Source organism: Micromonospora sp. NBRC 107095 (assembly GCF_030269705.1).
In the GTDB taxonomy this organism is placed as follows: Bacteria; Actinomycetota; Actinomycetes; order Mycobacteriales; family Micromonosporaceae; genus Micromonospora; species Micromonospora parva.
The window spans coordinates 1-57,062 of sequence record NZ_BSTU01000009.1; the positions used below are offsets into that span (position 1 = coordinate 1).

The 57,062-nt window shown below is 71.6% G+C and carries 56 protein-coding genes (1 of these 56 running past the window's edge); 16 read left to right on the top strand and 40 right to left on the bottom strand.

Going from position 1 to position 57,062, the window contains the following annotated elements; genetic code table 11:
- Positions 1–88: 88 nt before the first annotated feature.
- A complete protein-coding gene (locus tag QSK15_RS31590; protein WP_285797703.1) occupies positions 89–826 on the bottom strand; it encodes a DedA family protein in 738 nt (245 codons plus the stop codon).
- Between the two features lie 211 nt (positions 827–1,037).
- Between QSK15_RS31590 and QSK15_RS31595 the strand changes: the two genes are divergently transcribed.
- Complete coding sequence (locus tag QSK15_RS31595) at positions 1,038–3,890, top strand: aconitate hydratase (RefSeq protein ID WP_285797704.1); 2,853 nt, start codon at positions 1,038–1,040, stop codon at positions 3,888–3,890.
- Positions 3,891–4,282: 392 nt separating this feature from the next.
- Here the strand turns inward: QSK15_RS31595 and QSK15_RS31600 are convergent, their stop codons facing one another.
- From QSK15_RS31600 to QSK15_RS31645, 10 genes are all read right to left on the bottom strand, one after another.
- Positions 4,283–5,536, bottom strand: coding sequence for an RNA polymerase sigma factor (locus QSK15_RS31600; protein ID WP_285797705.1), 1,254 nt, complete (start codon positions 5,534–5,536; stop codon positions 4,283–4,285).
- A gap of 5 nt (positions 5,537–5,541) precedes the next feature.
- A complete protein-coding gene (locus QSK15_RS31605) occupies positions 5,542–5,877 on the bottom strand; it encodes a YciI family protein (RefSeq protein WP_377618926.1) in 336 nt (111 codons plus the stop codon).
- Between the two features lie 85 nt (positions 5,878–5,962).
- Entirely contained in the window at positions 5,963–6,574 is a 612-nt protein-coding gene (locus QSK15_RS31610; protein WP_030337265.1) for a GTP-binding protein, read from the bottom strand.
- Complete coding sequence (locus QSK15_RS31615; RefSeq protein ID WP_030337267.1) at positions 6,555–6,941, bottom strand: DUF742 domain-containing protein; 387 nt, start codon at positions 6,939–6,941, stop codon at positions 6,555–6,557. The genes QSK15_RS31610 and QSK15_RS31615 overlap by 20 nt, the downstream gene beginning before the upstream one ends.
- A gap of 5 nt (positions 6,942–6,946) precedes the next feature.
- Entirely contained in the window at positions 6,947–7,369 is a 423-nt protein-coding gene (locus QSK15_RS31620) for a roadblock/LC7 domain-containing protein (RefSeq protein ID WP_030337269.1), read from the bottom strand.
- Positions 7,370–7,459: 90 nt separating this feature from the next.
- Positions 7,460–10,018: a nitrate- and nitrite sensing domain-containing protein gene (locus QSK15_RS31625; protein WP_285797706.1), complete on the bottom strand. Its 2,559-nt coding sequence runs from the start codon at positions 10,016–10,018 to the stop codon at positions 7,460–7,462.
- 124 nt (positions 10,019–10,142) lie between these two features.
- Positions 10,143–11,759, bottom strand: coding sequence for a prenyltransferase/squalene oxidase repeat-containing protein (locus QSK15_RS31630; RefSeq protein ID WP_285797707.1), 1,617 nt, complete (start codon positions 11,757–11,759; stop codon positions 10,143–10,145).
- Positions 11,752–12,669, bottom strand: a complete 918-nt coding sequence (locus tag QSK15_RS31635) for a terpene synthase family protein (RefSeq protein ID WP_285797708.1) — start codon at positions 12,667–12,669, stop codon at positions 11,752–11,754. The genes QSK15_RS31630 and QSK15_RS31635 overlap by 8 nt, the downstream gene beginning before the upstream one ends.
- On the bottom strand, positions 12,666–14,003 hold the full coding sequence (locus QSK15_RS31640) for a cytochrome P450 (RefSeq protein ID WP_285797742.1): 1,338 nt from the start codon (positions 14,001–14,003) through the stop codon (positions 12,666–12,668). Before QSK15_RS31640 ends, QSK15_RS31635 begins: the two co-directional genes overlap by 4 nt.
- Positions 14,004–14,256: 253 nt before the next feature.
- Positions 14,257–14,436, bottom strand: a complete 180-nt coding sequence (locus tag QSK15_RS31645) for a hypothetical protein (RefSeq protein ID WP_285797709.1) — start codon at positions 14,434–14,436, stop codon at positions 14,257–14,259.
- On the opposite strand from QSK15_RS31645, the gene QSK15_RS31650 reads away from it, so the two are divergent.
- The gene (locus QSK15_RS31650) at positions 14,435–14,683 is read left to right on the top strand and encodes a DUF2630 family protein (protein ID WP_285797710.1); all 249 of its coding nucleotides are present in this window, start codon (positions 14,435–14,437) and stop codon (positions 14,681–14,683) included. The two genes, QSK15_RS31645 and QSK15_RS31650, sit on opposite strands and share 2 nt — an antisense overlap.
- A gap of 44 nt (positions 14,684–14,727) precedes the next feature.
- On the opposite strand, the gene QSK15_RS31655 is transcribed toward QSK15_RS31650, so the two are convergent.
- The 3 genes from QSK15_RS31655 to QSK15_RS31665 all read right to left on the bottom strand — a co-directional run bounded on the left by QSK15_RS31655 (position 14,728) and on the right by QSK15_RS31665 (position 17,428).
- Positions 14,728–15,660 (bottom strand): serine protein kinase RIO, encoded by a 933-nt coding sequence (locus QSK15_RS31655; protein WP_285797711.1) that lies wholly within the window; start codon positions 15,658–15,660, stop codon positions 14,728–14,730.
- Between the two features lie 197 nt (positions 15,661–15,857).
- Positions 15,858–16,502 (bottom strand): HAD family hydrolase, encoded by a 645-nt coding sequence (locus QSK15_RS31660; protein WP_030337281.1) that lies wholly within the window; start codon positions 16,500–16,502, stop codon positions 15,858–15,860.
- Between the two features lie 65 nt (positions 16,503–16,567).
- Positions 16,568–17,428, bottom strand: a complete 861-nt coding sequence (locus tag QSK15_RS31665) for a carbon-nitrogen hydrolase family protein (protein ID WP_285797712.1) — start codon at positions 17,426–17,428, stop codon at positions 16,568–16,570.
- 77 nt (positions 17,429–17,505) lie between these two features.
- Here QSK15_RS31665 and QSK15_RS31670 point away from each other — a divergent pair, with 77 nt between their 5' ends.
- From QSK15_RS31670 to mug, 6 genes are all read left to right on the top strand, one after another.
- Positions 17,506–18,078, top strand: a complete 573-nt coding sequence (locus QSK15_RS31670) for a TetR/AcrR family transcriptional regulator (protein ID WP_091403732.1) — start codon at positions 17,506–17,508, stop codon at positions 18,076–18,078.
- A gap of 82 nt (positions 18,079–18,160) precedes the next feature.
- A complete protein-coding gene (locus QSK15_RS31675) occupies positions 18,161–19,084 on the top strand; it encodes a TIGR04222 domain-containing membrane protein (RefSeq protein WP_285797713.1) in 924 nt (307 codons plus the stop codon).
- Complete coding sequence (locus QSK15_RS31680) at positions 19,081–19,899, top strand: MbnB/TglH/ChrH family RiPP precursor modification enzyme (protein WP_285797714.1); 819 nt, start codon at positions 19,081–19,083, stop codon at positions 19,897–19,899. The genes QSK15_RS31675 and QSK15_RS31680 overlap by 4 nt, the downstream gene beginning before the upstream one ends.
- Positions 19,896–20,441 (top strand): SCO6045 C-terminal-like domain-containing protein, encoded by a 546-nt coding sequence (locus QSK15_RS31685; protein WP_285797715.1) that lies wholly within the window; start codon positions 19,896–19,898, stop codon positions 20,439–20,441. Before QSK15_RS31680 ends, QSK15_RS31685 begins: the two co-directional genes overlap by 4 nt.
- Complete coding sequence (locus QSK15_RS31690) at positions 20,426–21,187, top strand: SDR family oxidoreductase (RefSeq protein ID WP_285797716.1); 762 nt, start codon at positions 20,426–20,428, stop codon at positions 21,185–21,187. Before QSK15_RS31685 ends, QSK15_RS31690 begins: the two co-directional genes overlap by 16 nt.
- 68 nt (positions 21,188–21,255) lie before the next feature.
- Positions 21,256–21,858, top strand: a complete 603-nt coding sequence (mug, locus tag QSK15_RS31695; RefSeq protein WP_285797743.1) for a G/U mismatch-specific DNA glycosylase — start codon at positions 21,256–21,258, stop codon at positions 21,856–21,858.
- A gap of 87 nt (positions 21,859–21,945) precedes the next feature.
- On the opposite strand, the gene QSK15_RS31700 is transcribed toward mug, so the two are convergent.
- The 4 genes from QSK15_RS31700 to QSK15_RS31715 all read right to left on the bottom strand — a co-directional run bounded on the left by QSK15_RS31700 (position 21,946) and on the right by QSK15_RS31715 (position 27,004).
- Positions 21,946–23,922 (bottom strand): ABC transporter ATP-binding protein, encoded by a 1,977-nt coding sequence (locus QSK15_RS31700; RefSeq protein ID WP_285797744.1) that lies wholly within the window; start codon positions 23,920–23,922, stop codon positions 21,946–21,948.
- Positions 23,923–24,036: 114 nt separating this feature from the next.
- A complete protein-coding gene (locus QSK15_RS31705) occupies positions 24,037–24,804 on the bottom strand; it encodes an enoyl-CoA hydratase/isomerase family protein (protein WP_285797717.1) in 768 nt (255 codons plus the stop codon).
- Positions 24,805–24,850: 46 nt separating this feature from the next.
- Positions 24,851–25,078 carry a helix-turn-helix domain-containing protein gene (locus QSK15_RS31710; protein ID WP_007462679.1) on the bottom strand — a complete coding sequence of 76 codons (228 nt, stop codon included), beginning with the start codon at positions 25,076–25,078 and terminating at the stop codon, positions 24,851–24,853.
- A 321-nt stretch (positions 25,079–25,399) separates the two neighbouring features.
- On the bottom strand, positions 25,400–27,004 hold the full coding sequence (locus tag QSK15_RS31715; protein ID WP_285797718.1) for an ABC-F family ATP-binding cassette domain-containing protein: 1,605 nt from the start codon (positions 27,002–27,004) through the stop codon (positions 25,400–25,402).
- Positions 27,005–27,267: 263 nt separating this feature from the next.
- On the opposite strand from QSK15_RS31715, the gene ypfJ reads away from it, so the two are divergent.
- On the top strand, positions 27,268–28,188 hold the full coding sequence (gene ypfJ / locus QSK15_RS31720) for a KPN_02809 family neutral zinc metallopeptidase (protein WP_285797719.1): 921 nt from the start codon (positions 27,268–27,270) through the stop codon (positions 28,186–28,188).
- Between the two features lie 89 nt (positions 28,189–28,277).
- On the opposite strand, the gene QSK15_RS31725 is transcribed toward ypfJ, so the two are convergent.
- From QSK15_RS31725 to QSK15_RS31780, 12 genes are all read right to left on the bottom strand, one after another.
- Positions 28,278–28,637 (bottom strand): YybH family protein, encoded by a 360-nt coding sequence (locus QSK15_RS31725; RefSeq protein ID WP_285797720.1) that lies wholly within the window; start codon positions 28,635–28,637, stop codon positions 28,278–28,280.
- Between the two features lie 78 nt (positions 28,638–28,715).
- The gene (locus tag QSK15_RS31730; protein ID WP_030337308.1) at positions 28,716–29,015 is read right to left on the bottom strand and encodes a muconolactone Delta-isomerase family protein; all 300 of its coding nucleotides are present in this window, start codon (positions 29,013–29,015) and stop codon (positions 28,716–28,718) included.
- Between the two features lie 95 nt (positions 29,016–29,110).
- Positions 29,111–29,758, bottom strand: a complete 648-nt coding sequence (locus QSK15_RS31735) for an acVLRF1 family peptidyl-tRNA hydrolase (RefSeq protein WP_285797721.1) — start codon at positions 29,756–29,758, stop codon at positions 29,111–29,113.
- Between the two features lie 247 nt (positions 29,759–30,005).
- Positions 30,006–30,638 (bottom strand): LysE family transporter, encoded by a 633-nt coding sequence (locus tag QSK15_RS31740; RefSeq protein ID WP_285797722.1) that lies wholly within the window; start codon positions 30,636–30,638, stop codon positions 30,006–30,008.
- A gap of 273 nt (positions 30,639–30,911) precedes the next feature.
- A complete protein-coding gene (locus tag QSK15_RS31745; RefSeq protein WP_285797723.1) occupies positions 30,912–31,361 on the bottom strand; it encodes a metal-sulfur cluster assembly factor in 450 nt (149 codons plus the stop codon).
- Between the two features lie 67 nt (positions 31,362–31,428).
- On the bottom strand, positions 31,429–31,902 hold the full coding sequence (gene sufU / locus QSK15_RS31750; protein WP_285797724.1) for a Fe-S cluster assembly sulfur transfer protein SufU: 474 nt from the start codon (positions 31,900–31,902) through the stop codon (positions 31,429–31,431).
- Entirely contained in the window at positions 31,902–33,206 is a 1,305-nt protein-coding gene (locus QSK15_RS31755; protein WP_285797725.1) for a cysteine desulfurase, read from the bottom strand. The genes sufU and QSK15_RS31755 overlap by 1 nt, the downstream gene beginning before the upstream one ends.
- Positions 33,207–33,226: 20 nt before the next feature.
- Positions 33,227–34,000, bottom strand: coding sequence for a Fe-S cluster assembly ATPase SufC (gene sufC, locus QSK15_RS31760; protein ID WP_285797726.1), 774 nt, complete (start codon positions 33,998–34,000; stop codon positions 33,227–33,229).
- On the bottom strand, positions 34,000–34,326 hold the full coding sequence (locus tag QSK15_RS31765) for a non-heme iron oxygenase ferredoxin subunit (protein ID WP_279518066.1): 327 nt from the start codon (positions 34,324–34,326) through the stop codon (positions 34,000–34,002). The genes sufC and QSK15_RS31765 overlap by 1 nt, the downstream gene beginning before the upstream one ends.
- Positions 34,326–35,471, bottom strand: coding sequence for a Fe-S cluster assembly protein SufD (sufD, locus tag QSK15_RS31770; protein ID WP_285797727.1), 1,146 nt, complete (start codon positions 35,469–35,471; stop codon positions 34,326–34,328). Before sufD ends, QSK15_RS31765 begins: the two co-directional genes overlap by 1 nt.
- A 58-nt stretch (positions 35,472–35,529) precedes the next feature.
- Entirely contained in the window at positions 35,530–36,960 is a 1,431-nt protein-coding gene (sufB, locus tag QSK15_RS31775; protein WP_030337321.1) for a Fe-S cluster assembly protein SufB, read from the bottom strand.
- Positions 36,957–37,757 (bottom strand): helix-turn-helix transcriptional regulator, encoded by an 801-nt coding sequence (locus tag QSK15_RS31780; RefSeq protein WP_502889662.1) that lies wholly within the window; start codon positions 37,755–37,757, stop codon positions 36,957–36,959. The genes sufB and QSK15_RS31780 overlap by 4 nt, the downstream gene beginning before the upstream one ends.
- A 98-nt stretch (positions 37,758–37,855) precedes the next feature.
- Between QSK15_RS31780 and QSK15_RS31785 the strand changes: the two genes are divergently transcribed.
- On the top strand, positions 37,856–38,827 hold the full coding sequence (locus tag QSK15_RS31785; RefSeq protein ID WP_285797728.1) for a COX15/CtaA family protein: 972 nt from the start codon (positions 37,856–37,858) through the stop codon (positions 38,825–38,827).
- Between the two features lie 912 nt (positions 38,828–39,739).
- Here QSK15_RS31785 and QSK15_RS31790 read toward each other — a convergent pair.
- From QSK15_RS31790 to QSK15_RS31800, 3 genes are all read right to left on the bottom strand, one after another.
- Positions 39,740–40,660 carry an ATP-grasp domain-containing protein gene (locus QSK15_RS31790; RefSeq protein ID WP_285797729.1) on the bottom strand — a complete coding sequence of 307 codons (921 nt, stop codon included), beginning with the start codon at positions 40,658–40,660 and terminating at the stop codon, positions 39,740–39,742.
- A 13-nt stretch (positions 40,661–40,673) separates the two neighbouring features.
- Positions 40,674–41,009 (bottom strand): hypothetical protein, encoded by a 336-nt coding sequence (locus tag QSK15_RS31795; protein ID WP_124816405.1) that lies wholly within the window; start codon positions 41,007–41,009, stop codon positions 40,674–40,676.
- A 292-nt stretch (positions 41,010–41,301) separates the two neighbouring features.
- Positions 41,302–42,255 (bottom strand): heme o synthase, encoded by a 954-nt coding sequence (locus QSK15_RS31800; protein WP_030337330.1) that lies wholly within the window; start codon positions 42,253–42,255, stop codon positions 41,302–41,304.
- Between the two features lie 266 nt (positions 42,256–42,521).
- Here QSK15_RS31800 and tkt point away from each other — a divergent pair, with 266 nt between their 5' ends.
- The 6 genes from tkt to pgl all read left to right on the top strand — a co-directional run bounded on the left by tkt (position 42,522) and on the right by pgl (position 51,120).
- A complete protein-coding gene (tkt, locus tag QSK15_RS31805; protein WP_285797730.1) occupies positions 42,522–44,660 on the top strand; it encodes a transketolase in 2,139 nt (712 codons plus the stop codon).
- Positions 44,661–44,675: 15 nt separating this feature from the next.
- Positions 44,676–45,851, top strand: coding sequence for a transaldolase (gene tal / locus QSK15_RS31810; protein ID WP_285797731.1), 1,176 nt, complete (start codon positions 44,676–44,678; stop codon positions 45,849–45,851).
- A 76-nt stretch (positions 45,852–45,927) separates the two neighbouring features.
- Positions 45,928–47,577 carry a phosphoglucose isomerase-related protein gene (locus tag QSK15_RS31815; protein WP_285797732.1) on the top strand — a complete coding sequence of 550 codons (1,650 nt, stop codon included), beginning with the start codon at positions 45,928–45,930 and terminating at the stop codon, positions 47,575–47,577.
- Between the two features lie 101 nt (positions 47,578–47,678).
- Entirely contained in the window at positions 47,679–49,193 is a 1,515-nt protein-coding gene (gene zwf / locus QSK15_RS31820; protein ID WP_285797733.1) for a glucose-6-phosphate dehydrogenase, read from the top strand.
- Positions 49,190–50,206, top strand: a complete 1,017-nt coding sequence (locus QSK15_RS31825; protein WP_285797734.1) for a glucose-6-phosphate dehydrogenase assembly protein OpcA — start codon at positions 49,190–49,192, stop codon at positions 50,204–50,206. Before zwf ends, QSK15_RS31825 begins: the two co-directional genes overlap by 4 nt.
- A 143-nt stretch (positions 50,207–50,349) precedes the next feature.
- Complete coding sequence (gene pgl / locus QSK15_RS31830; protein WP_285797735.1) at positions 50,350–51,120, top strand: 6-phosphogluconolactonase; 771 nt, start codon at positions 50,350–50,352, stop codon at positions 51,118–51,120.
- A 10-nt stretch (positions 51,121–51,130) separates the two neighbouring features.
- Here pgl and QSK15_RS31835 read toward each other — a convergent pair whose 3' ends face one another.
- The 7 genes from QSK15_RS31835 to QSK15_RS31865 form a co-directional block, all read right to left on the bottom strand.
- A complete protein-coding gene (locus QSK15_RS31835) occupies positions 51,131–51,472 on the bottom strand; it encodes an RNA polymerase-binding protein RbpA (protein WP_285797736.1) in 342 nt (113 codons plus the stop codon).
- 140 nt (positions 51,473–51,612) lie between these two features.
- Entirely contained in the window at positions 51,613–51,873 is a 261-nt protein-coding gene (gene secG / locus QSK15_RS31840; protein ID WP_030337344.1) for a preprotein translocase subunit SecG, read from the bottom strand.
- 96 nt (positions 51,874–51,969) lie between these two features.
- The gene (gene tpiA, locus QSK15_RS31845) at positions 51,970–52,761 is read right to left on the bottom strand and encodes a triose-phosphate isomerase (protein ID WP_285797737.1); all 792 of its coding nucleotides are present in this window, start codon (positions 52,759–52,761) and stop codon (positions 51,970–51,972) included.
- A gap of 2 nt (positions 52,762–52,763) precedes the next feature.
- Positions 52,764–53,963 (bottom strand): phosphoglycerate kinase, encoded by a 1,200-nt coding sequence (locus QSK15_RS31850; RefSeq protein ID WP_285797738.1) that lies wholly within the window; start codon positions 53,961–53,963, stop codon positions 52,764–52,766.
- Positions 53,960–54,964: a type I glyceraldehyde-3-phosphate dehydrogenase gene (gene gap, locus QSK15_RS31855; RefSeq protein WP_088988543.1), complete on the bottom strand. Its 1,005-nt coding sequence runs from the start codon at positions 54,962–54,964 to the stop codon at positions 53,960–53,962. The genes QSK15_RS31850 and gap overlap by 4 nt, the downstream gene beginning before the upstream one ends.
- A gap of 266 nt (positions 54,965–55,230) precedes the next feature.
- On the bottom strand, positions 55,231–56,211 hold the full coding sequence (whiA, locus tag QSK15_RS31860) for a DNA-binding protein WhiA (protein ID WP_030337350.1): 981 nt from the start codon (positions 56,209–56,211) through the stop codon (positions 55,231–55,233).
- Between the two features lie 54 nt (positions 56,212–56,265).
- Positions 56,266–57,062 carry the 3' portion of a gluconeogenesis factor YvcK family protein gene (locus QSK15_RS31865; RefSeq protein WP_285797739.1) on the bottom strand. 286 nt of this gene lie beyond the right edge of the window, so only the last 797 of its 1,083 coding nucleotides appear in the window; its start codon lies beyond the right edge, outside the window — the gene reads right to left on this strand; its stop codon occupies positions 56,266–56,268.

Sequence of the window (57,062 nt, forward strand, 5' to 3'; positions counted from 1 at the left end):
CCACACCAACACACCAGCACACAACCGAAGGGCCGGACCCCACCACGGGGCCCGGCCCTTCGGCATGTCCGAAGGTCGGTGCCAGGGGTCAGCGCTCGTCGCCCGCGCGGACCGGATCGAGGTCGTCGGCCAGCGCATTCGACGGACCGCCCGGAGCCACCCCGGCCGACGGACCGTCGGCGGCCACCTCGGCCGCTTGCGGGCCACTGCCGGCGTCGGCCGCCTCGATGCGGTGAGCGCGTCGGCGTAGCCACCAGGTGCTGCCGAGCCCGGCGAGCACCGCGAGGACCAGGCCGGCCCAAGAGATGTCCTTCAGCCAGTGTTCGGCCGCGCGACCCACCGAGTAGAGCAGGTAGGTCGTGCCGAAGGCCCAGACCAACCCACCGGCGGCGTTGGCCACCAGGAAGCGGCGGTACGGCACGTGCAGCGCCCCGGCGAGCGGCCCGGCCAGGATCCTCAGCAGTGCCACGAACCGACCGAAGAAGACCGCCCAGACGCCGTGCCGGGCGAAGCTCTGTTCGGCGCGGGCGAGTTGCGCCGGGCCCAGGTGTTTGGGGAAACGTCTGCCCAGCCGGACGAGCAGCGGACGTCCGCCGCGCCGGCCGATGGCGTACCCGATGGAATCGCCGACGATGGCGCCGAACGCCGCCGCGGTGGCCACCCACTCCGGTTCCACGACGCCGGTGGCGGCGAGCAGTGCGGAGCTGACCAGGACGATTTCGCCAGGCAGGGGGACGCCCATGCTCTCCACGCCGATCACCCCGGCGACGAGCAGGTAGACCACGCCTGGAGGCAGCGCCGAGAGCCAGTGCTGAACGTCGATCACTCGGCACCCCTTCCGATCGGCCCCGACCCTACCCGGCCGATCTGTCGGCGCGGTGCGGTCGTGGGCCGCCGACTCGTGACGCCGGGTTGCACATCTAGCAAGACGGACGTACGGTTTTGTTGGAAGCGGAATCGGGCGGTAAGTGTCACCTAACCTCGGCGGCACCCCGACCGGTGCGACAGACTGCTCAGGACTACTCACGGTCGCTGGTGTGAAGGAGTACGACGTGGCGAGCCTCGACACCTTCGGTGCGAAGACCCAGCTACGCGTCGGAGACGCGAGCTACGAGATTTTCAAGATCGACAAGGTGGACGGCCACGCCCGGTTGCCGTACAGCCTGAAGATCCTGCTGGAGAACCTGCTGCGGACCGAGGACGGCGCGAACATCACCGCCGACCACATCCGCCAGCTCGGCGGGTGGGACCCCACCGCCGCCCCGAGCGTGGAGATCCAGTTCACCCCGGCACGGGTCCTGATGCAGGACTTCACCGGTGTGCCCTGCGTGGTCGACCTGGCCACCATGCGCGAGGCCGTCCGCGAGCTGGGCGGCGACGCCAGCAAGGTCAACCCTCTCGCCCCCGCCGAGCTGGTCATCGACCACTCGGTCATCGCCGACCTGTTCGGCCGCGAGGACGCGTTCGCCCGCAACGTCGAGCTGGAGTACGAGCGCAACAAGGAGCGCTACCAGTTCCTGCGCTGGGGTCAGACCGCGTTCAACGAGTTCAAGGTCGTCCCGCCGGGCACCGGCATCGTGCACCAGGTCAACATCGAATACCTGGCCCGCACCATCATGGAACGCAACGGGCAGGCGTACCCGGACACCGTCGTCGGCACCGACTCGCACACCACCATGGTCAACGGCCTGGGCGTGCTGGGCTGGGGCGTCGGCGGCATCGAGGCCGAGGCCGCGATGCTCGGCCAGCCGGTCAGCATGCTGATCCCCCGGGTGGTGGGCTTCAAGCTCTCCGGCGAGATGCCGGCCGGCACCACCGCCACCGACCTGGTGCTGACCATCACCGAGATGCTGCGCAAGCACGGTGTGGTCGGCAAGTTCGTCGAGTTCTACGGCCCGGGCGTGAGCGCCGTGCCGCTGGCCAACCGGGCCACCATCGGCAACATGTCCCCGGAGTACGGCTCCACCGTGGCGATCTTCCCGATCGACGGTGAGACCATCCGCTACCTGGAGCTGACCGGCCGCGACGCCGCGCAGGTCGCGCTCGTCGAGGCGTACGCCAAGGAGCAGGGCCTCTGGCACGACCCGGACGCCGAGCCGGAGTACTCCGAGCGCCTGGAGCTGGATCTCAGCACCATCGAGCCGTCGCTCGCCGGCCCGAAGCGCCCGCAGGACCGGGTGCCGTTGGGCAGCGCCAAGACGCTGTTCCGCTCGGCGTTGACCGACTACGTGGCCGACGACTCCACCAACGAGCGTGACCTCAAGCCGAGCGTCGCCCGTGAGGAGCTGCCGCGCGGCGCGAACGGCCCGGCCGACGAGGCCAGCGCCGAGTCCTTCCCGGCCAGCGACCCGCCGGCCAACGAGTTCAGCGACCCGGCCGACGAGCCGCGCGACCTGGAGACGGCCGCCGCCGGGGCCGGTGGCCGGGCCACCAACCCGATCCGGGTCACCGGCAGCGACGGCGTCGAGTACGAGCTGGACCACGGCGCCGTGGTGATCGCCGCGATCACGTCCTGCACCAACACGTCCAACCCGCAGGTGATGATCGGTGCCGCGCTGCTGGCGCGCAACGCGGTGGAGAAGGGCCTGACCCGCAAGCCGTGGGTGAAGACCACCCTGGCCCCGGGCTCGAAGGTCGTCATGGACTACTACGAGCGGGCCGGCCTCACGCCGTACCTGGACAAGCTCGGCTTCAACCTGGTCGGCTACGGCTGCACCACCTGCATCGGCAACTCGGGCCCGCTGCCCGAGGAGGTGTCCGCCGCGGTCAACGAGCACGACCTGTCGGTGGTCTCGGTGCTCTCCGGCAACCGGAACTTCGAGGGCCGGATCAACCCGGACGTCAAGATGAACTACCTGGCGTCGCCGCCGCTGGTGGTCGCGTACGCCCTGGCCGGCACGATGGACATCGACCTGGCCAACGAGCCGATCGGTGAGGACTCCGAGGGCAACCCGGTGTACCTGCGGGAGATCTGGCCGAACAGCGCCGAGATTCAGGACGTCATCGCCCAGGCCATCGGCGCCACCGGGTTCAGCGCCGCGTACTCGGACGTCTTCGCCGGTGACGAGCGCTGGCAGTCGCTGCCCACCCCGACCGGCGACACGTTCGCCTGGGCGGACGACTCCACCTACGTGCGCAAGCCCCCGTACTTCGAGGGCATGCAGCAGGAGCCGAGCCCGGTCGTCGACATCTCCGCCGCCCGGGTGCTGGCCAAGCTGGGTGACTCGGTGACCACCGACCACATCTCGCCGGCCGGTGCGATCAAGGCGGACTCCCCGGCCGGCACGTACCTGGCCGAGCACGGCGTGCCGCGCCACGAGTTCAACTCGTACGGTTCCCGCCGGGGTAACCACGAGGTGATGATCCGGGGCACCTTCGCCAACATCCGGCTGCGCAACCAGCTGGTTCCGGGGGTGGAGGGCGGCTTCACCGTCAACCACCTCACCGGCGAGCAGACCTCGATCTACGACGCCTCGATGGCCTACCAGGAGGCCGGCATCCCGCTGGTCATCCTGGCCGGCAAGGAGTACGGCTCGGGTTCGTCGCGGGACTGGGCGGCCAAGGGCACGATGCTGCTGGGCGTCCGGGCGGTCATCGCCGAGTCGTACGAGCGGATCCACCGCTCCAACCTGATCGGCATGGGCGTGCTGCCGCTGCAGTTCCCGGTGGACGTCACCGCCGAGTCGCTCGGCCTGACCGGCACCGAGACGTTCACCATCACCGGGGTGACCGCGCTCAACGACGGCGAGACCCCGCGCACGGTGACTGTCACCACCGACACCGGCGTGGAGTTCGAGGCCGTGGTGCGGATCGACACCCCGGGCGAGGCGGACTACTACCGGCACGGCGGCATCCTGCAGTACGTGCTGCGCCGCATGATCGCCAACTGACGTACCGATGTCCATCAGGCTCCCTCCCGCCCTCCGCGGGAGGGAGCCTGCGTCGTTCACGGGATGGGGTCGTCGGCCCGGTCGATCAGGGCCTGGCGCCCGACGGCGTGAACAATCAACGCAGCCGCAGCGCGACCGCGCGGGCTTCCTCGTCGGTGAGCGGTAGGAACCACTTAACGGCCTGGTCCCGATTCCTGGCGTCGGCCAAGCGGGGCTGAGTCTCTGAGAGGTTCCCGGCGCGGCCCAGGCCGCGCCACACTCCAAAGCTGAGATCTTGGACAGTTTCCGTTAGCTGAAGACGGAAAGTGTCCAAGATTCACCCCGTCAGCCCTCTCCGATGCCCCGACCGGCGTCTTCGGCACGGTCGGACCCACCAGACGCACAGAGCCGTTCTAGGGGGCGAGTTCGGCCGCCCGGTCGAGCAGCGCGCGGCGCTCGTCGGTCGAGCCGACCGCTGCCGCCGCCTCCCGGAACAGGCTGGCCGCGCGCAACCGGTCACCCTGCCGGGCCACCAGATCGGCCTCCACCGCCACCGCGAGCGGGTAGCCGTCCAGCCCTCCCCCGGTGCGCGCGGCGTCGAGCAGGACCAGCCCAGCGGCCGGCCCGTACGCGTAGCCGTGCGCGACAGCGCGGTTGAGCGCGATCACCGGCGAGGGACGAAGGTCGGCCAGCGCGTCGTAGGCCCGCGCGATCGTCGGCCACTCGGTGTCGTCGACCGAGGCGGCGGTGGCGTGGCAGGCGGCGATCCGGGCCTGCCACGCGTACGGCCCGTCGTGGCGTACCCGATCGAGGGTGGCCAGGCCCTCGGCGATGGCGGCGCGGTCCCACCGGTCGCGGTCCTGCCGGTGCAGGGTGAGCAGGGTGCCGGCGGCGTCGCGGCGGGCATCCCGACGGGAGTGGTGGAACAGGAACAGCGCCAGCAGCGCGGCGGCCTCGGACTGCTCGGGCATCAGCCGGTCGAGCAGCCGGGCCAGCCGGACCGCCTCGTCGGCGAACGCCGGTTCGCCGTCGGCGACGTAGCCCCGGGTGAACAGCAGGTACAGCACGGCGAGGACGCCGGGCAGTCGCTCGGTCAGCGCCGGCCCGCTCGGCACCCGGTACGGGATGCCCGCCTGGGCGATGCGGGTGCGGGCCCGGGTCAGCCGGCGGGTCATCGTCGACTCGCTGACCAGCAGGAGGCGGGCGATGTCGGCGGTCGGCACGCCGCAGACGGTCCGCAACGTCAACGCCACCCGGGCCTCGATCGCGAGCGCCGGGTGGCAGCAGGTGAAGATGAGCCGCAGCCGGTCGTCCACCACGTCCTGGCCCACCTCCGGCTCCGGCGACGCCTCCTCCGGCGTGAGCAACGCCAGGTCGTGCAGCTTGCGCCGCTCCACGGTGGCCCGGCGCAGCACGTCGATCGCCCGGTTACGCGCCACCGTCATGAGCCATCCGCCCGGGTTGGTGGGCACACCGTCGGCGGGCCAGCGTTCCAGGGCGACGGTCAACGACTCCTGGGCGCAGTCCTCGGCCAACGCCCAGTCCCCGGTCACCCGGATCAGGGTCGCGACGATCCGGGGGTACGCCTCGACGCTGGCCGCCGCGACGGCCGCCGCCGCGACGGCCGGTGCCTGGGTGCGCATCGGCCGGCGCGGCGAGGTGGACATCGCGCTCAGTCGGGCAGGTCCGCGAACGGGCGCAGTTCCAGCCGCCCTTCGCGGGCCATCGGGTGCGTGCGGGCCACCTCGATCGCCTCGTCCAGGTCGGCGCAGTCGAGCAGGTCGAAGCCCACGATCACCTCGGCGGTCTCCGCGAACGGGCCCTCGGAGACGAGCAGCTCACCGTCGCGAACCCGGACGGTGGTGGCGGCGCTGGTCGGCGCCAGCGCGTCGCCGGTCAGGCGACGGCCCCGTGAGTCGTTCTCCGCCACCCACTTGTCGATGTCGGGCAACTCGGTGGGGTCGGTGTCCGGCTCGGCGTCGCTGCACACGAACATCATGAACTTCATCTGGTCGCTCCCTCGTTTTTCGGGGTATCACCAGCATGACGATCGGCCGACAGCGTTCCGGACACCCTCCCCCGAAAAACCTTGGTCAGTCTCCGCTGGCGGCGCGGCGGCGGGCCTCGCGGGTCTTCATGGCGTGCTCCATCAGCGTGACGAGCACCTCCTTGCTGGACTCACGCTGCCGGGCGTCGCAGAGCAGCACCGGCACGCCCGGGTCCAGGTTCAGCGCGGCCTGCACCTCGTCGAGCCGGTACGTCCGCGCGCCCTGGAAGCAGTTCACCGCCACCACGAAGGGCGTGCCCCGCCCCTCGAAGTAGTCGATCGAGGGGAAGCAGTCGGCGAGCCGGCGGGTGTCGGCCAGCACCACGGCGCCGATCGCCCCCAACGCCAACTCGTCCCAGACGAACCAGAACCGGTCCTGCCCCGGGGTGCCGAACAGGTACAGCACCAGGTCGTCGCTGATGGTGATCCGGCCGAAGTCCATGGCCACGGTGGTGGTGGTCTTGCCTTCCACACCGGAGAGGTCGTCGATGCCGACCCCGGACTCCGTCAGCACCTCCTCGGTCCGCAACGGCCGGGTTTCGCTGACCGCGCCAACCATGGTCGTCTTGCCCACGCCGAAGCCGCCCGCGACCAGAATCTTGATCGCGGTGGGCAGTGGCGTCGCTCCCGCCGGCCGGTCAGAGTGCCCGTAGTCCATTGATTACCGCCTCGAAGATGCTGTTGTCGGGAAGACCGGCCGTGGTCTGCGGCTCGCGGACCTGCACCAGGCTGCGGGCTGCCAGATCACCGAGGAGCACCCGGATGGTGCCCACCGGCAGGTCGAGATGGGCGGCGATCTCGGCGACGGACTGTATGCGTTGGCACAGCCCGACGATCGCCAAATGCTCGGGGCCGAGACCCACCTCGGGCGTGACCTCGGCTCGGGTCGCCGTGACCAGGGAGATCAGGTCGAATGTGCCGGTGACCGGGCGGGCCCGACCGCGCGTCACCGCGTACGGGCGCACCACCGGACCCGCATGGTCATCCACCCACTGATGGTCTGCGGACTCCCCCTGGACCGTCATCGCCGTTACCTCTCGCCGACCTGCTGATCAGTGCCACGCGATGGTGATGCGACGTACTTGCCGACGCGGGTGACCAGCATCGCCATCTCGTAGGCGATCAGACCGACGTCGGCGTCCTCGGTGGCCAGCACCGCCAGGCAGGCGTTGCGGCCGGCCGCGGTGACGAACAGGAACGACGACTGCATCTCGATGATGGTCTGCTGCACCTGCCCGCCACCGAAACGCTTGCCGGCACCTCGGGCGAGGCTCTGGATGCCGGCCGCCATCGCCGCGAGGTGCTCGCCGTCGTCTCGGCTCAACCCCTGGGAGGAGGCCATCAAGAGGCCGTCGGTGGAGAGCGCGACCGCGTGTTCGGCCTGCTTCACCCGGCCCACCAGGTCATCCAGCAACCACGTCAGGTCGGCGCTCGAAGCCGTCTTCTGGGTCACTTCGTCGTCCTCTTCTCGCCCGGCTGTGCGCCGTGTTCGTTTGGGGCTTGACCGTCACACCGCGCGGGAACCCGCGTCATCGGTGCTCGGTCAGGTCGCTTGTGGATCCTCGTCGGTCGGCTCGGACGGCGTCGCCGCCGGGGTGCCGGAGGCGCCGCCGAGCAGCCGAGCCGCGTCGGTTCGCCCACGCCGGGTGCCGGTCTGGTAGGAACTCATCATCCGCCGGACCTGCTCCGGTGGGCGCACCACATCCTCGTCGTCGGTCTCCGACATCGCCGGGTCGTCTCGCAACTCGGGAACGATGTTCGCCTGTCGGACCCGGACCGGCAGGCCGGAGTCGGTCCGCTCCGCGTCGGCGCGCGCGGGCACCGGGCCACCGTCACCGGCCGCGACCGGCTCCGCGTCGCGGGTCTCCGGGCGGGTGCGTTCGACGGCGGGCAGGCCGGTGGGCACGGTCGGGGCTTCCAGGGCTGGCTGACCCGGGCCGCGCCGGGCGCGGGTGGGCAGGTCGGGTGTGCCGGTCGTCGGGGTGGTCCGCTGTCGGGTGGGGAGAACGGTGTCCGCCTCGGCCTCCTCGTCCGACGTCGGGGTGGTGGTGTCGGTGGGCGTCGGCGTCGCCGATGTCGCGGCCACGTCCGGCGCGGTGGTCGTCGGTGCGGCGAGCGCGACCGGTGCGAGGGACGTCGGGCTGCCGCTCTCCGTGGCCGGCGTCGACGGCATCGGGATGGCCGAACCGGCCCGGAACGAGCCCGAGTCCTCCGGGGAGGCGTCGGCCTCGGTGACCAGCTCCAGCGGGATCAGCACGACCGCCGTGGTCCCCCCGTACGCGGACTCCTTGAGCCGGACCCGCACGCCGTGCCGTTCGGTCAGCCGGCTCACCACGTAGAGCCCGAGGCGGGCGGCGTTGGCGAGGTTCAGCTCGGACCGGTCGACGATCCGGTGGTTCGCCGCGGCCAGGTCCTCCTCGCTCATGCCGAGGCCCCGGTCCTCGATCTCGAGGGCGAACCCGTTGGAGACCAACTGGCCGCGGACCTCGACAGTCGTGTGTGGAGGGGAGAACGACAGGCCGTTCTCGATCAGCTCGGCCAGCAGGTGGATGACGTCGCCGACCGCGCGGCCGGCGAGCGAGACCGGCCCGAGCGGCAGCACGTTGACCCGGGTGTAGTCCTCCACCTCGGCCACGGCGCCGCGCACCACGTCGACCATCGGGACGTTGCGCCGCCAGGCCCGACCGGGGGTGGAGCCGGAGAGCACGATCAGGTTTTCCGCGTTGCGCCGCATCCGGGTGGCCAGGTGGTCGACCCGGAACAGGTCCTCCAGCTCCTCCGCGTCGTGTTCGCGGCGCTCCATGGCGTCGAGCAGGGTGAGCTGACGGTGTACGAGTGCCTGCGTGCGTCGGGCCAGGCTGAGGAAGACCTCGCGGACGTTGCGACGCAGGTCGGCCTGCTCGACGGCGGTCCGCAGCGCGGTCTCCTGAACGGCGTTGAACGCCTTGCCGACCTGCCCGATCTCGTCCGTGCCGAATTCCAGCGGGGGCGCCTCGGTGGCCACGTCGACCTCCTCGCCGCGCCCGAGCCGCTCCACCACCCGGGGCAGCCGTTCGTCGGCGAGCTGCCAGGCGGCCTCCCGCAGCCGGTCCAGCTGACGCAGCAGGTTCCGCGCGGTGGTGATCGAGATGACGACGGAGGCGATGACGGCGAGCAGGCCCAGACCGGTGGCGAGCACCAGTCGGACGACGACCATCACGGCCACGCCGGTGGCTCGATCAACGATGCCCTCACCGCCGGCGGTGACGACGTCGTTCACCTCGGTCAGCGCCGGCTCGACAGTGCCCCGCCACTGCTCGGCGCCGATCGGTAGCTGGGTCGACGGCCGGCCCTCGCGGATGATGCTGTCCTGTACGGCGCGCAGTCGGGTGAACGCCTCCCCGCTGACGAGCTGCCGGAAGCGGCGCTCGTCGGCGTCGGCGAGGCGGGTCCGGACCTCGTCGCCGAGGAACCGCTCGGCGGCGACCAGGCTGACGTAGCGGGCGTACTCCGGCCCGCTCATCCGGCCGTTGCCGAAGAGCCCGCTGAGCAGCGCGTCCTCCTGGGAAATCAGCTCCTTCATCCGGTTGAGCTGGATCAGGGCTGCCGCCTCGCCGGCGATCTGCTTGTCGTCCAGGCTGCCGGTCACGTCGTAGATCTGGAAGATCGACTCGATCGCGGTGGTGTACGCCTCGGCGGCGGCGACCCGGTCGATCTTGCGGTCCAGCACCTCGGCCCGGGTCTGCTCCAACGCGTTGACCTGAGCGATCGTCAGACCGAGCTGAGTGTCCAGTGCGGAACTTCCGGCGATGTCGACCTGCCAGTCACGCACCGAGTCGGCGAAGTCGGCGGCCAGTCCCGCGCTCTTGCGCTGCCCGGCTTCGAGCGCCGTCCGCTGCGCGGCCTCGGGGGTGCTCAGGTACGCCTGGGTCAACCGACGCTCCAACTGGAGCTCCTGCAACAGCGGCTCGGTCGGCGCGTAGACCTTGCTGTTGATCACCTGAACACCGAGCAGGTTGAAGCCGTCGCGCAGGGTCACCCAGGCCGCGAACATCCACAGCGCAACCAGGGAGAGCAGCAGGGCGACAACCTTGGTGCGGATACTCGTACCGCGAGAACGCATTGAACCGTCCCAGGCCGGGCGTTGACTCAGCTCATCAACGAATGATCAGAGGGGGCGACGTCCCACCGCGGTGGGGCATCCGGGGCTGAGGCTCTGCGTACGCTAGCAGTGTCCACACAACCCCTCAAGTTGTTGTTTTTGTAGCCTGGTAACCGCAATCCACCACCGATCGGTCCACGCCGGAGGCCCGATCGGTGGCCAACCTGCAGGCGGCGAGCACCGCGGCGCGAACGATCACTGTCGGACAGTACAGCTCCTTGCCGTACCACAGTGGACGGTGGTCCCGGGTGGCGGATTCGTGCAGGTAGGCGTGCCCACGGGCCACCGCGTCGTCGACCCGGGGCACCGTCGTCGGCACCGTCAACAGCACCTGCAGGGCGTACGCGGTCTCCTCGGCGGTGCCGTCCCACCGCCCCCACGAGCCGTCCGGGCGCTGACTGTTCAGCACCCAGCCAGCGGCCCGGTCCACCGCCTCGGCGGCAGCCGCACCCCGCCCGAACTCGGCGAGCGCCAGCACGCAACAGGCAGTGGCGTAGTACGGCGAGGCGTGCCACCGGTCCTGCCAGGCGCCGTCCGCGCGCTGGTGCCCGGCCAGCACCGCGCTCAGCCGGTCGACGGCCCGGCGGTAGCGCGCGTCCGCGCCCGGGTGCCGGGTCAGGTGCTGCCCGAAGGCGTCCAGCACGTGGGCGTTCGTGGTGACCGAGAAGCCGTCCTCCCCCGGCCAGGTGCAGAAACCGTCGGCCGTCTCGTACGCCCACAGGCTGGCCGGGTCCGCCGGATGGCCGAGCCGGGCCAGCGCGTCGAGGGACACCGACGTGGTGTCGGCGTCGGTCGGCAGGCCGTCGCCGGTGGCGATGCCCTGGCCGGTGGTGGCGGCGGTCAGGCTCTCCAGCACGGAGGCCGGCGGGTTGACGGCGATCCCGGCGCGGCGCAGGCCGCTCAGCACCCAGGCTCGCTCGAAGACGGTGATCGGTGCCGGGCAGGGCACCGGGCCGCCCCCGTCACGGATCAACGTCCGCAGGAAGGCGTGTGCGGCGGGGCCGGCGGCCGGACCGACAGCGGTCAGCCAGGCCGCGGTCGCCGCGGGTGAGGCGCCGACCGCGGTGAGGGTGGCGCCGGCGTCGGGGGGTACCGCGTCCAGAAGCTCGTAGAAGTGGGCCACCTTCGGTGGCAGCGTCGCTCCGGCGGCCACCGCGGACCGCACCGCGCGCAACCGGTCCCGGTGCAATCCGATGGGCAGCGGCAACGGTGGGCGGGGCAGCCGGTCGGCGACGGCCCGCTCCAGCCCGGCGAGCCGGTCGTTGATCGTGTCGACCAGCGCCGGAACGATGAGGTCCAACGCGGGAGTGTCCGGCAGCGTCCGGGCGTCGGCGCGGAGCAGCATGTCGGCGAGCGCACCGAGCCCACCGGCCACCGGGGCGAGCAGATCCGCCCCGGTTCGGCCGTCGGCCAGCGCGGCGAGCAGCGCGTCGGTGGCGCTCAACGTCGGCGCCAGTGCGTACCCCTCGGGTGGGCCCCACGCCCCGTCCGGGCGTTGGCTGCGCACCAGGAACGCGATCCGCTGGTGGTGCCCGGTCAGCCAGGGAGCGACGGCGACCAGCCGGCCGGTCTCGTACACCGAGGCGGCGACCTGACCCCACGGCCGCAGGCCGAGCCCGGCGATCAGCTCGCGGGCGGCGTCGGCGACCGGGTCGGCCGCGGTCGCCGCGTCGACGAACACCCGGGTGGCGCCGTCACTCATCGCGCACCCCCCAGAAGTCCGACAGTTGGTAGAAGCCGCCGGTGAAGGAGATCTGCCGGTTGAGGTAGTCCGCCTGGCGGGGGCACCGCTCGGCGAGGGCGGCCAGGTCTCCCCGGGCACGGGCGGTCAGCTCGGCCAGCCGGTCGTGCACCTGCGCCGGGTCGTCGACCAGCGAGAGGGCGTTCAGGTCACCCCACTCGGCGTCGCGCCCCTGGGTGGCGAGGTCGTTGACCAGCCGCAGCACCCGCTGCACGCCACGTCCGGCGTCCAGCAGGTCCGTCAACTGGGCGAGGGTCTTCTCGTCACCGGTGGCGATCCAGTGGGTGACGTTGACGAAGGAGCTGCCGGAGTTGTCGGCGTTGTCCAGGTAACGGTCCAGGTCCGGCAGGCGTCGTCCGGTGGTCGGATCGGTTGGCAGGTTCTTCCAGTCCCACTCCCGGGCCATGGCGGCGAGCATCCGGGCCAACTCGTCGCGCCAGATCGGGCGCAGCCGGGCGAACGCCGGCACGGTGGCCAGCTCGTCGCGCAGGTCGGCCAGCAGCCGGGCCAGGTGCCGCCCGGGTGCCGGCGTGGCGCCGTCGGCCACCGCGAGGCAGTCGGTCACCACCTTCCGGATGTCGTCGACGGACCGGGCGAGGTAGTCGACCTGCCAGTCGGTGGCGAAGACCCAGAGCACGGTACGGGTGGTGATGCGCAGTTCGGCGGCGGTGTGCCAGGGCGCGATGAAGGCGACGGTGGTCGCCACCGAGCTGAGCAGCGCCGGGTCGAACGGCGCGGCGTCGAACAGCTCGGGATGGCCGGCGGTGACCTCCTGCAGGTCGCGTACGCCCCGCACGGCGAGCGCGCACACCCGGCCCTGCTCGGCGATTGCGTCATGGCCTGCCGGTGCCGGTCGCGGGGTCTCGGTCACGATGCGGCCGGGCGCTCGACCGCGGTGAGGATGACCTCGGCACGCTGCTTGGGTTGCAGTGAGGCACCCATCCGAGGGGTGAGGTCAACCGGTTCGCGCAGCCGGAAGCGGTAGCGGCTCAGCATGGTGCTGACGATGAGTTGGGCCTCCAGCAGGAACAGGTACTGCCCGAGGCACTGGTGCGGGCCCCCGCCGAACGGGAAGTAGGAGTACCGGTAGCGCCGCCGGGGCAGCTCCGGCGCGAAGCGCTCCGGGTCGAAGAGCGACGGGTTGTCCCAGAACGTCGACATCCGCTGGGTCACGTACGGGCTGACCAGCACCGTGCCACCGGCCTTGATCCGCACCCCGCCGAGCATGTCGTCGCCGACCGCGGTACGCGGGATCATCCAGCCCGCCGGGTAGAGCCGCAGCATCTCGTCGAGCACCATCCGGCCGTAGCGCAGCTGGGGCAGGTGCTCGCGGCCGACCCGTTCGGCGCCGACCACCTGCTCGATCTCGTCGGTCATCCGCTCGGCCACGTCGGGGCGGGACGCCAGCACCGGCCACAGCCAGGAGAGCAGGGCGATGGTGGTCTCGGTGGCGGTGGAGAACATCGCGACCACGTCGCCGCGGATCGCGTACTCGTCGGGTTCGCTGCCGTCGGCGCGCGGCCGGCAGAGGGTGGAGATGATGTCGTCACCGTCGGTGGGGTGGGCCCGGGCCTGCCGGATGATCGGCAGCACCACCTCGTCGATGGTGCGCACCGCCTCGCGGAACTGCCGGTCGCGGGGCATCGGCACCGCGTACGGCACGGCGGGCATCAGCAGTCGCGGGAGCATCGCGGTGGTGAGGGTGTCCAGCGCGGCGCTGATCCGCAGCGCGTCGGGGACCGAGATCCGGTCGGCGAAGAGCACCCGCATGGTGGTACGCAGGACGATCCGGGTCAGTTCGGCGCCACCGTCGATCGGGCGACCGGTGCGGGCCGGTTCGAGCCACTCGTCGACCGCCTCGTTGATCGCCTCGGCCATCTTGTCGACGAGCGTCTCGGCCCGCTTGGCGGTGAACAGCGGCTGCAGCGCGCCTCGGCTAGACTCCCAGACCTCGCCCTCGGCGACCAGGATGGCGTCACCGACGATCCGGCGAACGGGTCGCCAGAGCAGCCCGTCGCCGTCCCGGATGTAGTTGGCAACGTTGTCGCGCAGGACGCGTTGCAGGTGCTCAGGATGGCTGACCAGGTAGGGGCGGAACGAGCCGAGGTTGAGCCGGACGACCTCACCGCCGGCGGCGTCCGCGAAGTCGACGAGCGCGCCCAGCGGGTCACGGACCAGCGCGGGCAGCGCGCGTCGTGCCGGGATCGTCCGGGGTTCGGTGCTGACGGTGGCGGAGCGCGCCTCGGACACCTGCGACATCGAACCACGTCTCCTCGTCGTCCCGTCGACCTTAGCGATCCACTTCGGTCGGACAGGCTGATGAAACTTTCACCTTCTGGGCCGACGGGAAGCATCTCACCAAACGAGGGGCACCTCCAGACTTGCGGACAGCGCAATTTCCGTCTACACAAACCTACCGGCGTCGATATTTGCGTTTTGGTGAATCCTGAGTGGACACTTAGTCGGACGACGACGCCGGTACGCCGGGCGCCACAGCCCGCGCCTTGCCGACCGGTCCCAGCGACACCGACACCAGCCCGGCGAGGCCGGGGTGGGCGGTGCCGGTCAGTGACCCGGAACGCACCGGTACCCCCGAATCCGGGCGACGCACGGCACCCTGTGCCAGGCTCTCAGGCATGGACGACAAGACCATCCTGAACCGGATCTCCGAGTTGGTCGACGAGGAGCACAAACTGCGGGCCGAGGCCCAGGCTCACGAGTCGGGCACCGAGGGCGAGGCCAGCGAGCGCCTGCGTGCCCTGGAGGAGTCCCTCGACCAGTGCTGGGACCTGCTGCGCCGTCGGCGGGCAGCCCGGGAGACCCACGGCGACCCGGACGCCCAGGGCGAACGCCCCAAGCCCGAGGTGGAGCGCTACCTGCAATAGCCGGCGCGGCGGGTCGGGCGACATGGCCGCCCGACCCGCTCCGGTCAGCGCAGGCCCGCCTCGCGCAGCAGTTCTCCGGTCAACCGGCCGGGGTCGGCCTGCTCGCCCGGGAGGCCCCGGGCCGCGAACCAGGCGGCGACCACCCGCGCGTCGCGGGCCAGGAACTCCGGCCCCTGCGGATTCGCCACCACGTCGACCACCTGCGGCAGGTCGATCACGACCAGGCGCCCCTGGTGCACGAGCAGGTTGTACGGCGACAGGTCGCCGTGCGCGTAGCCGGCCCGAGCCAGCACCCGCAGCGCCTCCACCAACTGGGCCCACAGGTCATGCAGTTCGGCCGGGCCGGGCCTCAGTTGGGCCAGTCGCGGCGCCGCCTCCCCCGACTCGGCGTCACCGACGAACTCCAGCATCAACTCGGTGCCCCGCAACTGCACCGGGTACGGCACGGCGATCCGGTCGTGGCCGGCGCCGATCTCCCAGAGCCGGCTCAGCGCGGCGAACTCGGCCGCCGCCCACTGCCCGGCGATCATCTGCCGGCCGAACGCCGTCCGACCGGCCATCGCCCGGTTCTCCCGGGACCGGCGCACCCGACGGCCCTCCAGGTAACCGGCATCGCGGTGGAACAGCCGGTGCTCGGGATCGCGGTAGCGCTTCACCGCCAGCAGACAGGACCGGTCGGTGTCGGGCACCGCCCGACGGACCAGGTGGACGTCCGCCTCCTTGCCGGTCTTCAGCACACCCAGTTCGGTGTCCTTGGCGGCCAGTTCGGTGACCAGCCAGGCCGGGTGCGGCTGCGGCCCGTGCACGGCGTCGTCCCAGGACGACCAGCGCTCGCCGGTGTCCGGGTCGGGCTCGCTGTCCGGGTCCGCGGGCGGCTCGGTGGGCCGCCCGCGCTTCAGAAACTGCGGTTCGTCGTCGTCGAAGCGGCTCTTGCCGCGGGTCCGGCGCTCAAGCGCCGGAAGATCATGATCGCGCACTGTGGTGAGGTTCCCTTGGTCGAGGCTGAGATAGGCAGCTGGAAGCGACCTGCGAAGACGGCCATGACCGACCCCCTCTCCTCGACCGGGCACACACCCGGGACGCACGATGCGCGGACAATGCTCGTACCAGCACGGCGACCGGTCAACCGAATTACGCGGCCAGCACCCCGAGACGACAACCGGTGCGGGAACACTCAGCGGGCGAGGACGGTGGCGACCGCGGCGATCAACCCGTCCACGGTGCGGCTCGGCGCGAACCGGACGTCCGACCAGGTGCGCCCACGGTGCAGCCAGACGCTGGGCAGCCCGACGGCCGCGGCGCCGCCGATGTCCGCCTCCGGGCTGTCGCCGATCACCCACGACCCCCGCAGCGGCATCCGCACCCGTTGGGCGGCGAGCGCGAAGATTCTCGGGTTGGGCTTGCTGACGCCGGCCTCCTCGGAGATCACCCAGTCCGCGACGTACTGGTCCAGCCCGGTCCGGCGAATCTTGGCGTCCTCGACGCGTACGGTGCCGTTGCAGACCACCACCGGCACCCAGCCGGCGTCGTCGGCGATCCGCAGCGCGCAGGCGGTCAGCGGGTCGAGCCGGGTCTGCGCCACCACCCCGTCGTGCAGCTCCTCCACCAGGTCGATCGAGGGGATGCGCAGCTCGTAGCGGTCCCGGATGGCGTCAGCGAGGTCCCAGCGGTCGGTCAGGCCGTCGGCGTCGATCGACACCAGCCAGTCGATGTCGGTGTGGGGCGCGCCGATGCTGTCCAGGAAGCGCTCACCCCAGCGGCGGAACGGCCCGGCCCGATCCAGCAGGGTGTTGTCCAGGTCCAGCAGGAGCAGTGGCACTCGGGCACCCTACGGGACCGACGTGTCCGCCAACAGATGCGGCGGGTATCGACCTGACGACGGGCTCAGCCAGGCATGGACACCCGCGCGCCACCCTGCTCCGGCAGCCGATCGACGAGCATCGAGTGGGCCGCCCGGGTGGCCGCGAGCACGGCCGGATCCAGCGTCGCCACGAGCACCGCCGTGCCGTCGTCGGCCCCGCGAGCAAGCACCCGCCCCTCGGGGTCGTAGATGGCCGCGCCGCCGTTGAACCGCCACGGGTCGACGCCGCCGACCGCGTTGGCGAAGACCACGAACATCGTGTTGTCCAGGGCCCGAGCGGCGTAGTAGAGATCCCGGCGGTGTTCGGAGCCGGCCAGATACCCGCTCGGGCACAGGTAGGCGTGTGCGCCGTCGACGGCGGCGGCCCGGCCGTGCTCCGGGAAACAGCCGTCGTAACAGATGCCCAGCCCGAGCCGCCAGTCGTCGACGAGCAGCGTGGCACCGCGATCGCCGGGGGTGAACAGCTCCCGTTCGTCACCCCACAACTGCTGCTTGTCGTAGCCGACCCGCACCTCGCCGTTCCGGTCGGTCACCAGCGCCGCGATGGTCCGCCGGCCGTCCGGGTGCCGCACGGCCGCGCCGACCAGCGCGGTGACGCCGGCCTCGCGCGCCGCGACGCGCAGCGGGTCGAGCCGGGGATCCGCGACCATCCCGGCCTGATCGGCGGTGACGTCCGTGCCGGCCGGGTCGGCGGCGAGGACCGGCGGGTGGTACGCGCAGAGGAACAACTCCGGCAGGACTGCCACCCGGGCGCCCCGTTCGGCGGCCTGACGGACCAGGTCGGCGGCGACGAGCGCGTTGCCGGCGACGTCGCCCGGCGTGGGGGTGGCCTGGACGGTGGCCACTGTCAGCGGAGAGCTGGGCACGGTGAGGGGCTGGGTCACCGGGCGATGGTAAACGGCAACATCCCAAGCCGTACGTACGGTTTGCGTGCCCCGGGGTGACCTGCGACGATCGACGTGTGCCCAGAGTAAGTCAGGACCAGCTCGACGCGCGCCGGCAGGAGATCCTCGCCGCCGCCCGGGCGTGTTTCGCCCGGCTCGGCTACGAGGGGGCGACCGTACGCCGCCTCGAGGAGGCCACCGGCCTGTCCCGCGGTGCGATCTTCCACCACTTCCGCGACAAGGACTCGCTCTTCCTGGCCGTCGCCGAGGACGACGCCGCGGCCATGGTCGAGACGGTGGCCCGCAACGGTCTGGTGCAGGTGATGCGCGATCTGCTGGCCCGCGCCGTCTCCCCCGACACCACCGGCTGGTTGGGCAGCCAACTGGAGGTCTCCCGGCGGCTGCGCACCGACCCCGCGTTCGCCAGACGGTGGGCCGAGCGGTCCGCCGCGATCGCGGAGGCGACCCGGGACCGGCTGGCCCGCCAGCGCGACGCCGGGGTGCTGCGCGAGGACGTACCGATCGACGTGCTGGCCCAGTTCCTGGAGCTGGCCTACGACGGTCTGGTGCTGCACCTGGCCATGGGCCGACCGGCCGGTGACCTGGGCCCGGTGCTCGACCTGGTCGAGGAGGCGGTCCGCCGGCACTGACCGCGCGGGCACCGGTCGGTCGACCGTGGCGAGGCTGCTCCACAATGGGGCCGCCGATCCCCTCCGGTGACAGGAGCAGTCGATGATCCTCCATGCCGCGTCTGATGACACCTGGGGCATCTCCGGCCCGACCTTCCTCCGGTACTACCTCGCGGCGGCCATCGTGGTGGTGCTGATCGCGGCGTACCACCGGGTCCGACTCGCCGCCGGATCGACCGGCGCCATGACCGCCGACCCCCTCGGGCCCCAGCAGGTCGCGTACCTCAACGGGGGGCCTCGGCTGGCCGTACACGCCGCGCTCGGCGGGCTGCGCGCCAGCGGAGCGATCGGCGTACGACCGGACCGCCGGCTGACCACCATCGGGTCCACGCCGACCGGGCTCACCCCGCTGGATCAGGCCGTCCACTGGGCGGCCCACCAGCACGTCCGGGTCGGTGACCTCCCGCAGGACGAGCGGGTACGCACCGCGCTGCACCAGATCCGCAACGGCCTGGAGCAGCGCGGACTGCTCACCGACGACGGGCAGCGCGCCCGCGCCCGCTTCTGGGCCACGATCCTGATCGCCCTACTGGGCCTCGGTGTGCTCCGGTTGGTCTCCGGCCTGTTCAACGGTCACCCGGTCGGTTACCTGCTGCTGACACTGGTTCCGCTGCTGATCATCACGCTGGTGCTGCGCCGGGCGCCCATGCTCACCCGGGCCGGTCGATCGGCTCTGCGTTCCGTCCGCCGCGAGCACACCCACCTCGCGCCCGCCTCCGCACCCGCCTACGCCACCTACGGGGCGGCCGGCGCGGCGATGGGCGTCGCCCTGTACGGCACCGCCTCGCTCTGGGCACTCGACCCGGGCTTCGCCGAACAGGCCGAGATTCAGCGCCAGGCCGCCTCCGGCAGTGGCTGGACGGGCGGGTCCGACGGGTCCTCCGGCGGCGGGGACAGCTCCGGTGGAGACGGTGGCAGCTCCTGCGGCGGTGGCGGCGGGTGCGGCGGCGGGGGGTGCGGCGGATGACCGGCCCGTCGGGGGTCGGCATCGGCTGGCGTCCGGAGATCGCCGGCTTCGTGGCCGAACTGCCCGGCCTGCGCTTCGTGGAAGTGGTGGCCGAGGGGGTGCCCGCGTCCGGGCCGCTCCCGCCCGGCCTGACACAGCTGCGGGAACGCGGGGTGACTGTCGTACCGCACGGGGTGCGGCTCTCCCTCGGCGGCGCCGAGCCGGTCGACCCGGCCCGGGTCGCCCACCTGGCCGCGGTGGCGCAACGCCTGGACGCCCCGCTGGTCAGCGAACACATCGCGTTCGTCAGGGCCGGCGGTCTGGAGGCCGGGCACCTGCTGCCGCTGCCGCGCAGCCGGGAAGCCGTCGACGTGGTCTGCGACAACGTGGCGCGGGCCCAGGCCGACCTGCCGGTGCCCATCGCGCTGGAACCGATCGCCGCGTTGGTCGACTGGCCCGACGACGAGCTGAACGAGGCGGACTTCCTCACCGAGATCCTCGACCGGACCGGCGCCCTGCTGCTGCTCGACGTGGCGAACGTGCACGCCAACGCTCGTAACCGGGACACCGACCCGCTGGCGTTGCTGGACCGTCTGCCGCTGGAGCGGATCGCGTACGCCCATGTGGCCGGCGGCGCGGAGCACGGCGGCTTCTACCACGACACCCACACCGACCCGGTTCCGCCAGCGGTGCTGGAGCTGGTCGGCGCGCTCTGCGCCCGGCAGCGGCCACCGGCGCTGCTGCTGGAACGCGACGGCCACTACCCGCCGGCCGCTGAACTCCGCGCCGAACTGGACGCCCTGGCCGCCGCCGCGGGCTTCCCGGCCGTCACATGACCGGCGCGCCCCACGGCGACCCGGCAGCCACGCCCCGCGCCGGGCTCGCCGAACGGCAGGCCCAACTGGTCGCCGCGCTCGTCGCCGGAGGGCCACCCCCGCCGGGGTTCGCGCCCGGCCCGCTGGCCGCCACCCGCGCGGCCCTGCTGCGCAAGCGGGCCGGTGCCGTCGCCCGGCACTGGCCGTTGCTCGCTGCCAGCCTCGGTGCCAGGTGGACGACGACCTTCGCCGGCTGGGCCGGGCGGCGACCCACCGCCGGGTCGCTGCGCGACGGCTGGGACCTGGCCCGCGCGCTGCACGCCGAACGTGCGCTGCCGCCGCCGGCCGCCGAGGAACTGGCCGCCCGGGAGGCACTCCTGCGCTACGACGGGCTGCGGGCGCCGCGTCCGCGCCGGTTGCCGGCGGTGGGCCGCGCCGGCGGGGCCGTCGCGGTGCAGATCGCCGGCCGGGTACGCCTGCTGCGCCCCGCCCCACGGGTACCCACCCGTGCTGGCGACGGCGTGTCGGATGCGGCAGGATCGGCGTTATGGATCTCGGACTGACCGACCGCGTGTACGTCCTCACCGGCGCCTCCCGCGGCCTGGGTTACGCGACAGCGCAGTGCCTGGTCGCCGACGGTGCACGGGTGGTCCTCTCGGCCCGGGACGCGGACGCCGTGGCCGCCGCCGCACAGCAGCTGGGTGGCCCGGAGCACGCCGTCGGGCTGACCGGCGACCTGGCCGACCCGGAGACCCCGGGGCAGCTCGTCGCCGCCGCCCAGCAGCATTTCGGCCGGCTCGACGGCGCGCTGATCTCGGTCGGTGGGCCACCGCCCGGCAACGCCGCAGCGGTCACCGACGAGCAGTGGCGGCTCTCCTTCGAGACGGTCTTCCTGGGCACCATCCGCGCCGTACGCACCGTCGCCAACGCCCTGCCCGAGGGCGGCGCGATCGGGCTGGTGCTCTCCACCTCGGCGCGTGGCCCGGTGCCCGGTCTCGGCATCTCCAACGGTCTGCGGCCCGGCCTGGTCGGGGCCGCCAAGGACATCGCCGACGACTACGGCCCGCGCGGCGTCCGCGTGGTCGGCCTGTTGCCCGGCCGGATCATGACCGATCGCAACCGGGAGCTGTTCGGAGCGACCGGCGACCCGGAGCGGGCCCGCGCCGAGGCGGAGGCCGGCATCCCGCTGCGCCGCATCGGCGACCCTGCCGAGTTCGGTCGGGTGGCCGCGTTCGCGCTCTCCCCCGCCGCGAGCTACCTCACCGGGATCACAGTGCCGGTCGACGGCGGCGCGCTACGCGGGCTGTGACCCCCGACAAGGCCCGGCTCTCCCGGGCCGACCTGGCGGCCGGGACGACCCGGCCGACCCAGAGCGACCTGGCGGCCGGGACGACCCGACCGACCCAGAGCGACCTGCCGGCCGGGACGACCCGGCCGACCCGGGCGGAGCTGGCGGCGGCCACTGACCGGACCATCCCCGACGTCCTCGGGCCAGGGCTGGCGGTGCTCTTCGTCGGCATCAACCCCGGCCTCTGGTCGGCTGCCACCGGCTGGCACTTCGCCCGGCCCGGCAACCGGTTCTGGCCCGCCCTGCACCGGGGCGGGTTCACTCCCCGACTGCTGCACCCCAGCGAACAGAACGAGCTGCCCGCGCTCGGGCTCGGCATCACCAACATGGCCGCCCGGGCCAGCGCCCGCGCCGACGAGCTGAGCACCGAGGAACTCCTCGACGGCGCGGCGATCCTGACCGACAAGGTGGCCCGGTACCGGCCGCGTTGGGTGGCGGTGGTGGGGGTGACCGCGTACCGGATCGGTTTCCAACGGCCCAAGGCCACCTTCGGGCCGCAACCGGAGTCGTTGGCCGGGGCGCGGCTGTGGGTGCTGCCCAACCCGAGCGGCCTGAACGCCCACTTCACCCCGGTCACCCTGGGCCTGGCGTTCGCCGAGTTACGGGCGGCGACCGAGGTACCCGTCCCTTGATCGACTCGGTTTTCAGGAAGTCGGGCGGTCAACGCGACCAGGACACCCCGACTTCCAGGAACCCGTGTCGATCAAAGCCGGCAGGCGTCAGTTGGCGGCGGCGGGCGGCAGGGCCTCGTCGGCGACGTACGTGCCCAGTGGCATGACCACCGGCTCGGGGCCGGTCGCGTCGACGAACGGGCTGGGCGAGTCGGCGACAGCGAACTGGGTCCGGTACAGCTCGGCGTAGAGCCCGCCGACGGCCACCAGTTCGTCGTGTCGCCCCCGCTCGACGATCCGCCCGCCATCGAGAACGAGGATCTGGTCGGCGTCGCGCACGGTGGAGAGCCGGTGCGCGATCACCAGGGCGGTCCGCCCGGTCAGCGCCACCGACAGCGCACGCTGCACCGCCGCCTCGCTCTCCGAATCCAGGTGTGCGGTCGCCTCGTCGAGGATCACGATCGACGGGGCCTTGAGCAGCAGTCGGGCAATGGCGATGCGCTGCTTCTCGCCGCCGGAGAACCGGTAGCCGCGCTCCCCCACAGTGGTGTCCAGCCCGTCGGGCAGCGACCGGACCAGGTCGGCGACCTGCGCTCCGGCCAGCGCGGCCCAGATCTCGTCGTCGGTGGCGTCCGGCTTGGCGTAGCGCAGGTTCTCGGCGATCGTCTCGTGGAACAGGTGCGAATCCTGGGTGACCACACCGATCTCGTCGCGCAGGGAGGCGAGCGTCGCGTCGCGCACGTCCACCCCGCCGACCAGCACCTGCCCGTCGCTGACGTCGTAGATCCGGGAGATGAGCATCGACAGCGTCGACTTGCCCGCCCCGGACGGGCCGACCAGCGCGACCATCTGCCCCGGCTCGACGCTGAACGAGACGCCCTTGAGCACCGGTTCGTTGATCGTCCGGTCGAGGGTGGCGACCTCCTCCAGCGAGGCGAGGGAGATCTCGGCGGCGCTCGGGTAGCGGAACCGCACGTCGCGGAAGTCGACCCGGCCGCTGCCACGCGGCACCGCCACGGCGTCGGGCTTCTCCACGATGCCCGGCTTGAGGTCGAGCACCTCGAAGACCCGATCGAAGGAGACCAGCGCGCTCATCACGTCCACCCGGACGTTGGAGAGCGCGGTGAGCGGACCGTACAGGCGGGTGAGCAGCAACGCGAGGGTCACCACGGTGCCCGCACTGACACCGCCGGTCACTGCGAGCCAGCCGCCGAGGCCGTAGGTCAGCGCCTGCGCCAGCGAGGCGACCAGCAGCATCGCCACGAAGAAGGTGCGGGAGTACATGGCGGACTGGATGCCGATGTCACGGACCCGCTCGGCCCGGTCGGCAAACCGGCGGGCCTCGATCTCGGGCTGACCGAAGAGCTTCACCAGCAGCGCGCCGGCCACCCCGAACCGTTCGGTCATGGTCGCGTTCATCTTGGCGTCGAGGTTGTACGACTCCCGGGTGATCTCGGCCAGCCGCCGACCGACCCGGCGGGCCGGAATGATGAAGATGGGGAGCAGCACCAGCGAGAGCGCGGTGATCTGCCAGGAGAGCGTGAACATCACCGCCGCGGTGAGCACCAGCTGGATGACGTTGCTGACCACGCCGGACAACGTCGAGGTGAACGCCCGCTGGGCGCCGAGCACGTCGTTGTTGAGCCTGCTGACCAGCGCCCCGGTCTGGGTACGGGTGAAGAACTGCAACGGCATCCGCTGCACGTGGTCGTAGACCCGGGTGCGCAGGTTGAAGATGATGCCCTCGCCGATCCGGGCGGAATACCACCGTTGGGCCAGTGAGAGCAGTGCGTCGGCGACCGCCAGCGCGGCGATGAACAGGGCCAGCCGCACCACGAGTCGGCCGGCCTCGTCGCCGCCCTGGTTGATCGCGTTGATGACGTCGCCGGCGAGCACCGGTGTGGCCACGCCGATGACGGCGGCCAGCACCACGGTGACCAGGAAGATGACGATGTCCCGCCGATAGGGACGCGCGAAGGCCACGATGCGTCGGGCCACCCCCCGCTTGAGGCGGTGGGTGGAGACCTCGTCGCTGTTGCGCATCGACCGGAGCATGCTCCACCCGGCCATGCCGCCGCCGGACATCGGGTTGGACATCGCTCACCTCCGGGTTGCCGGGCAGACCGCACCGTCAGGTCAATTCTCCCGACGAGTGTGACAACCCCAGCCGTAACCCGGATCTTCCCGTGCGGTCCTTACCTATTCTCCAGTGCCGGCGAGGTCACGCAGCCGACGGGTCTGCGCCTCCCGCTCGGCGCGCTGCTGGTCGGCGTGCGACCGCCCGGCCGCGCCGGCGAGCAACGCCTTGATCTCCACCACCGCGTCGCGGGCTCCGGAGAGCAGGCCGGCGGTCAGGTCCCGCACCGCGCCGTCCAGCTCAGCCGGCGGCACGACCAGGGTGGCCAGGCCGATCCGGTCCGCCTCGGCGGCGTCCAGCCGGCGACCGGTCGCACAGATCTCCAACGCCCGCGCGTAGCCGATCAGCTCGACGAGGCGCTTCGTGCCGGCCAGGTCGGGCACCAGGCCAAGGGTCACCTCGGCCATCGAAAGCTTCGCGTCAGCGGAGAGCACCCGCAGGTCACACGCGAGCGCGAGCTGGAAGCCGGCGCCGATGGCATGACCCTGCACGGCCGCGACGGAGATCACGTCCGGCCGGTGCAGCCAGGTGAAACCGGCCTGGAACTCCGCGATGCGCTCGGCGCACTCCTGCTCGGACAGCGTGGCCAACTCGGCGAACGACCCCGGACCGGAGGCACCCGCCACCGCGAGATCGAGGCCGGCCGAGAACGCCCGACCCTCACCCCGGACCACCACCACCCGGACATCGCCGGGCAGGTCACGGGAAAAGTCGCTCATCGCTCGCCACATCGCGGGCGTCTGGGCGTTGAGCACGTCGGGCCGGCACAACGTCACCGTGGCGACCGGCCCGTCGCAGGTCAGCCGAACCCCGGTCGCCTCGGCGGTCACCGGACGTCCCGGGGCGCGGCGCTGATGGACGACGCTGGGGGGCGGGTCACGCCTTCTTGCGGCGCCGGGCACCACCGCGCTGACGCAGCTGCACGCCGGACTCGGTGAGCACTCGGTGGATGAACCCGTAGGAACGGCCGGTCGAGGCCGCCAACGCGCGGATGCTCTCCCCCGAGGTGTACCGCTTTACCAGGTCCTTGGCGAGCGTCTGACGCTCGGCTCCGACGATCCGGCGACCCTTCTCAGTGCTGGTGGCTGTGCCAGTGGCTGCCATGCTGTGTCCTCACGTCCCAGACTGTGCGGTTCGGATACGGTCCCACCTATTAGACCGCCTCGGACGATCATGCGCCAGATATCAACTCTTCGCCAACCGACACGCTATGCAATGTCAGCTTCCCGATAGAGTGATCCTGGCGATCCGGCCCGCCGTGCCGTCCGGGCGTACCACCGCTGGACGCTGGCGGCTGCCGACGACCCGCAGCTCCGGCGTGCTCGGGCCGACTGCTCGACCTGCTCGGCTGAGCGCAGCGCCGAGGCCGAGCGCAGGCTGACGTCGAGCGCACGTCGAGGTCGAGCGCAGGTCGAGCTGCCTCGATCAGGCCAGCTCGACCAGTTCGAGCAGGTCGTCGCTCCAGGCGTCCTCGTCGCCGTCGGGCAGCAGGATGGCCCGGTCGGGCTTGAGCGCCAGCACCGCACCCGGGTCGTGGGTGACCAGGACGATCGCGCCGGGGTAGTTGGCGATGGCGTCGAGCACCTGCTCCCGGCTGACCGGGTCGAGGTTGTTCGTCGGCTCGTCGAGAAGGAGCACGTTGGCGCCGGAACAGACCAGGGTGGACAGCGCCAGCCGGGTCTTCTCGCCACCGGAGAGCACACCGGCCGGCTTGTTCACGTCGTCACCGGAGAAGAGGAACGCGCCGAGGATCTTGCGCAGATCGGTGTCGGACTGCTCGACGGCGGCGGCGCGCATGTTCTCCAGCACCGTCCGCTCCACGTCCAGCGTCTCGTGCTCCTGGGCGTAGTAGCCCAACCGCAGGCCGTGCCCCGCGTGCACCTCGCCGGTGTCCGGGGTGAGCAGCCCGCCGAGCATCCGCAGCAGGGTCGTCTTGCCGGCACCGTTGAGCCCGAGGATGGCCACCCGGGAGCCGCGGTCCACCGCCACGTTGACGTCGGTGAAGATCTCCAGCGACCCGTACGACTTGGACAGGCCGGTCGCGGTGAGCGGGGTCTTGCCGCACGGCGCGGGGCTGGGGAAGCGCACCTTGGCCACCCGGTCGGCGACCCGCACCTCCTCCAGGCCGGAGATGAGCTTCTCGGCACGACGGGCCATGTTCTGCGCGGCCACGGTCTTGGTGGCCTTGGCCCGCATCTTGTCGGCCTGCGCCATCAGGGCGCCGGCCTTCTTCTCCGCGTTGGCCCGCTCCCGACGCCGCCGCCGCTCGTCGGTCTCGCGGGCCTCCAGGTACGCCTTCCAGCCCAGGTTGTACACGTCGATGACCGACCGGGTGGCGTCGAGGAACCAGACCTTGTTGACCACCGACTCCAGCAGCGCACCGTCGTGGGAGATCACGATCAGGCCGCCCTTGTGGTTGGCGAGGAAGCCCCGCAACCAGGTGATCGAGTCGGCGTCGAGGTGGTTGGTGGGCTCGTCGAGCAGCAGGATGCCGCCGCCGTTCTCACCGGCGTCGCGGAACAGGATCCGGGCCAGCTCGATGCGCCGCCGCTGACCACCGGAGAGGGTGCCGATGGTCTGCGCGAGCGCCCGGTCGGGTAGGCCGAGGTTGGCGCAGATCCGGGCGGCCTCGGCCTCGGCCGCGTACCCGCCCAGGGCGGCGAACTGGTCCTCCAGCGCGCCGTAGCGGCGGACCAGCTTCTCGTCGGCGTTCTCGGCGAGCTGCTCCTCGATCTCCTTCATCTGCGCCATCAGCACGTCCAGACCACGGGCGGACAGCACCCGGTCCCGGCCGGTGACCTCCAGGTCACCCGTACGCGGGTCCTGTGGCAGGTAGCCGATGGCGCTGCGCTGGTCGATCTGGCCGCCGTACGGCTGCCCCTCACCGGCGAGCACCTTCAGCGTGGTGGTCTTGCCGGCACCGTTACGACCGACCAGGCCGATCCGGTCACCGGGCTGCACCCGCAGCGTGGTGTCGGACAGCAGGATCCGGGAACCGGCGCGCAGTTCCAGGCCGGTGGCAGTGATCATATTCGCGGGCTCGCTCTCGGGGTTCGGAAGGCTGACTCGGGGCACGCGAAACGGCCGGCGGGCTCGAGGGGCCCGACGGCGCGGGGCGGTTCAGCCTTCGCAGCGCAGCACCCGACAAGTGTACCGGGCGCCGCCGGGCGGCCCGCCCGGATTACCGATCAAGATCATCGGGTACGGGAACGCCTGTCCGGACCCCGTCCGGCACTTGATGGACGAAACGACACACAAAAGACATTCACCGGCATACGGCGATCGGGGTCACCATGGAACTCAACGAGCGGGCCGAAATCGACACCTCCCAGGTCAACGACGTCGGCCGGGGTGGCGGATCCGGCGGCGGCTTCGGCATCCCGATCCCCGGCGGCGGTGGTCGCGGCGGCATCATCGGCATCGTGGTGGCAGTGCTCGTCGCGCTGCTCGGCGGCGGCTTCGGCCTCAACGCCATGACCAACGGCGACGAGGGCGGTCAGGCCGGCGGCACCGACCTGGAGCAGCTCTGCTCGCGCGACAACCCGCAGCGCCTCGACGACGCGCGCTGCCGCAACGCGCTCTACGTCAACAGCATCCAGGCCTACTGGCAGAAGGCGTACCCGGAGGTGGGCAACGGGAAGTACGAGCCGACCGACACCAACTTCTTCCAGGACGCCGTGAACACCGGCTGCGGGCAGGCCGACTCGGGCGTCGGCCCGTTCTACTGCCCCGCCGACAAGCAGGTGTACATCGACCTGAGTTTCTACGACGAGCTGGCCTCCCGGTTCGGCGCCAAGGGCGAGTTCGCCCAGCCCTACGTGCTCGCGCACGAGTACGGACACCACATCCAGAACCTGCTCGGCACCAACGCGAAGGCCGGCCAGGGCGACCAGAGCGGCCCCCGCTCCGCCTCCGTCCGGCTGGAGCTGCAGGCCGACTGCTACGCCGGCGCCTGGGCCAAGCACGCCACCGAGAGCAAGGACAAGACCGGCCAGGAGCCGCTGTTCACGTCCATCACCCAGTCCGACATCAGCGAGGCCGTGCAGGCCGCCGAGGCGATCGGCGACGACAGCATCCAGGAGCGCTCCGGCGGGCGGGTCAACCCCGACCAGTTCACCCACGGCACGTCCGAGCAGCGCAAGCGCTGGTTCACGCAGGGCTACGACCGCGGCGACCCGAAGAGCTGCGACACCTTCGGCACCGACCAGCTCTGACCAGTTCCGAGATCGTGGCAGGCCCCCACCGGCGGGCCTGCCACGATCTGTTTGGGGCACCGGACGCTGTCGCCGACGGCGCTTCCCGCTCAGGTGAGCCGCGACACCTGGTAGTGGCCGATGAGCCAGTCGTCGCCTACCCGCCGCAGCAGCACACCGAGGTTGACGGTCAGGGCCGGCCGGTCGGTGAAGCCGAACTCCACCTCCAGGTAGCCGAGGACCACGTCGTCGGCGAGACGGCGGATCTCCCGGACGTCGTACGCGGCGGTCAGGCCGAGCGGCTGGCCGGCGTAGTACGCGGCGACGCCGGCACGACCGACCGAGTACGGCTGCAACCCCTGGAAGATCGCGTCGTCGGTGAAGCACGCCGCGACCCGATCGGGCTCGTGGGCGTCGACAGCCGACTTCCAGCGGTCGAGGACGGTACGCAGAATCTGGACCTCGGACATGATGATCTCCCCTGTTGGCGACGTGCCCCGAAACGTGCCTGTCGTGCTCGCCCAACCACGGGGCGAGCCCCGCCAGGCTCAGCGCGGCGGTTGACCCGGGTCGTTCGGGTGCGGCGTCAACGGCGTCACGGTCTCGCGCCGCCACGCACGCAGCGGCATCGACGCGAGGACCGCCTCCAACTCGTCGGCGTCGTCGGCCCGGAACAGCCCCCACGTACGCCACTCCCCCGGCGCCAGCGGTGGCCGCCACAGCCGCAGGAGACTGCCCTGCGCCGTCAGCTCGGCCGAGCGCGCCGCCTCCCGCGCGCGCATCTCAGCGACCCCGTCGTCCGACGTTCCGGGCGGCACCGTCGTCACCATGTCAACCAGAAACTCCACGCGCCCATCCTCCGGCCGCCAGCCGGGCAGCGCGCCGGGAACCCCGTTTTGCGTGGCGGTCGTCTCCCCTGCGACCTGGTCGGCGGAGGCCGAGGTCAGTCGGGATCGCGCAACCGGATCCGGACCGCGCGGGCCGCGCCCACCGCCGCGAGCAGCACCGCGTGCCGGGGCTCCGGCACATCGAGCAACCGCTCCGCCCGCAACGGCACGAGCGGGGCCAACCGCCGATCGACGAGCACCCCGTCCACGGCCCTGCGGTCACCACCACAGACCAGCGCGGTGAGCGTCGCCGCCGCCGGCAACAGCAGCCGTACGGCCAGGTCCGCCGCGTCGCCCAGCGCGGCCTTCGCCTGGTTGTCGCGCCGGCGGGCGAACCGGTGCTGTGACCATCCCCCCGCGGCGGTGCGCCCCTGCACGTACCGGGTGTCCACCTTGGAGGTGACGAGGTCGGCACCCTCGGCCACCCCGATCGCCACCGCACCCTTGCGGGCCAGCAGCAGCCCGATCCGGCGTGGCGTGACGGCGGAGGCCACGAACCCGGCCACATCCGCGGCGGCCGGCGCGCCCGGTGGGGCGTACAGCTCGGCGGTCGCCCCGTCCGGGGCGGCGAGCAGCAGGCCGTACTCCTGTGTGCTGGTGGTGGGCGGGCCGTGCCGGTCGGCGAAGCCCTCGACCCAGCGGCCGACGCGGGCCGGATCGACCTCGACCCACCGGCCTCCGCCGGCTGCGGGTCGACTGGTCACCGCCCGACCGTACGGCACCGCGAGCCTGCCCGGACCCCCGGGCGGGCTCCCGGCCCGACAGCGCGGCACGGCACGGCCCAGCGCGGCCCGGCACGGCACGGCCCGGCGGCACGGCACGGCACGGCGCAGCGGCACGGCACGGCCCAGCGCAGCACGACAACCCGCACCCGCACGGCCCGATCCGGCACGGCAGGGCCCAGCACGACACGGGAGGGCCCGGCGTAGCCCGGTCCGGCCGGGTGACCGTTCAGCCGGGCAGTAGCGCGGCCACCGCCAACGCGGCGATGAGCGCGCTGGAGACCAGGCCGGTGACCAGCCGGCCACGCGGCCCGGTCAGCGCCCGGCCGACCACCGTGCCACCGCTGGCGATGACCAGTTGCCAGCTCGCCGACGCCAGGAACACCCCGGCCACGAAGAGCGCCATGGGGACCACGCCCGATTCGGCCGTGTCCCGGCGACCGAGCACCAGCGCGGTGAAGTAGAGCACCGTCATCGGGTTCAGCAGGGTCAGGCCGAGCAGCGCCGCGTAGGCCCGCCCCGGAGTGCCCATGCCCCGACCGGCGCGTTCCGCCGGTGGCCGCCGCGAGCGGTGCGTGGACCACGTCCGCCAGAGGCCGTGCCCGGCGAGCCCCAACAGAACCACGGCGGCGACCACCCGCAGCGACCCGGCGACGGGCGCGATGACATCGGCCAGGCCAGCGCCGCCGAGCACGGCGACGGCCGCGTAGAGCCCGTCGGCCGTCGCCACGGCGAGCGCCGCAGCCGCACCGACCCGGAACGAGGTACGGGCACTGAGCCCCAGGATGAGAATCGCGATTGCGCCGACCGGGATGGCGACGCCGTAGCCGGCGACCAGGCCGGCGAGGAACGCCCCGGTCACCGCGGTCGGTGGCGGGTCGAGGCTCGTCCCCGGAGCGGCCGCTGTCGACGCACGGCAGTGGCCGCACGGACAGGAACCTGCTTCGGGTACGCCTCAATCACAAGCGCATCCTGCGCGCCGAACCCGCGCCCCCGCCACCGAGTTTCCCCCCGCCCCGCCCCGCCAAGATCTGCTCGAACCAGGATGTAGTGGCTCGACAACGCAGAGAGGCCGCTACATGAATGATCGAGCGCGGCACCCGGACGGGTGCCGCGCTCGACGAAGTGGTTCGGGTCAGACGTTGAAACCGAGGGAACGGAGCTGGTCCCGACCCTCGTCAGTGATCTTGTCCGGGCCCCACGGCGGGAGCCACACCCAGTTGATCCGGATGTCGTTGACCAGGCCACCGCCGGGGCCGGTGGTCAACGCCTGCCGGGTCTGGTCCTCGATGACGTCGGTCAGCGGGCAGGCCGCCGAGGTGAGCGTCATGTCCAGGGTGGCGACGTTCTCGTCGTCGACGTGTACGCCGTACACCAGGCCCAGGTCGACCACGTTGATGCCGAGCTCCGGGTCGACGACATCCTTCATCGCCTCCTCGATGTCGGCGAGCATGGCCTTGCTGACGCCGCCGCCCGCAGGGGCAGCGGCGTCAGCGCCGCCATCGGTCGTCGCGGCGTCGGTCTGCGGCACCACGCTGGTGTCACCGGCCTCCGGCGTCGCCTCGGTAGCGGTGTTCTCGCTCATGCCGTCCCTCCGCATCGCTTCGTGATGCCAGCAGGCACCACTGTGTCATTCGCTCGCTGACGCACGGTCACGCCTTCACCTCCGGGCTCACGCCCACACCGGCGCGGGCCGCGGCGTCCTTGAACGCCATCCACGGCAGTAGCGCGCACTTGACCCGGGCCGGGTAGCGGGCCACGCCCGCGAAAGCCACCCCGTCACCGAGCACGTCCTCGTCCGGCGTGACCTGGCCACGTCCGGACATCAACTCCACGAACGCCTCGTGCACCTCGAAAGCTTCCCCGGCGCCCCGACCGCGCAGCAACTCGTGCAGCACGCTCGCCGACGCCTGGCTGATCGAGCAGCCCATCCCGTCGTACGAGATGTCGTGCAGCACGGTGCCGTCGGTGGCCACCCGGATGGTGACCTCGTCGCCGCAGGTGGGGTTGACGTGGTGCGCTTCCGCGACCCGGTCGCCCGGGTCGTCGGCGTCGCGCAGGCCCCGCCCGTGCGGGTGCTTGTAGTGGTCCAGGATGATCTCCTGGTAGAGCTGGTCGAGCTGCATCAGTCGAACACCTTCCGCACCTGCTCCAGACCGGCCACCAGAGCGTCGATCTCCTCGGTGGTGGTGTAGAGGTAGAACGAGGCCCGGGTCATCGCCGGGACGCCGAACCGGCTGCACACCGGCTTGGCACAGTGGTGGCCCACCCGCACCTGCACGCCGAGCGAGTCGAGCACCTGACCCACGTCGTGCGGGTGCACGTCACCGAGCGCGAACGAGATGGTGCCGCCCCGGCCCACTGGCACGGTCGGGCCGAAGATCCGCAGGTCCGGCACCGAGCCGAGCGCGTCCAGCGCGTACGCCGTCAGCTCCTTCTCGTGCCACTGGATGGCCCGCATCCCGATGCCGGTCAGGTAGTCGACCGCCGCACCGAGGGCGACCGCCTCGGCGATCGGCGGGGTGCCCGCCTCGAAACGGGCCGGTGGCGCGGCGAACGTGGAGCGGGCCATGGTGACCGTCTCGATCATCGAGCCGCCGCCGAAGACCGGCGGCATGGCCGCCAGCAGCTCACCGCGACCCCAGAGCACGCCGATGCCGGTCGGGCCGCACATCTTGTGCCCGGTGAAGACGATGTAGTCGGCGTCCAGGTCGACCACGTCGATGGGCAGGTGCGGCACCGACTGCGAGCAGTCCAGCAGCAGCAGCGCACCCACCTCACGGACCCGCGCGGTGATCCGGGAGGTGGCGTTGACGGTGCCGAGGATGTTGGACATGTGCACCAGCGAGACGATCTTCGTCCGTTCGGTGACCAGATCCTCCAGGCCCGACTCGTCCAGCCGCCCCTGGTCGGTGACCGGGAACCAGCGCAGGGTCGCGCCGGTGCGCTCGCAGAGCAGCTGCCACGGGACGATGTTCGAGTGGTGCTCCATCTCGGAGATCACCACCTCGTCGCCCGGACCGAGCCGGAACCGGGGGTCGGCGTCCGGACGCAGCGAGGCGTTCGAGAAGGCGTACGCCACGATGTTGATCGCCTCGGTGGAGTTCTTGGTGAACACCACCTCGTCGGCGCTCGGCGCGTTGATGAACGCGGCGATCTTCGCCCGCGCCCCCTCGTACGCCTCGGTGGCCTCGGTGCCCAGGGTGTGCACCGAGCGCGACACGTTGGCGTTGTGCAGCGCGTAGTGCTCCCCGAGCACGTCGAGCACCTGCCGGGGTTTGTGCGAGGTGTTGGCGCTGTCGAGATAGACCAGCGGATGCCCGTTGATCTCCCGGTCCAGGATCGGGAAGTCGGCGCGCACCCGGGCCACGTCGAAACGCGGCGCGTCGTCGTACTGCGGCATCCCCGACGGGATCGCGATGCTGGTCATCTCGGCAGCGCCTCTCCCGCTCAGGCCTTGGCCGTGCCGGCCCCGGCGGCGTACCGCTCGTAGCCCTCGGCCTCAAGCTTCTCGGCCAGCTCCGGGCCGCCCTGCTCGACGATCCGGCCGGCCACGAAGACGTGCACGAAGTCCGGCTTGATGTAGCGCAGGATCCGGGTGTAGTGGGTGATCAGCAGCACGCCGGTGTCACCGGTGTCGCGGACCCGGTTGACGCCCTCGCTGACCACGCGCAGCGCGTCCACGTCGAGACCGGAGTCGGTCTCGTCGAGGATCGCGATCTTCGGCTTGAGCAGCTCCAGTTGGACGATCTCGTGCCGCTTCTTCTCACCACCGGAAAAGCCCTCGTTGACGTTGCGCTGGGCGAACGCCGGGTCCATCTGGAGGCGCTCCATCGCGCCGCGCAGCTCGCCGCCCCAGGTGCGCAGCTTCGGCGCCTCACCGTCGATGGCGGTCTTCGCGGTCCGCAGGAAGTTCGCCACCGAGACGCCGGGAACCTCGACCGGGTACTGCATGGCCAGGAAGAGGCCGGCGCGGGCGCGCTCGTCGACCGTCATGGCCAGCACGTCCTCGCCGTCGAGGGTCACCGTGCCGCCGGTGATCTCGTACTTGGGGTGACCGGCGATCGAGTACGCCAGGGTGGACTTGCCGGAGCCGTTCGGGCCCATGATCGCGTGGGTCTCGCCCGACTTCACGGTCAGGTCGACGCCGGCCAGGATCGGCTTGAGCTCACCCTCGGGCAGCTTGACCGACACCTTCAGGTCGCGGATCTCCAGGGTGCTCATTATCGGGTCACTCCATTACTCGGCGTCAGGCTGAGGTAGATGTCTCCGTCGCGGACTTCGACGGGATAGACGGGGACGGGTTCGGTGGCGGGCAGGCCGGTCGGCTCGCCGGTGCGCAGGTCGAAACGGGAGCCGTGCAGCCAGCACTCCAGCGTGCAGCCGTCGACCTCGCCCTCGGAGAGGGCGACCGCGGCGTGCGAGCACTCGTCGTACGCGGCGTAGAACTCCCCGTCCTCGCCGTGCACGAGCGCGATGGGCGTGCCGTCGACGTCCGCGCTGATCGCGGTGCCCTTCGGCACGTCCTCGGTCGAGCAGATCCGGATCATCAGGCGCCGGCCTTGGTGAGCCGGGCCTCGATCGCGTCGCCGAGCTGCTCGCGCAGCGACTCCACCGGAATCTTGTTGATCAGCTCGGCGAAGAAGCCACGGACCACCAGCCGGCGGGCCTCACCCTCCGGAATCCCCCGGGCCATCAGGTAGAACAGCTGCTCGTCGTCGAAGCGGCCGGTCGCGCTGGCGTGGCCGGCACCGGCGATCTCGCCGGTCTCGATCTCCAGATTGGGTACGGAATCCGCCCGCGCGCCGTCGGTGAGCAGCAGGTTCCGGTTGATCTCGTACGTGTCGGTGCCGGTCGCCTCGGCCTGGATGAGCACGTCGCCCACCCAGACGGTGTGCGCGCTCTCGCCCTGCAGGGCGCCCCGGTAGCCGACGTAACTGCGGCAGTCCGGCACGTTGTGGTCGACCAACTGCCGGTGCTCCAGGTGCTGGCCGGCGTCGGCGAAGTAGACCCCGTACAGCTCGGCCTCGCCGCCCCGCCCGGTGTACTCCACGCTGGTGAACTGCCGGACCAGGTCGCCGCCGAGGGTGACCTGGATGTGGATGACCTTGGCGTCCCGACCCAGCTTGATCTTCAGGTGCTGGGCCTGGACCGCGTCGTCGGCCCAGTCCGCGACAGTGACCAGGGTCAGCTTCGCCCCGTCGGCCACGGCGACCTCGACGTTGTCCGCGAGGGTGGCCGACCCGACGTGCTCCAGCACCACCGTCGCTTCGGCGAACCGGCCCACCTCGACGAAGGTGTGACCGAACACCGGCTGCTCGACACCCTCGCCGACCACCCGCAGCCGCACCGCCTCGCCGAGCACCACGTCGGGGGCCACCCGCAGCAGCAGGGCGTCGGCGGCGGCACCGTAGGCCAGCGCGCTGACCCGGTCGACCGGGGTCAGCACACTGCCGACCCGCTCGTCGTCCCGGCCGACCCGGGTGATGGCGACACCCTCGGGCAGGTCGCCGTACTCGTGTCGGACGGCGCCGGTCGTGGCCGGCACCTCACTCGTCAGGCCGCGGAGGCGCTTGAGTGGGGTGAAGCGCCACTCCTCCTCCAGGCCGGTGAGGGCCGGGAAGTCGGCGACATCGTACGAGCGCAGCGCCTGCGACTTGGTGCTGGGCGGCGGCGCGGAAGCCTGGGTAGTCATTTCTTCCTTGGTCTGTTCTACGACGACGGTGGCAGGGTGCTCGGTACGGCGGGCGGCGTCAGCCGACCGCGCCCTCCATCTGAAGCTCGATCAGACGGTTGAGCTCCAGGGCGTACTCCATCGGCAGCTCCTTGGCGATCGGCTCGATGAACCCGCGCACGATCATGGCCATCGCCTCGTCCTCGCTCAGGCCCCGGCTCATCAGGTAGAAGAGCTGGTCGTCGCTGATCTTGGAGACGGTCGCCTCGTGCCCCATCGACACGTCGTCCTCGCGGATGTCGACGTACGGGTAGGTGTCCGAACGGGAGATGGTGTCGACCAGCAACGCGTCGCACTTGACGGTGCTCCGGCTGTGGTGCGAACCCTCCAGCACCTGCACCAGGCCCCGGTACGAGGTGCGGCCGCCGCCCCGGGCGATCGACTTCGACACGATGGTGCTGCTCGTGTGGGGGGCCGCGTGCACCATCTTGGCGCCGGCGTCCTGGTGCTGACCCTCGCCGGCCATCGCCACCGAGAGCACCTCGCCCTTGGCGTGCTCACCGGTCATGTAGACCGCCGGGTACTTCATGGTCACCTTGGAGCCGATGTTGCCGTCGACCCACTCCATGGTCGCGCCCTCGTGGCAGACGGCGCGCTTGGTGACCAGGTTGTAGACGTTGTTCGACCAGTTCTGGATGGTCGTGTAGCGGCAGCGCGCGTTCTTCTTGACGATGATCTCCACGACCGCGCTGTGCAGCGAGTCGGAGGAGTACAGCGGCGCGGTGCAGCCCTCGACGTAGTGCACGTACGCACCCTCGTCGACGATGATCAGCGTCCGCTCGAACTGGCCCATGTTCTCCGTGTTGATCCGGAAGTAGGCCTGCAGCGGGATCTCCACGTGCACGCCCTTCGGCACGTAGATGAACGAGCCACCGGACCACACGGAGGTGTTCAGCGCGGCGAACTTGTTGTCGCCGACCGGGATCACCGTGCCGAAGTACTCCTTGAAGACGTCCTCGTGCTCGCGCAGCGCGGTGTCGGTGTCCAGGAAGAGGACGCCCTGCTCCTCAAGGTCCTCACGGATCTTGTGGTAGACGACCTCCGACTCGTACTGCGCCGCGACACCGGCGACCAGGCGCTGCTTCTCCGCCTCCGGGATGCCCAGCCGGTCGTAGGTGTTCTTGATGTCCTCGGGCAGGTCCTCCCAGCTGGTGGCCTGCTTCTCGGTGGACCGCACGAAGTACTTGATGTTGTCGAAGTCGATCCCGGTGAGGTCCGCGCCCCACGCCGGCATCGGCTTGCGGCCGAACAGCCGCAGGCCCTTCAGCCGCAGGTCGAGCATCCACTCCGGCTCGTTCTTCTTCGCCGAGATGTCCCGCACCACCGCCTCGTTGATGCCGCGCTGGGCGACCGCGCCGGCGGCGTCCGGGTCGGACCAGCCGTACTCGTACCGGCCCAGGGCGGCGAGCTGCTCTTCCTGGGTCAGGGGCTGGACGATCTGCTCGGTCATCTATCTGTCCTCACAGTGGTGACGGGATTACCGGATTGAGCGCGGCCCGGCTGAGCCGGGATGTGCGTGGTGCACACCCCGTCGCCGTGCGCGATGGTGGCCAGACGCTGCACGTGGGTGCCGACCAGACGGGAGATGACCGCGGTCTCGGCCTCGCACAGCTGAGGAAACTCGGCGGCCACGTGCGCCACCGGGCAGTGGTGCTGACAGAGCTGGCCGCCGGAGGCGATCGTGGTCGCGTTGGCAGCGTAACCCTCGGCGGTGAGCGCTGCGGCGAGTGCCTCGGCTCGGGCGAGAGGGTCGTCGCCGGCGTCCTCCATGGCCGTCCGACAACGGGACTCGAGGGCGGAGACCTGCTCGGTGGCGAACGCCTCGACCGCGTCCGAGCCGCCGCTGCGGGCGATCCACCGCAACGCGGCGGTGGCCATGTTGTCGTAGTGGTGTGTGCCACAGCGGACCCGAGCGGCCTCGGTCAGCAGGAACACCTTGGCTGGGCGCCCCCGACCACGGCTGCCCTGCACGGTCTGCTCGCGGGCGTAGACGTCACCGTCCAGGAGCATCGCGTCCAGGTGCCGGCGGATCGCCGCCGGGCTGAGCCCGAGCGCCGCGCCAAGCTGCGCGGCGGTGGCGGCACCCTGTTCCAGCAGCAGTCGGGTGACCCGATCCCGGGTGGAGATCTCGGCCACCGCCGGGCCGGCGAGGCCGGCCGACGTGCCCACGGCGGGCGCGGACACGGGCGCACCGAGGGCCGGTACGGCCGTCGGTTGGTGCCCGGAGAGCGCCGCCACGTTTTTCACAACGCCAACGTTACGTAATTACCCGGAGGGCCGCAAACCCGGGCCCCGGTGATCCCAACCACCGAGCTGCCGGAGTCGGACGGACCTCGATCACTACGGTGCGTAGGATTTGCGCCGTGAACCGAATCGTCCGTCCGGTCTCCGGCATCCTGCTGCGCCGCCTCGCGCTCGCCTCGATCATCGCGAACGTGGGCATCGTCGTCACCGGCGGGGCCGTCCGGTTGACCGCCTCGGGTCTCGGCTGCCCCACCTGGCCGCGCTGCACCGACGATTCGTACGTCACCACCCCCGAGATGGGCATCTACGGGGTGATCGAGTTCGGCAACCGGCTGCTGACCTTCGCGGTGGGCCTCATCGCGCTGGCCACCGTGCTGGCGGTGCTGGTCCACCGGCCACGCCGGCCCGGGCTCCTCGCGCTGGCCGTCGCCGTCTTCCTCGGCATTCCCGCGCAGGCGGTGATCGGTGGCATCACCGTGCTGACCAACCTCAACCCGTGGGTGGTCGGGCTGCACTTCCTCGCCTCAATGGCGGTGATCGCCGCCGCGTACGCGCTCTGGCGGCGCATCGTCGACCCCGACGGCCCGGTCGTGGCAGTGGTGCCCGCCCCGCTGCGCACCCTCGCTCGGATCACCACCGGCGTCAGCGTCGCGGTGCTGGTCATCGGGACCTGGGTCACCGGCAGCGGCCCGCACGCCGGCGACCACGGCGCCGCCCGCAACGGCCTGGACCCGGAGTCGATCTCCCAGGTGCACGCCGACGCCGTCTTCCTGCTCATCGGCCTCACGGTGGCGCTCATCTTCGCGTTCCGCGCCGTCGGTGCGCAGCGGGCGACCCGCACCGCGGTCATCCTGCTGGTGGTGGAGCTGAGTCAGGGCCTGATCGGTTTCGTGCAGTACTTCACCCACGTGCCGGCGCTCCTCGTCGGCGCACACATGCTCGGCTCGTGCCTGGTGCTGCTGGCCACCCTGGCGGTGCAGTGGTCCACCCGGGAACGCCGGCCGGTCACCCCGACACCCCAGGCCACCCCGGCCGACGAGGCCACCGCCGCCCCGGTACCGGCCACCGCCTGACGACCTGGCCGCCAGATCACCTGGCCGCCCCGCGCCTCCGTGTGCAGCGCCAGCTCACACTTCCGGGTCCGGAGCCCCGCGCCGCCTCTCCCGCCGCCCGCGCCGTCTGGTCCCCGGTCCCGCACTTCCGTGTAAGCGTCCCGCGCCGCCTCGCGCCTCTGTCTGCAGGGCCCGCGCCGCCCCACCCGCCGCCCGCGCCGTCGGTTCCGCGCCCCGGCCCCGGCCCCCCGGACCCGGCCCCCCGGCTCCGGCCCCCCCGGACCCGGCCCCCCGGCTCCGGCCCTCCGGACCCGGCCCCGGCCCCGGCCCCGGCCCCGGCCCAAGATCCGAGCAACTTCCCCGATGTTGCGGCCTCCGAGACGCGGGAGACAGCAACATCCCCGATATTGCGCGGATCTTGGCGGGCAGGCACCCCGACCGACCCACGGCGCGGGGGTTCGGACATCGCCAGCCGCCAAGATCTCGCTCGAACCAGGATGTAGTGGCCTCGCCGACGCGCCGACACCACTACAACCAGGAAGTTGCGCGATCTTGCAGGCCGGACGTCTCCGCAGCCGCAGAATGCGCGCCGCCTGCGCGTCGGGTCGGCGGCCCGTGCGCGATGTGCACGGCCTTAGGTGAAGTGCGCGACCGCTGCGCGTGAAGTGCGCGGCCCCTGCCTGGAGTACCCGGCCCGTGCGTGAAGTGCGCGGTCACGCATGGAGTGCGTGGAGCACGCGGCCCATGCGTCGAGTTTGGGGCCTGTGCGTGGGCGCTCTTGGTGGGCGCTGGGGATGCTTGGGATCGGTGGTGCGTGCACACGTGGCGCATCGGCGGGTGCAGAGCAAAGGGCGGCTCCGGCACGGCACACCCCGTCCGCACGCACAGCGTGGCGAACGGCTGCTGTGCGTGCGGCTCGTGGTGGGCGAGGGTTCAGGCGGTGCGGGTCAGGTGGGTGGTGATCGCGGTGGCGAGCCGGTCGGGGGCGCCGTCGGCGTACCCGATGAAGAGCGACGGTTCGGTCAGCTCCAGCTCGACCAGGACCGGCTTGCCGTCCGGGCCGGGGATCAGGTCGACCCGCGCGTAGAGCAACTGCCGGGTGCCACCGGGCACCGCCGCGAGGGTCTGCTCGGCCACTGCCAGCTGGTCGGGTCGGGCGGTGCGGGCGGTGATCTCCTCGGCCTTGTAGAGCCCGTCCGGACCGAGATCCGGCCCGGTCAGCATCGGACCCTTACGGATCGCGTGGCTGAACGCGAGCCCTTCCGGACCGGCCAGGAAGAGCAGTGCCGTCTCGCCCTCGGTGTCGACGGCACGCAGGTACGGCTGGACCATGGTCACCCGGCCGGCGTCGGAGAGCCGGCGAACATGCGCGGCGGCCAACTCCCGGTGTTCCGGGTCGGCCAGGTCGTAGCGGCCCGTGTCCTGACTGCCGGCGCTGACGGCGGGCTTGAGCACGTACTCGCCGGTCTCGGCGGGTGGTTGCCAGCTCTCCCCCGGCTCGATCCAGGTCGTCGGCACTGTCGGCACCCCGGCGGCGCTCAACTCGCCGAGGTAGCGCTTGTCGGTGTTCCAGCGGACCACGTCGGCCGGGTTGACCAGCGCCGCGACGCCTGCCGCCCAGGACACGAACTCGTCGCGGCGCAACGCGTAGTCCCAGGGTGAGCGGAGCACGACCAGGTCGTATGACGACCAGTCGACGTCGGGGTCGTCCCAGACGACGGGTTGGGCGGCGACGCCGCGGGCGGCGAGCGGGTCGAGGACGAGCCGGTCGTCCGGGTCAAGGTCGGCCAGCTCGGAACAGGTGACGAGAGCGACCCGGGGTTCCCCCCGGGCCGACTGGTGATATGTGGTCAATTCAACTGTCTATTCAGCGGGACATCGTGCGGCGGGCCATAGACCGCCAGAGGTCGTTGCTCGGACGCATCTGGTCCATCAGCTCACGCTCCCAGGCGTTCTCGACGGTGACTCCCGCCTTGGCGCACGCCTCCCGGGCGGTGACGGTGTCGTCGGCGAACTGGTCGCCCCACTCGCCGTCGGAACCCACCAGGACGATCCGCGCGCCACGCTTGCCGACGTACTCGATGACCGCCTTCGCGCCGCCGTGCCCGGCGGCGAACGCCTTGAGGCCCGCGACCAGGCCGTGGGGCGCCTGCTCGCCGGCGGTCTGCTCGGCCGTCAGCGTCGTATCGGAACCATCTGCCATGACGCGAAGCCTAAGCAGAGTTGCACCCGGTCGCGCGAGAACCATGAACCTTTTGTGATGCCAATTACCTACAGGTTTAAGCACGACCACAGGTTTGCTGTCCGTTTATATCAGGACTTTTGCGCTCAAACCAGGCGGGCAAAACGTCCCTGAATCGCCCTGAGTTGAGCCGACCTGGCTCATGCTGAAAGTTACTCTGATGTGACGTTAAAAGCGGACAACTCATCCACGTTCATGATTAGTCAGTGGATCATCGCCGCCACGCGCCGACCGGGCGGGGGTACGGACGGGGTCAGATCAGCGCGTCGAGCGCGACGGCCACGAAGACGATCGTCAGGTACGTCGTCGACCAGTGGAACAGCCGCATCGGCTTGACCGCCTCGCCGCGCGTCGCACGCCGGCAGAGCTTGTGCGCCTCGACCACGAAGATGGCACCCACCACCAGGGTCGGCACTCCGTAGATCGCGCTGAGCCCCAGCGGCCAGACGGCCAGGGAGGTGAGCACGGTGAGCCACGCGAAGATCAGGATCTCGGCGTTCACCCGGCGGACCGAGGCCACCACCGGCAGCATCGGGATGCCGGCCCGGGCGTAGTCGTCCTTGTACTTCATGGCGAGCGGGTAGAAGTGCGGCATCTGCCAGAAGAAGACCACAGCGAACAGCCCCCACGCGGCCGGCGCCAACGAGCCCGTCACCGCCGCCCACCCGATCAGCACCGGGGCCGCACCGCAGGCGCCGCCCCAGAAGGTGTTCGCCGGGGTGGAGCGCTTGAGCCACAGGGTGTAGACGAGGTCGTAGTAGGCGATCGCGGCGAGGGTCAGCGCGGCGGCCAGCAGATTGGTGAACGCCGCCATCAGGGCGACCGACACCGCCGCCAACACCAGACCGAAGATCAACGCGCTTCGCGGTGAGACGGTGTGCGCCGGCAGCGGCCGACGCTTGGTACGCCGCATCAACTGGTCGATGTCACGGTCGATGTAGCAGTTGAGCACGCTGGCCGCGCCGGCGGCGAGCGAGCCGCCGATCAGGACGACGGCCATCAGCCACAGCGACGGCAGCCCGCCCTCGGCGAGCATCATCGCCGGGATGGTGGTGACCAGCAGCAACTCGACGATCCGAGGCTTGGTGAGCGTCACGTACGCCGAGATGACCGCGCGTACGTCCCGCCGGGCCACCGTGCCCTCGGCCGCCCGCGCCGGATGTTGCCCGGCCGGGTTGCTCGCGGGGCGCTCGGTGATCATGCTCACGGATTGCCACCTTCCGGCATCGGGCACGGGGAGATCGGATCGGTCGGGACCGCGAGGGTCCGCATACCGACCCACACACTACGCGTCGTCGTTTTGGCTGCCCGGCCGACCCGACAACGGTGCGGGCCGTCACACCACCGGGTTGAACCGAGCATCCGGATGGTCACGTAGCGCACACCATGCGCAGATCCCCGGGCGCACGTTTAGGGACGCTCGATAAGGTCATCGGTGAGGGTTCCGCCCATCTGCCGAGGAGCACAACCATCGTGGCTGTTAAACGACCCGAGCACTCCGCACTGAACTGGTCCGACCTCGATCGCCGGGCCGTCGATACCGTCCGCGTGCTGGCCATGGACGCCGTAGAGAAATCCGGCAACGGCCACCCGGGCACCGCGATGAGCCTCGCGCCCGCCGCGTACCTCCTCTTCAACCGCGTCATGCGGCACAACCCGGCCGACCCGAACTGGCCCGGCCGCGACCGGTTCGTCCTCTCCGCCGGGCACTCCAGCCTGACGCTCTACATCCAGCTGTTCCTCTCCGGTTACCCGCTGAGCCTGGACGACCTGAAGTCGCTGCGGCAGTGGGGCTCGCAGACGCCGGGGCACCCCGAGCACGGGCACACGCCAGGCGTGGAGACCACCACCGGCCCGCTCGGGCAGGGTCTGGGCAACGCGGTCGGCATGGCCATGGCGGCCCGCCGCGAGCGCGGCCTGTTCGACCCCGAGGCCGAGCTCGGCGCGTCCGTCTTCGACCACGACATCTGGTGCATCGTCTCCGACGGTGACATCGAGGAGGGCATCAGCCACGAGGCCAGCGCGCTCGCCGGGCACCAGCAGCTGGGCAACCTCACGGTGATCTACGACGACAACGAGATCTCCATCGAGGACGACACCCGGATCGCCAAGAGCGAGGACGTGGCCGCCCGCTACGAGGCGTACGGCTGGCACGTGCAGACCGTCGACTGGCGCAGCGGCGACGCCGACCAGGGCGACTACCACGAGGACGCCGAGGCGCTCTACGCGGCGCTGCTGGCCGCCAAGGCGGAGACCGCCCGCCCCTCCTTCATCGCGCTGCGCACCATCATCGGCTGGCCCGCCCCCAACAAGCAGAACACCGGCAAGATCCACGGTTCGGCGCTCGGCGCCGACGAGGTGAAGGCCACCAAGCGGATCCTCGACTTCGATCCGGAGCAGACCTTCCAGGTCGACGAGGAGGTGCTCAGCCACGCCCGCACGGTGATGGGCCGCGGCTCCGACGCCCAGCAGGAGTGGACCACCGCGTTCGACGCCTGGAAGAAGGCCAACCCGGAGCGCACCGCGCTCTACGAGCGGTTGGCGGGGCGGGTCCTCCCCGACGGCTGGACCGACGCGTTGCCGGTCTTCCCCGCGGACGCCAAGGGGGTGGCCACCCGGGCCGCCTCCGGCAAGGTGCTGGAGGCGCTCGCGCCGGTGCTCCCGGAGCTCTGGGGCGGCTCGGCCGACCTGGCCGAGAGCAACAACACCACCATGAAGGGCGAGCCGTCGTTCATCCCGGCCGCGCACGCCACCAAGGACTTCCCGGGCCACGAGTACGGCCGCACGCTGCACTTCGGCATCCGTGAGCACGCCATGGGCGCGATCCTCAACGGCATTGCCCTGCACGGCGGCACCCGCCCGTACGGCGGCACGTTCCTGGTCTTCAGCGACTACATGCGTCCGTCGGTGCGGCTGGCCGCGCTGATGAAGCTGCCGGTGACCTACGTCTGGACGCACGACTCGATCGGCCTCGGCGAGGACGGCCCGACCCACCAGCCGGTGGAGCACCTGACCGCGCTGCGCGCCATCCCGGGCCTGGACGTGGTGCGTCCGGCGGACGCCAACGAGACCGCGTGGGCCTGGCGGCAGGCGCTGGAGCACACCGACCGGCCGACCGCGCTTGCGCTGAGCCGTCAGCCGCTGCCGACCCTGGACCGCGACGTCCTGGGCAGCGCCGACGGCGTGGCCAAGGGTGGTTACGTGCTGGCCGAGGCGTCCAACGGCAAGCCTCAGGTGATCATCATCGGCACCGGTTCCGAGGTGCAGCTCTGCCTGACCGCCCGGGAGCGGCTGGAGGCCGATGGCACCCCGACCCGGGTCGTCTCGATGCCCTGCCAGGAGTGGTTTTACGAGCAGGACGAGGCGTACCGGGAGTCGGTGCTCCCGCGCGGGGTAAAGGCACGGGTGAGCGTGGAGGCGGGCATCGCGATGTCCTGGCGCGGCATCGTCGGTGACCTCGGCGAGAGCGTCAGCCTGGAGCACTACGGCGCGAGTGCCCCGCACACCGTGCTCTTCGAGCAGTTCGGGTTCACCCCCGACCGGATCGTGGCGGCAGCACACGCCTCGCTGGCCCGGGTGGGCGACATCACCGGTTTCACGACCGGCAACTGAGGGAGCGTGGATGGCATGACGGACAAGCTGAATGAGCTCACCGCCGCAGGTGTGGCGGTCTGGCTCGACGATCTTTCCCGGGTGCGGTTGAGCTCCGGCGGGCTGGACCAGCTGCGCCGCGAGAAGCACGTGGCCGGTGTCACCACCAACCCGACGATCTTCGCGAAGGCGCTGAGCGACGCCGACGAGTACAACTGGCAGCTGCGTGACCTCGCCATCCGTGGGGTGGACGTGGAAGAGGCCGTACGGATGCTCACCACGTACGACGTACGGTGGGCCTGCGACGTGATGCGCCCGTCGTACGACGGCAGCGCCGGTGTCGACGGCCGGGTCTCGATCGAGGTGGACCCGCGCAGCGCGCACGACGCGGACAAGACCGTCGCCGAGGCCAAGGCGCTGTGGTGGCTGGTGGACCGGCCCAACCTCTTCATCAAGATCCCGGCCACCGAGGAGGGCCTGTCGGCGATCACCGACACCCTCGCCGAGGGCATCAGCGTCAACGTGACGCTGATCTTCGGTCTGGACCGCTACTCGGCGGTCATGGAGGCGTTCCTGGCCGGTCTGGAGCAGGCCAAGGCGAACGGTCACGACCTGTCGACGATCGGCTCCGTGGCGTCGTTCTTCGTCTCCCGGGTCGACTCCGAGGTCGACAAGCGATTGGAGAAGGTCGGCTCCGACCAGGCCAAGGCGCTGCGGGGCAAGGCCGCCGTGGCCAACGCCCAGCTGGCGTACGAGCGCTACACGGAGGTGTTCTCCTCGGACCGTTGGAAGGCGCTCGAGGCGGCCGGGGCGCACCCGCAGCGGCCGCTGTGGGCGTCCACCTCGACGAAGAACCCGGACTACCGGGACGTCATCTACGTCGAGGAGCTGATCGCCCCCGGCACCGTCAACACCATGCCGGAGTCGGTCATCCACGCGTACGCCGATCACGGCGAGACCCGCGGCGACACCGTCACCGGGGCCTACGACGCGGCCCGGAAGGTCTTCGCGGACCTGGAGTCGGTCGGGGTGGACATGTCCGACGTGATCGCCACCCTGGAGCGCGAGGGTGTGGAGAAGTTCGAGGCGAGCTGGCAGGAGCTGCTCGACGGTGTCAGCAAGTCGCTGGCGGCGGCGGGCACCGGCAAGGGCTCGCCGAACAAGGCGGCCAAGGGCAACGCCAAGGCCGCCGAGAAGGCCGGTGGCGCATGAGCGAGCGCAGCGAGCGAATCAGCAAGCTCAGTGCAACGCTGCCTCATGACGGCACGCGGCGAAGCGGAGTGACGGCATGAGCGACCTGCTTGCTGGGGCGGTGGAGGGAGCCGCCGGGCTCTCCGTGTACGGCGCGGACGCGGTCGACAAGGCCGCGCCCGCCTCAACCCGGGACGCGCTGGTCAAGGCCGGCGTCCCGGGCAAGCTGGCGGGCAAGGACCCGAGCCTGTGGGGTCCGGACGCCGAGGCCGAGGCGAAGATCCGCCTGGGCTGGGTGGACACCCACCGGCGCAGCCGCGAGCTGCTCGCGCAGTTGGCCGAGCTGACCGCGGAGCTGGCCGACCTGGATCACGTGGTGCTCGCCGGCATGGGCGGTTCGTCGCTCGCGCCCGAGGTGATCACCCAGACGCTGGGTCGTCCCCTGACGGTGCTGGACACCACCGACCCGGGTCAGGTCCGGGCGGCGCTCGGTGACCGGCTGGAGCGCACCGTCGTGGTGGTGGCCAGCAAGTCCGGGTCGACGGTGGAGACCGACAGCCACCGGCGCGCCTACTGGCAGGCGTTCCTGGACGCCGGGATGACCGAGGCGGAGGCCGGCCGGCACTTCGTCATCGTCACCGACCCGGGTTCGCCGCTGGAGGCCACCGCGGCCGAGATGGGCGCGTTCACCGTGCTCGCCGACCCGAACGTCGGCGGCCGGTACTCGGCGCTCACCGCGTTCGGTCTGGTGCCGTCGGCGCTGGCCGGCGTGGAGGTCGCGGAACTGCTCGACCAGGCCGACGCGCTGGCCACCTCGCTCGGCGCGGACCAGAACAATCCGGCATTGGCCCTGGGCGCCGCGCTGGGCGCCGCGGCCACGCTGGCTCGGGACAAGGTCGCCCTCGTCTCCGACGGCACCGGCATCGACGGGCTCGGCGACTGGGCCGAGCAGTTGATCGCCGAGTCGACCGGCAAGGCCGGGGTGGGCATCCTCCCGGTGGTCGTGGAGTCCCCGCAGAGCCCCGGTGCCACCGGCGCGGACGTGCTGACCGTCAGCTACGGGGGCGCGCTGGCCCCCGGTGACGTGCCGGGCGGCGGCGCCACCCCGGACGTGGCCGTCAACGGCCCGCTGGGCGCGCAGTTCCTGGCCTGGGAGTACGCCACCGCGGTGGCCGGTGTGGTGCTCGGGATCGACCCGTTCAACCAGCCGAACGTCACGGAGTCCAAGGAGAACACCAACAAGATCCTGGCCTCGGGCCTGCCGGCGGAGACGCCGTCGTTCACCGAGGGCGCGATCGAGGTGTACGCCCCGCAGGGCGCCCCGGGTGACCTGGCCGGCGTGCTGCGCTGGCTGCTCGACGGGTTGGGCGACGACGGTTACCTCGCGGTGATGGCGTACCTCGACCGGTTCGCCGACGCCGACGCGGCCCGGCTGCGGCCGCTGCTGGCGCAGGCGGGCGGGCGGCCGGTCACCTTCGGCTGGGGGCCGCGCTTCCTGCACTCCACCGGCCAGTACCACAAGGGCGGTCCGCAGGTGGGTAGCTACCTGCAGGTGACCGGCGCGGTGGCCGAGGACCTGGCGGTGCCGGGCAAGCCGTACACCTTCGGTGAGCTGCAGGCGGCGCAGGCCGCCGGGGACCGGCAGGCGCTCGCCGGTCGGGAGCGGCCGGTGCTGCGGCTGCACCTGACCGACCGGGCCGCCGGTGTCGCCCAACTACTGGACGCGGCCGGTGATCTGCGGGCGTGAGGATGGACGACGTGACTGAGGCGGAGCGAGGAGGTGGGTCGGTGAGCGCGAGGAGTGAGCCGGGGTTGCAAGCCCCGCAGTCGCGAGTTGAAGGTGGCTCCGTGAACCCGCTGCGCGACCCGCAGGACCGCCGGTTGCCCCGGATCCCCGAGCCGTGCGCTCTGGTGATCTTCGGGGTGACCGGCGACCTGTCCCGCAAGAAGCTGCTCCCCGCGGTCTACGACCTGGCCAACCGGGGGCTGCTACCGCCCGGCTTCGTGGTGCTCGGCTTCGCGCGTCGCGACTGGGGCGACGGTGACTTCGAGACCCTGGCCTGCGAGGCGGCGAAGAAGCACGCCCGTACGCCGTGGCGGGACGAGGTGTGGGCGCGGCTGGCCGGCAACATCAAGTTCGTGGGTGGCTCGTTCGACGACGACGCCGCCTTCGACCACCTCGCCTCGACCCTGGACGACCTGCGCCAGACCCACGGCATCGCCGGTAACGCGGCGTTCTACTTCTCCATCCCCCCGGCCGCCTTCCCGGTGGTGCTCAAGCAGTTGGCCCGCACCGGGATGGCCGACAACGCCAAGTCCGGCGGTTGGCGGCGGGTCGTGGTGGAGAAGCCCTTCGGCAACGACCTGCCGTCGGCGAAGGCGCTCAACGACCTCGTCGACGACGTGTTCACCCGGCAGGACGTCTTCCGGATCGACCACTACCTGGGCAAGGAGACGGTTCAGAACATCCTCGCCCTGCGGTTCGCCAACAACCTGTTCGAGCCTCTGTGGAACTCCAAGTACGTCGACTCGGTGCAGATCACCATGGCGGAGGACGTCGGCATCGGCACCCGCGCCGGCTTCTACGACACCGTCGGCACCGCCCGGGACGTGCTGCAGAACCACCTCCTGCAACTCCTCGCCCTGGTGGCGATGGAGGAGCCGACCAGCTTCGACGCCGACGAGATCCGGGCCGAGAAGCTGAAGGTGCTCAAGGCCATCACCCTGCCCAAGGACGTCACCCGCGACACCGTCCGCGGCCAGTACCTGCCCGGCTGGGTGGGCGGCGAACGCGCTGTCGGTTACCGGGACGAGCAGGACGTCCCCGCCGACTCCACCACGGAGACGTACGTGGCGGTGCGGCTGGGTATCCAGAACCGCCGTTGGGCGGAGGTGCCGTTCTACATCCGGGCCGGCAAGCGGCTGCCCCGGCGGGTCACCGAGGTCGCCATCATGTTCAAGAAGGCGCCGCACCTGCCGTTCAACGACGCCGACATGGAGTCGTTGGGCAACAACCAGCTGGTCATCCGGGTGCAGCCGGACGAGGGCGTGGTGCTCAAGTTCGGTTCGAAGGTGCCGGGCACCACCATGGAGGTCCGCGACATCGCGATGGACTTCCAGTACGGCGAGGCGTTCACCGAGTCCAGCCCCGAGGCGTACGAGCGCCTCGTCCTGGACGTGCTGATCGGTGACCGCACCCTGTTCCCGGACGCGGCCGAGGTCGAACAGAGCTGGCAGGTGATCGACCCCCTGGAGCACGCCTGGGCGGGCACCACCCCGGAGCCGTACCGGGCCGGTGAGTGGGGCCCGCGGGCCTCCGACGAGATGCTGGCCCGTGAGGGCCGCGCCTGGAGACGAGCATGATCGGGCTGTGGGACACCACCGGCAACGAGGTGGTCAAGGCGCTCGCCGCCGAGCGGCGCAGCGCCGGTGGGGTGGCCAGCGGCATGGCGCTCACCCTCATCGTGGTCGTGGACGAAAAGCGGGTCCGGGAGGCGGAGGCGGCGGCGACGATCGCCGCCGCCGCCCACCCGTGCCGGCTCCTGGTGGTGGTGCGCTCGGAGATCGAGCGGGACCGCAACCGACTGGACGCGGAGATCGTGGTCGGTGGCCGGCTCGGCCCGTGCGAGGCGGTGGTCACCCGGATGTACGGCCGGCTGTCGCTGCACGCCGAGTCGGTCGTGATGCCGCTGCTCGTGCCCGACGTGCCGGTGGTCACCTGGTGGCACGGCGAGCCGCCGGCGGAGATCGCCACCGACTTCCTCGGGGTGGTGGCCGACCGGAGGATCACCGACTGCGCGCAGGCCGCCGACCCGGTGGAGGCGCTGCGGCAGCGTGCCCGGGACTACGCACCGGGCGACACCGACCTGGCGTGGACCCGCATCACCCCGTGGCGCACCCTGGTCGCCGGGGCGTTCGACACCACCAGCGCCCAGGTCACCGAGGCGACAATCGTCGCGCCGCCCAGCGACCCGACGGCGGCGCTGATGGCGGGTTGGCTGTCCAGCCGGCTCGGCATCACCCCGCACCGGGTGGACAGCAACGAGTACCCCCGCATGCGGGAGGTGCAGCTCAGCTGCGCCAACGGCGACCAGCTGACGCTGACCCGCGAGGACAGCATGGCCGTGTTCCGGCGCACGGGTCAGGAGGACCGGGCTCTGCCGCTGGTCCGCCGCCCGCTCGGCGACGAGCTGGCCGAGGAGCTGCGCCGGCTGGACGCCGACCAGGTGTACGCGGAGGCGCTGGGCGCGACGGCCGGCCTGCGCGGGCTGGAGCAGCGCCCGCCGCAGCGGGTCCACGTCTGGAAGGACCCGGCCACCGCGCAGCGCGCCGAGGCCGGGGTCACCGCGCACGCCGGCACCAGCGGCGAGGGCTGAGCCCAGCCGGGGCACGACGTCGGGCAGGGCCGGTACCCACCGGCCCTGCCCCGCAACCTCTGGGGTTTTCTCTCCACCACCTCGGGCGGACCGTCCCGGGCACGACAGCGACCGCCCCGCGGTCGGGAAACGAAGGCGCAACCATGAGTGAGGCGAGTGTCGCCGTCCACGCCGACGCCGACCTGCTGGCGCAGGCCGTGGCGGCCCGGTTGCTGGTGAAGCTGCTCGACGCCCAGGCCGACCGGGGCGAAGCCTCGGTGGTGCTCACCGGCGGTCGGGTCGCCGCGGCCGTGTACCGGGCGGTGGCGGCGCTGCCGGCCCGCGACGCGGTGAACTGGTCCCGGGTCGACGTGTGGTGGGGCGACGAGCGGTTCCTGCCCGCCGGTGATCCGGACCGCAACGAGACCCAGGCTCGCGCCGCCCTGCTGGACGTGGTGCCGCTGGACCCGGCCCGGGTGCACGCGATGCCGGCCTCGGACGGCCCATCCGGCAACGACCCCGAGGCGGCGGCTGCCGGGTACGCGGAGGAACTGGCCCGCGCCGCCCGGCCCGGGCACGCCACCCTGCCGCACTTCGACGTGCTGATGCTGGGCGTCGGCGAGGACGGCCACGTGGCGTCGGTCTTTCCCGAGCACCCGGTCGGCTACGAGACGCGGCCGGTCAGCGCGGTGCGGGGCAGCCCCAAGCCGCCGCCGACGCGGACCACCCTCACCCTGCCGGCGATCAACACCGCCGAGGAGGTCTGGCTGGTGGCCGCCGGCGCCGACAAGGCTCGCGCGGTGGGTATGGCGTTGGCCGGCGCGGGGCCGGTCCAGTTGCCGGCGGCCGGCGTGCGCGGTGTGAGCCGCACCCGTTGGCTGTTGGACCGGGCGGCGGCAGCCGACGTGCCCGCCCGGCTGCGCAGCCTGCGCTGAGCGCGGCCCGCTACTCGCCGCGTCGGCGCCGCAGAGCGGCGAGTGCCTCGTTCAGCAGGGCCTCGCCCTCCTCGGCGGTGCGCCGCTCCTTCACGTACGCCAGGTGGCTCTTGTACGGTTCGGCGCGGGCCCGGCCCGGCGGGTTCTGGGCGTCCGGGCCGGCGGGCAGCCCGCAGCGGGGGCAGTCCCACAGGGCCGGCGGCTCGACGTCCGCGGCGATCCGGATGTCGACCCGGTGGTCGTTACGGCACCAGTAGGTGACGTCCTGTCGGGGGGCGGGTTGGTGCCGCTCGTCCGGGCGCATGGGTGCGGACCCGACCCGGGCTCCCCGGATAACGTTGCCACTCGGCACGGCTGCTCGCTCCTGTCGTCGGAGGGGACCCGCCGTCTTCGGGGGTGGAGCGGCGGGCGACGCGGTGCAGCGGGGAAAAGCCTGCGCGCGGCCCGTCGAGTGACGAACCGCGCGCAGATTGTACGACTTACTGGGCCTGCTCAGGCGCCGCTGTTCATCTGGAGGCGCAGCCAGAGCCCGAGCCCGACGATCGCGGCGAACCAGACGACGCTCACCAGCACGGTGTAGCGGTCCAGGTTCTTCTCCGCGACCGAGGAGCCAGCGAGGCTGGAGCTGACGCCACCGCCGAACATGCTCGACAGACCGCCGCCCTTGCCGCGGTGCAGCAGGATCAGCAGGGTGAGCAGAATGCTCGTGATGACCAGCAACACGATCAACGTGTATGCGAACCAGATCGGCATGGCTGGGGTCAGTTCCTCTCGTAGCGATCCTCGCCCGGTCTGATCGGGCACGGCGGCACCGACCGGCGGACGGGCGGTGTCAAGGATACCGAGCGATCAGCGAGCGAGGTGCTCCGGGAACCGGCAGATCTGAGCGAATTCCTCGGCGTCCAGGCTGGCGCCCCCCACCAGGCCCCCGTCCACGTCCGCCTGACTCATGATCGAGGCGATGTTGGACGCCTTGACCGAGCCGCCGTAGAGGACCCGGACCTGGTCGGCGGTCTCCTGGCCGAAGCGGGCCGCCAGCCGCTGACGTACCGCCCCGCAGACCTCCTGAGCGTCGTCAGGGGTCGCGGTCTTGCCGGTGCCGATCGCCCAGACCGGCTCGTACGCGACCACTACCTGCCGCACCTGCTCGGGGGTGAGCCCGGCGAGGCCCCCGTCGAGCTGGTCGGAGCAGTGCGCCACATGGCCGCCCTGCTCGCGGACGTCCAGCCCCTCCCCCACGCAGAGGATCGGCGTCAGGCCGTGCGTCAGCGCCGCCTTGACCTTGGCGTTGACCAGCGCGTCGTCCTCGTGGTGGTAGGCCCGCCGCTCGGAGTGCCCCACCACGACGTACGTGCAGCCGAGCTTGGCCAGCATCGACCCGGAGATATCCCCGGTGTACGCGCCGGACGCGTGCGGAGAGAGGTCCTGCGCGCCGTAGCCGATCAGCAGCTTGTCGCCGTCCACCGCGGTCTGCACGGTCCGCAGGTCGGTGAAGGGCGGCAGCACGACCGTCTCGACGTCGGTGAGCTGCTTCTCGGTGAGACTCGCCGCCAACTTCTGCACCAGCAGGTTGGCCTCGAGGTGGTTGAGGTTCATCTTCCAGTTGCCGGCCATCAACGGCCGGCGGGTGGTGCTCGCCATGTTCAGCTCTCCAGGGCCGCGATGCCGGGGAGGGTCTTGCCCTCGAGGTATTCCAGGGAGGCGCCACCACCGGTGGAGATGTGCCCGAAGGACGACTCGTCCAGCCCCAGGGCACGGACCGCCGCCGCGCTGTCACCGCCACCGACGACGCTGAACGCGTCGGCCTTGGTGATCGCCTCGGCGACCCCCCGGGTGCCGGCCGCGAACGCCGGCATCTCGAACACGCCCATCGGGCCGTTCCAGAAGATCGTCTTCGCCTGGGACAGGGCGGCGCTGAAGCCAGCCACCGTCTCCGGGCCGACATCCAGGCCGAGCCGGTGGCTCGGGATGCCGTCGACCCGCACCGTGTCGTGCGCCGCGTCCGGAGCGAACGCGTCCGCGACCACCACGTCGACCGGGAGCAGGATCTTGCCGTTGGCCCGCTCCAGCAGGTTGCGGCAGGTTTCGACCATGTCCTTCTCCAGCAGCGAGGTGCCCACCTCCAGGCCCTGGGCCTTGAGGAAGGTGAAGCACATCCCGCCACCGATGAGCAGCCGGTCGACGGTGGGCAGCAGCGCCTCGATCACGGCGAGCTTGTCGGACACCTTCGACCCACCGAGCACCACCACGTACGGCCGCTCGGGGTCACCGGTGAGCTTCGAGAGGACCTCGACCTCACGCAGCACCAGCCGGCCCGCGACGTGCGGCAACCGGGCCGGCACGTCGAAGACGCTGGCGTGCTTGCGGTGCACGGCACCGAACGCGTCGTCCACGTACGCGTCGCCGAACGCGGCGAGCTGGTCGGCGAAGGCGCCCCGCTCGGCCTCGTCCTTGCTGGTCTCACCCGCGTTGAAGCGCAGGTTCTCCAGGAGGGCGACCTGACCGTCGGCCAGGCCGGCCACTGTGGAGCGAGCCGACTCGCCGACGGTGTCGGTGGCGAAGTGCACCGGCGCGCCGAGCAGCTCACCGAGCCGCCCGGCGACCGGGCCCAGGCTGAACTGCGGGTCCGGCGCGCCCTTCGGGCGGCCCAGGTGCGAGCAGACGACCACCTTCGCGCCGGCCTCGACCAGCGCGCCGAGGGTCGGCAGCACCGCGCGGATCCGGCCGTCATCAGTGATCGCGCCGGACTGCTTGTCGAGCGGGACGTTCAGGTCGGCGCGCACCAGCACGCGCCGACCCGACACCCCCTCGGCGAGCAGATCGTCGAGGGTCCGGATGCTCACAGCGAGCTACCGACCAGCTTGACGAGGTCGACCAGACGGTTGGAGTAGCCCCACTCGTTGTCGTACCAGCCGACGACCTTGACCTGGTTGCCGACCACCTTGGTCAGCGGCGCGTCGAAGATGCACGACGCCGGGTCGGTCACGATGTCGGTGGAGACGATCGGGTCCTCGTTGTAGACCAGGATGCCCTTGAGCGGGCCGTCCGCGGCGGCCTTCAGCGCAGCGTTGACCTCGTCGACGGTGGTCTCGCGGCCCACGTTGACGGTGAGGTCGGTGACGGAGCCGGTCGGGATCGGCACCCGCAGGGCGTACCCGTCGAGCTTGCCCTTGAGGTCCGGCAGGACCAGGCCGATCGCCTTGGCGGCGCCGGTGGAGGTCGGCACGATGTTCAGCGCGGCGGCCCGGGCGCGACGCAGGTCCGAGTGCGGCGCGTCCTGAAGGTTCTGGTCCTGGGTGTACGCGTGGATCGTCGTCATCAGACCGTGCTGGATGCCGAACGTGTCGTGCAGGACCTTCGCCATCGGGGCGAGGCAGTTGGTGGTGCACGAGGCGTTGGAGATGATCGTGTGCTTCGCCGGGTCGTAGGTGTCGTGGTTGACACCCATGACGACGGTGACGTCCTCGTTCTTCGCCGGTGCGGAGATGATGACCTTCTTGGCCCCGCCGTCGACGTGCGCCTTGGCCTTGGTGGCGTCGGTGAAGAAGCCGGTCGACTCGATGACGACGTCGGCGCCGACCTCGCCCCACGGCAGCTTCGACGGGTCCTTCTCGGCGTACGCCTTGATGGTCTTGCCACCGACGGTGATCTCGTCGGCGGTGGCCTTGACCTCGTAGGGCAGACGACCGAGGATGCTGTCGTACTTGAGCAGGTGGGCGAGCGTGCCGTTGTCGGTCAGGTCGTTCACCGCCACGACCTCGATGTCGGCGTCAGACGCCAGCACTGCCCGGAAGAAGTTACGGCCGATTCGGCCGAAGCCGTTGATGCCAACCCGGATGGTCACAGGTCCCATCTCCTCGCGTTCTGGTCCGCCGGCTTCACACAACGGGCCGGCGGGAATGGTGTGCGCCGACCGTTGGAGCCGGCCGTCGACGGTTCATCTCGGCCACCCCGCCGCGCGGTCTGAGGACCTGACCGCCCGAGGCGGTGGGCACGACGAGAAAGGCCGGTGTCGGCCCCCTTGCCGTACTCAGCGACCCTATCCGAGCGCGCGAGACCACGCTGCGCCGGGTCGTGCTCCCGGACGCACCGTGCGGCCCCACCGTCCTATCAGACCACGAGCATGTCGGGCGTGACGGCTGCTTCCGTATCCGGGATGCCGAGGTCCCGGGCCCGCTTGTCGGCCAGCGCCAGGAGCCGGCGGATCCGCCCGGCGATGGCGTCCTTGGTCAGCGGGGGGTCGGCCAGCGCCCCCAGCTCCTCCAGCGACGCCTGCCGGTGCTCCAGGCGCAACCGCCCGGCGTCGGTCAGGTGGTTCGGCGCCTCGTCGGCCAGGATCTCCAACGCTCGGGTGACCCGGGCGGCCGCGGCGACCGCCGCCCGCGCCGAACGGCGCAGGTTGGCGTCGTCGAAGTTGGCGAGCCGGTTGGCGGTGGCCCGCACCTCACGGCGTACCCGGCGCTCCTCCCAGGCCAGCACGCTGGAGTGCGCGCCGATCCGGGTGAGCAGCGCGGCGATCGCGTCGCCGTCCTTGACGACCACCCGGTCCACCCCGCGTACCTCACGGTTCTTCGCGGTGATGCCGATGCGCCGGGCCGCGCCGACCAGCGCCAGCGCCGACTCCGGCCCCGGGCAGGTGATCTCCAGCGCGCTGGAGCGGCCGGGCTCGGTGAGCGAGCCGTGGGCCATGAACGCGCCCCGCCACGCGGACACCGCGCAGCAGACGTTCGCCGCCACCACGTGCGGGGGCAGACCGCGCACCGGGCGGCCCCGCACGTCGAGCAGCCCGGTCTGCCGGGCGAGGGCCTCACCGTCCTTGACCACTCGCACGATGAAGTGGCTGCCCTTGCGCAGCCCACCGGAGGCCAGCACGTGGATCTCGCTGGGATAGCCGTAGACCTCGGCGATCTCCCGGCGCAACCGCCGGGCAACCGCCCCGGTGTCCAGTTCCGCCTCCACCACCACCCGGCCGGAGACGATGTGCAACCCGCCGGCGAAGCGCAGCAGTGCGGCCATCTCCGCCCGCCGGCAGCAGGGCTTGGGCACGTCGACCCGACTCAGCTCGTCCTTGACCGCGGCCGTCATCGCCATTGTGCGTCCCCTCACGGACCTGTTCCGGCGTGTCGCCGGAGATTACGTACGTGTCTAACGATCGGCGCCCAGGACAGGCACCAGCGCGGCGCCCAGGGCAGCCGGATCATGGCGGGGAGTCCCGTCGACAACGGCGACGGGGGCGAGGACCAGGCGGGCACCCAGCGATTCTGCCGCACGTTCGACCGGTTCGGGGTCACCCACCGCCTTGGCGTCGGCGAGCACGAGATCCACCTTCAGCTCGGGCAGGTACCAGTGCAGCGCCGCGAGGTGGTCGGCGACGGAGAGCCCGAGGGTCTCCTTCTCCGCGGCGAGGTTCAGCGTGACCAGCCGCCGGGCCGAGGTGGACACGATGGCGTCGGCCAACTGCGGCACCAGCAGGTGCGGCAGCACGCTGGTGTACCAGCTGCCCGGCCCGAAGATCAGCCAGTCGGCCGCCCGGATCGCCTCGATGGCCTCGGCGCAGGCCGGCGGGGCGCTCGGTGTCAGGCGCAGCGACTCGACCCGTCCGGTGGTGACGGCCACCTGGTGCTGGCCGGTGACCGTGCGCACCTCGTCGGGGGCGGCCGGGTCGGCCCCGCGTACCCGGGCCTCGATCCCGACCGGTTGGCGGGACATCGGCAGCACCCGGCCGACCGCGCCGAGCATCGCGCCGGCGTGCTCCAGCGCCGCCACCGGGTCGCCGAGCAGCTCCATCAGGCCGCAGAGCACCAGGTTGCCCACCGCGTGCCCGGTCAGACCGTCCGTGCCGGCCGACGCGCCGTCGGTGTCGCGCGGGGCCGCACCGTGCGGGGCCGGGCCGTCCGGGCCCGGGTCGTCGCTTGCCGCCGAGCCCCTGTCGGTCCCGTCGG

Coding starts and splice junctions, on each gene's coding strand:
- pgl (WP_285797735.1), top strand. CDS start 50,350: ATGAGTGAGGCGAGTGTCGCCGTCCACGCCGACGCCGACCTGCTGGCG.
- QSK15_RS31795 (WP_124816405.1), bottom strand. CDS start 41,009: ATGGCAGATGGTTCCGATACGACGCTGACGGCCGAGCAGACCGCCGGC.
- QSK15_RS31615 (WP_030337267.1), bottom strand. CDS start 6,941: ATGACGGTCCAGGGGGAGTCCGCAGACCATCAGTGGGTGGATGACCAT.
- QSK15_RS31625 (WP_285797706.1), bottom strand. CDS start 10,018: ATGCGTTCTCGCGGTACGAGTATCCGCACCAAGGTTGTCGCCCTGCTG.
- QSK15_RS31825 (WP_285797734.1), top strand. CDS start 49,190: ATGATCGGGCTGTGGGACACCACCGGCAACGAGGTGGTCAAGGCGCTC.
- QSK15_RS31725 (WP_285797720.1), bottom strand. CDS start 28,637: ATGTCCGAGGTCCAGATTCTGCGTACCGTCCTCGACCGCTGGAAGTCG.
- QSK15_RS31645 (WP_285797709.1), bottom strand. CDS start 14,436: ATGCCTGAGAGCCTGGCACAGGGTGCCGTGCGTCGCCCGGATTCGGGG.
- QSK15_RS31600 (WP_285797705.1), bottom strand. CDS start 5,536: ATGTCCACCTCGCCGCGCCGGCCGATGCGCACCCAGGCACCGGCCGTC.
- tal (WP_285797731.1), top strand. CDS start 44,676: ATGACGGACAAGCTGAATGAGCTCACCGCCGCAGGTGTGGCGGTCTGG.
- QSK15_RS31675 (WP_285797713.1), top strand. CDS start 18,161: ATGATCCTCCATGCCGCGTCTGATGACACCTGGGGCATCTCCGGCCCG.
- QSK15_RS31685 (WP_285797715.1), top strand. CDS start 19,896: ATGACCGGCGCGCCCCACGGCGACCCGGCAGCCACGCCCCGCGCCGGG.
- QSK15_RS31610 (WP_030337265.1), bottom strand. CDS start 6,574: ATGGACTACGGGCACTCTGACCGGCCGGCGGGAGCGACGCCACTGCCC.
- QSK15_RS31745 (WP_285797723.1), bottom strand. CDS start 31,361: ATGAGCGAGAACACCGCTACCGAGGCGACGCCGGAGGCCGGTGACACC.
- QSK15_RS31715 (WP_285797718.1), bottom strand. CDS start 27,004: ATGATCACTGCCACCGGCCTGGAACTGCGCGCCGGTTCCCGGATCCTG.
- QSK15_RS31690 (WP_285797716.1), top strand. CDS start 20,426: ATGGATCTCGGACTGACCGACCGCGTGTACGTCCTCACCGGCGCCTCC.
- whiA (WP_030337350.1), bottom strand. CDS start 56,211: ATGGCGATGACGGCCGCGGTCAAGGACGAGCTGAGTCGGGTCGACGTG.
- QSK15_RS31700 (WP_285797744.1), bottom strand. CDS start 23,922: ATGTCCGGCGGCGGCATGGCCGGGTGGAGCATGCTCCGGTCGATGCGC.
- sufB (WP_030337321.1), bottom strand. CDS start 36,960: ATGACCGAGCAGATCGTCCAGCCCCTGACCCAGGAAGAGCAGCTCGCC.
- QSK15_RS31605 (WP_377618926.1), bottom strand. CDS start 5,877: ATGAAGTTCATGATGTTCGTGTGCAGCGACGCCGAGCCGGACACCGAC.
- sufC (WP_285797726.1), bottom strand. CDS start 34,000: ATGAGCACCCTGGAGATCCGCGACCTGAAGGTGTCGGTCAAGCTGCCC.
- QSK15_RS31630 (WP_285797707.1), bottom strand. CDS start 11,759: ATGAGTGACGGCGCCACCCGGGTGTTCGTCGACGCGGCGACCGCGGCC.
- QSK15_RS31755 (WP_285797725.1), bottom strand. CDS start 33,206: ATGACCAGCATCGCGATCCCGTCGGGGATGCCGCAGTACGACGACGCG.
- QSK15_RS31650 (WP_285797710.1), top strand. CDS start 14,435: ATGGACGACAAGACCATCCTGAACCGGATCTCCGAGTTGGTCGACGAG.
- sufU (WP_285797724.1), bottom strand. CDS start 31,902: ATGCAGCTCGACCAGCTCTACCAGGAGATCATCCTGGACCACTACAAG.
- ypfJ (WP_285797719.1), top strand. CDS start 27,268: ATGGAACTCAACGAGCGGGCCGAAATCGACACCTCCCAGGTCAACGAC.
- tpiA (WP_285797737.1), bottom strand. CDS start 52,761: ATGGCGAGCACCACCCGCCGGCCGTTGATGGCCGGCAACTGGAAGATG.
- secG (WP_030337344.1), bottom strand. CDS start 51,873: ATGCCGATCTGGTTCGCATACACGTTGATCGTGTTGCTGGTCATCACG.
- QSK15_RS31765 (WP_279518066.1), bottom strand. CDS start 34,326: ATGATCCGGATCTGCTCGACCGAGGACGTGCCGAAGGGCACCGCGATC.
- QSK15_RS31815 (WP_285797732.1), top strand. CDS start 45,928: ATGAGCGACCTGCTTGCTGGGGCGGTGGAGGGAGCCGCCGGGCTCTCC.
- QSK15_RS31680 (WP_285797714.1), top strand. CDS start 19,081: ATGACCGGCCCGTCGGGGGTCGGCATCGGCTGGCGTCCGGAGATCGCC.
- QSK15_RS31710 (WP_007462679.1), bottom strand. CDS start 25,078: ATGGCAGCCACTGGCACAGCCACCAGCACTGAGAAGGGTCGCCGGATC.
- sufD (WP_285797727.1), bottom strand. CDS start 35,471: ATGACTACCCAGGCTTCCGCGCCGCCGCCCAGCACCAAGTCGCAGGCG.